Source organism: Streptomyces sp. NPDC055749, assembly GCF_053617235.1.
In genome coordinates this window covers 56567-102750 of sequence record NZ_JBSHFH010000027.1, presented here as the reverse complement: position 1 = coordinate 102750, position 46184 = coordinate 56567, and the positions used below count along the sequence as shown (strand labels likewise).

The following is a 46184-nucleotide window of genomic DNA, read 5'->3' as shown; positions in this document are numbered from 1 at the left end:
TCTTTTACTATTTTCCAACCCCCCCCGCCGGGGTGTTATACCATGGGCCCACCCCCCGTCCCCCAACGCCGCCCCCCCCCCACCCCCCGGGGGGGGGGCCGCTTTTGTTTGTCCCCCGGGGGCCCGACCCTTGTGCGCAACGGGTGAAGCAGCGGTTACGTGATGGCGCCGGCCGTACGGCGCGACGGTGGGCGTCAGCGGAAGGTGCCCTGTGACACCGAACCGGCAATCCGGCGCTGGAAGATGACGTACACGACCAGTACAGGCACCACCGTGACCACGATCGCCGCGAACAGCGCACCGTAGTCGACGTCGTAGACCTGCGAGGACGCGTACGCGGCCATCCCCTGGGTCAGGACCCACATGTCCTGGTCGGTGTTGAGCGCCACCGGCAGCAGGAACTGGTTCCACAGCCCCAGGAAGTTGAAGATCGCCACCGCGGCCATGCCTGGACTGGCCATCGGCAGCATGACCTGGAAGAACGCCCGCCAGTCACCGGCACCGTCGATCAACGCGGCCTCGTAGACGTCATGCGGCAGTGACCGGAAGAACGAGTAGAGGAAGAACATCGTGAACGGCAGCGCGAACGCGACGTAGGTGAGGATCAGTCCCAGACGCGTGTTCAGCAACCCGAAGTTCTGCAACTGGAAGAACAGCGGCACGATCGCCAGGAAGACCGGGAACGTCAGTCCGGCCAGCATCGTGTAGTAGATCAGCCGGCGCCCGGGGAACTGGAACCTGGCCAGGATGTAGGCGCACATCGCACCCAGCAACATCACCAGGAACAACGCAGAGACAACGACGATCACCGAATTCAGGAAGTACTTCCCGATGTTCGCGTCGGTCCACGCGTTCGCGTAGTTCTCGACCCTCCAGTGGTCCGGGAGCGAGAACGGCGACGACAGGATCTCGCCGGTCGACTTGAACGACGACATCAGTACCCACAGCATGGGCACGATCACGACCACGGACCATATGACCAGCAAGACGTGCGAGATCGTGGCGAACCTGCGGTCGCTGCTTGCGGTGACTCTGACCAGTTTCCGGTCGGAGGCTATGGCGCTCACTGAGCACCTCCCTTGGCTCCAGCACGCCGAGCCTTGAACCCACGCGCATTCTCTTTGCCCTCGCCACCGCCGGTCAGGCGGAAGACGGTGAACACCAGCGCCGCGAACACCAGGGTGACGACGGCAAGAACGACACCCATCGCGGTGGCGTATCCGAACTGCTGCTTCGCGAAGGCGACGTTGAACAGCCGCTGGCTGATCGTCAGGGTCGAGTTGGCCGGCCCGCCGTTCGGCAACAGTGCCTGTACGTAGACGAACGCGTCCAGCGCGGCGATGCCGAGATAGATGTACGCCGTCTGCACACTGTCCCGGATCGCCGGCAGGGTGATCGAGATCGTGGTCCGGAACCGTCCGGCCCCGTCGATCCTGGCCGCCTCGTACAGCTCGGCGGGAACTCCCTTGATCGCGGCGATGAAGAGCACCGCGTAGAACCCGACGAGTCCCCAGACGAAGACGAACATCAGGGACGGCATGGCGGTCGAGACCTCGCCCAGCCAGGCGAACGCCACGAAGCCGTCAAGACCGATCTTGGTGAGGAAGCCGTTGACCAGGCCGGCGTTCGGGTCGAACATCTGCGCCCAGATCAGGCCGACGATGATCGCCGGCACGACGTAGGGGAAGAACGAGATGATCCGGTAGAACGACGCACCCCGGATCCCCCGGACCGGGCCCTTGCTGGGCCCGCCCAGCGTGATGGCTACCGCGACCCCGAGGGCGAGCGTCAACGTCACCAGCGGTACGACGGCCGCCAGCAGCGCCACGTTGCGCAACGCCTTCAGGAAGACGTCGTCCTCGAACAGCTTGATGAAGTTGTCCAGCCCGACGAAGTTGTAGTCCGGGCTGAAGCCGCGCCAGTCCGTCATCGCCCAATAGATCGCCTGGACGAACGGCATCAGGACGAAAAGGATGAAGACGGCCAGCGGGATACCGAGGAACGCGAGGAAGAACGTCACCCGGTCGAAGGTGAGTTTGCGGCGCCCGGGACGCCCGCCGCGAGCGGCCGACTTGAGCCGGCCACTCGTGGCTTCGGGTTTGGTGATCGTGTCACTCATCGCGCTACTAGCTGACCTTGATCTTCTCGATGGAGTCGTCTTCCCGGATCTTGTCGGAGATCTTCTGCAGAGCCGAGGTCAGACCCTTGGCGTCGATGTCGCCGGCGAGGAACGAGTTCCACGGCACCAGCTGGTCGGTGTTCATGCCGTAGGCCTCGACGAACGTGTAGTTGAAGATGTTCTCGCCCGCGGCCTCGAGCATCGTCGTCTGCGAGACGAGGGCCGTGGAGCCGTAACCGTCGGCGGGCACGGTGCCCTTGACGATCGTCGGGGCCAGCTTCGTCTTGGAGAAGTTGGCGGCGGCCTTCTCGGACAGCATCGCCCGCAGGACCTCCTTGCCGCCGGCCGGGTTCTTGCCCTGCTTGGGAACGATGAACGGCTCGCCCGCGGCCGCACGGAGCGCCTCGTAGGGGATCTTCGGCTTGTCCGTGAGCGTCATCGCCGGAACACCGGTCATCTGGAAGTCGGCCTTGGTGGCGTCCTTCATCTCGTTCTCGATCCAGCCACCGGACGGGTAGAGCAGCGCCTTCTGGTCGTTGCTCCAGATCGCCTGCGCCTTCTGGAACTGGGTGCCGGAGCCGCCGGGGACGAACATCTTCTCCTTGACCATGGTCTCCATGATCTTGATGACGCCCTGGACCGCCGGGTGCGACCAGCAGCCCTTCTCCAGGTTCCCCAGCGCGATCCGGACCTCGTCGCCGCCCTCCTTGATCGCCGAGTCGATCAGGAGCGTCCGATAGTAGGTCGACGCTTCCTTGCCGTGGACGAAGAGGTACTTGCCCTTCTTCTTCGCCGCCTGGCCGAGGTCGAGCGCCTCGTTCCACGTCTTCGGCGGGGTCCAGCCGTTCGCCTCGAACAGCGTCTTGGAGTACCAGACGCCGTACACCGTCATCACGTAGTTGAGCGCGACGAACTTGTCCTTGAACGTGCCGGGGTCCTTGACGCCGGGGTAGACGATGTCGGCGATCTTCTTGCCCTCGTAGGTGTTGGCCTCGAAGACGTCGTCGAGCTCCTCGAGCTGGTCGAGAATGCCCAGGAAGCCGATCTGGTCCTCACCGGAGTTGTCGATGAGGTCCGGCGGGTTGCCACCGACGAAGCGGGGCTGGAGCTCCGGGCCGATGTCGACGACCGGCTTGACGTCAACCTTGGTGCCGGCGATCTGGGCCCCGATGACCGTGTTGACGAACTCGACGTAGTCGGTGCCGTAGCCGCCGTCGAAGATGGCCGCCTCGACCTTGGAGTTCTTGGCGACGCCGAAGGGGTTCTTGGCACCCTTCTCGCCCTTCGGGCCGCCGCCACCGTTGCCATTGCTGGAGGGAGAGCCACACGCAACCGCGAACGAACCCATGGCTGCCGTCGCGATCGCCCCGCGCAGGAGCGTTCGCCTGTCAAGAGAGCCGGCACGAATGGTCATCTCTGCATCCTCACTGATCGATTGGATCTCTACGGGTTTGCTGCGTGTTCGGCTGCCGGGCCGGGTTGGCCCCGTGCTTGCCGCAATTCTCTTTGAGCGCGTCCTGACGTGGGTCTCCGCCCGCGATGTCGGCGGAGATGCACATCGGGTCGTTCAGCCGTCGTCTCGGAGCCGCTCAGCGGCACCGATGGTGATCACCTGAGCGATGTCGGAAAAGCGGTCGCCGTAGCCGCGGCCCGCGCGACAGTCACGCTCCGCTTGATCAGATCGCAATGGCCTACGGCGGGGGTGGATCCCATGCTCAAGTCCTCGCCTTCTCCAGGACTCAGGCGGTGTACCGGTCACCCGTCGATATCGCCTCAGGCGAAGGGTCCCGCCACCGCGGTCAGTTGCGCTTGGGTCATGCGGAATTGCAGTTCTTCCGTGCAGTGCGGGTTTTCGGGAGCCGTACGGCGAAGTCGCTGACAGCGGCCCCGCAGACGTCCCCCGTCCCCCTTGCCCGTGACGCACGAACGGCCGTCCAGGTGCCGACAGGTATAGTCCACTTCTCGCCAACTGAGCAAGATCGAGTGCAGGTTTGAGCGGCAGTCTTTCCCGAGTTGAGACCTCACGGATACCTGAGCCCTCCCGGTTCGGATCACTATGACCCCTGCGGGCCTCCGGCGCACCGTACCGATTTCCCCAGAACGGCCGATTCCGGCGCCGTTTCTTGTGCAACACCCTTGACACCACTGTGCACTGGCCTCCCTACTGGACCCTGCGAATCACAAATGACAACGTTGTCTATCGCCTTTAAAAGGGGAGGAATCGCTCGGGATGATCCGGATGATCGGGATCAAGAGAGTCCATGCGGTCGCCACAAGAGTCCATACGAGAGCGCGTGGGGTCGCCTTGCTGGCGGCCACTTCGCTTCTTGTCGTGACGGCACCGTCCGCCGCCGTCGCCCGGCCCGCCACTCCGGACCGACCGGCCGGGAGCGAGCACGAGTTCAGCACCTCGTTCGAAGCGGACGAAAAGCAGCCGGACTGGCGCAACACCGTGGAAACCGGAGCCGACGGAAAGAACCGGGCATCCGGTGTCGACGGCGGATTCACCGCCGGAATACCAGGCAATGTCACAGATAAGGTGACGGACCTGCGCGCCAGTGGCGAGAACACCGGCAGCGGAGAGGTCAAAGAGAATCTCGTCGATGTCGAATCCGGCACGAAGTGGCTGACCTTCGCACCGTCCGGCTGGGTCGAATTCGATCTGGTCGAACCGGTCAAGGTCGTGACATACGCACTGACCTCGGCCAACGACCACGACGAGCGCGACCCCCGGGACTGGACCCTGAAGGGCTCCACCGACGGCACCACCTGGAAGGACCTGGACACCCGGACCGACCAGGCCTTCTCCGAGCGCTTCCAGACCAAATCGTACGATTTCACTTCCGATACGGCCTACAAGCACTTCCGTCTGGAGATCACGAAGAACAACGGCGCATCGGACGCGCTCCAGCTCGCCGACGTCCAGTTCTCCGACGGCGACACCTCCGCGCCCGCCCCGGACGAGATGCGCAGCCAGGCAGACCGCGGCCCGTCCGGTTCCCCCACCGCGAAGTCCGGTGCGGGATTCAGCGGGAAGAAGGCACTGCGCTACGCCGGTACGCACAAGCCGGACGGCCACGCCTACTCGTACAACAAGGTCTTCGACGTCGACACCGCCGTCACGAAGTACACCGAGCTCTCCTACCTCGTCTACCCGCAGATGGGCGAGACGGACCTCGACTACCCGGCCACGCATGTCGCGGTCGACCTCGCCTTCACCGACGGCACCTACCTGAGCGGGCTCAAGGCCACCGACAGCCACGGCGGCGTGCTCAGCCCGCAGGGCCAGGCCGAGGCCAAGCGGCTGTACGTGAACCAGTGGAACAAGGTCGCCTCGCGCATCGGCACGGTCGCGGCGGGCAAGACCGTCGACCGCGTCCTGGTGGCGTACGACTCCCCCAAGGGCCCCTCGAAGTTCCAGGGCTGGATCGACGACATCAAGATCGCCCCGAAGGCGCCGGAGAAGCGCAAGGAGCATCTGGCGGACTACGCGCTGACCACGCGCGGCACCAACTCGAGCGGCGGGTTCTCGCGCGGCAACAACATCCCGGCCACCGCCGTCCCCCATGGCTTCAACTTCTGGACGCCGGTCACCAACGCCGGCTCGACGAGCTGGCTGTACGACTACTCGCGCGGCAACAACGAGGACAACCTCCCCGAGGTGCAGGCGTTCAGCGCCAGCCACGAGCCGAGCCCCTGGATGGGTGACCGCCAGACCTTCCAGATGATGCCGTCGGGAGCGGAGGGCACTCCGGACGCCTCGCGCTCGGCGCGCGCGCTGCCGTTCCACCACGAGAACGAGACGGCTAAGCCGCACTACTACGGTGTGACATTTGACAGTGGACTCAAGGCCGAGATGACGCCCACCGACCACGCGGCGCGGATGCGGTTCACCTACCCCGGTGACGACGCCAGCATGGTCTTCGACAACGTCTCGAACGCCGGCGGACTGACCCTCGACGCGAAGACCGGCTCCTTCACCGGCTTCTCCGACGTGAAGAGCGGCGGCTCGACCGGAGCCACCCGGCTCTTCGTGTACGGCGTCTTCGACGCGCCGGTCACCGGCAGCGGCAAGCTGAGCGGCGGTGGCGGCGACGACGTGACCGGCTACTTCCGCTTCGACGCGGGCAAGGACCGTACGGTCAACCTGCGGCTGGCGACCTCGCTCATCAGCGTGGACCAGGCGAAGCAGAACCTCGCCATGGAGCTCCCGGAGTCCACCTCCTTCGAGCAGGTCAAGGACCGGGCGCGGAGCGCCTGGGACCGCCTCCTGGGCAAGGTGGAGGTCGAAGGGGCGAACGCGGACCAGCTGACCACGCTCTACTCCAGCCTGTACCGGCTGTACCTGTACCCGAACTCGGGCTTCGAGAAGGTCGACGGCAAGCACAAGTACGCCAGCCCCTTCTCCCCGCAGACCGGCCCCGACACCCCGACCCACACGGGCGCGAAGATCGTCGACGGCAAGGTGTACGTCAACAACGGCTTCTGGGACACCTACCGGACGACCTGGCCCGCCTACTCCTTCCTCACCCCGAAGAAGGCCGGCGAGATGGTGGACGGCTTCGTCCAGCAGTACAAGGACGGCGGCTGGATCTCCCGCTGGTCGTCGCCGGGTTACGCGGACCTGATGACCGGCACCAGTTCGGACGTGGCGTTCGCCGACGCGTACGTCAAGGGCGTGAAGTTCGACGCGGAAGCGGCGTACGAGGCGGCGCTGAAGAACGCCACCGCGGTCCCGCCGTCCTCCGGAGTCGGCCGCAAGGGCATGGAAACATCACCCTTCACCGGTTACGCGAACACGGCGACGCACGAGGGCCTCTCCTGGTCGCTGGAGGGCTACCTCAACGACTACGGCATCGCGCAGATGGGCAAGGCGCTCTACAAGAAGACGAAGAACGAGCGCTACAAGGAGGAGTCCGACTACTTCCTGAACCGCGCCCGCAACTACGTCAAGCTCTTCGACGACAAGGCCGGCTTCTTCCAGGGCAGGAACGCCAAGGGCGACTGGCGGGTCCCGTCGGACAAGTACGACCCGCGGATCTGGGGCTACGACTACACCGAGACCAACGGCTGGGGCTACGCCTTCACCGCCCCGCAGGACAGCCGCGGGCTGGCCAACCTCTACGGCGGCCGTGACGGTCTCGCCAAGAAGCTCGACACGTACTTCGACACCCCGGAGACCGCCGGACCGGAGTTCGTCGGCTCGTACGGGGGCGTCATCCACGAGATGACGGAGGCCCGCGACGTACGGATGGGCCAGTACGGGCACAGCAACCAGGTCGCCCACCACGCCACGTACATGTACGACGCGGCATCGCAGCCCTGGAAGACGCAGGAGAAGGTCCGCGAGGTCCTCGGCCGCCTCTACACGGGCAGCGAGATCGGCCAGGGCTACCACGGCGACGAGGACAACGGCGAGCAGTCGGCCTGGTTCCTCTTCTCCTCGCTCGGCTTCTACCCGCTGGTGATGGGCAGCGGCGAGTACGCGATCGGCTCGCCGCTCTTCACCAAGACCACGGTGCACCTGGAGAACGGCCAGGACCTCGTGGTCAAGGCCCCGAAGAACAGCGCGAAGAACATCTACGTCCAGGGCCTGAAGGTCAACGGCAAGAAGTGGACCTCCACTTCCCTGCCGCACGACCTGCTCGCCAAGGGCGGCGTGCTGGAGTTCGACATGGGCTCCAAGCCCTCCGCCTGGGGCACGGGCAAGGACGCGGCGCCGGTCTCGATCACCCAGGACGACGAGGTGCCCGCACCGAAGGGCGACGCGCTGAAGGGTGACGGCGCACTCTTCGACAACACCTCGGCCACGAAGGCCACGGTCGAATCGGTGGACCTGCCGGTGGCCTCGGCCACGAAGGCGCTCCAGTACACGCTGACCTCGTCCGCCGCGGACAAGGCCCCGGCCGGCTGGGTCCTCCAGGGCTCGTCGGACGGCACGACATGGAAGGACCTCGACAAGCGGTCCGCCCAGTCGTTCGCCTGGAACAAGCAGACACGGGTCTTCTCGGTGAACACACCGGGCGACTTCACGAAGTACCGGCTGGTGCTGACCGGTTCGGCGGAACTCGCGGAGGTGGAACTGCTCTCCTGAGCCCTGTTCCCTCACCACGGCGGCCGGTGCCCCTCGGGGCGCCGGCCGCCGGCGCGTGCCGCCCCTGGGGGCCCTGGCCCCCGCCCGTCCGGTCAGCGCTCCTGGAGGCTCTCCGGAAGCGCCAGGTTCAGCGCGGTGACGACCGGCTGGCCGTGCTCCGTACCGAGCCGGGACACGGCACCGGTGGCGAGCTGGAAGAGGCGGCCCTCGGCCGGTGTCAGCCCGAGGTAGCGGGCGGTGAGCACGCGGAGGAAGTGCGAGTGCGCTACCAGTGCAATGTCACCTTTACCCGTACGCTCCGGCGCGGACCGCACGCCCGCCAGCACCCGGTCGGCCCGCTCGCCGATCTGCTCCGGGCTCTCCCCCGGGTGCCCCTCGGTGCCCGGGTCGACCCCATCGGTCCACAGATTCCAGAGGGGCCGCGTGCGGTGGATCTCACGGGTGGTGATGCCCTCGTAGCCGCCGTAGTCCCACTCGCGCAGCTCTGGTGTCACGCGGGCCTCGCTGAGACCGGCGAGCGCCGCGGTACTCCGGGCCCGCAGGGCGGGGCTGACGAGCGCGAGCACGATGTTCCGGTCGGCCAGCAACGGTACGAGCGCACGGGCCTGCCGCTCACCGACTTCCGTCAGCGGGAGATCGGTGTAGCTCGTGTGCTGCCCGGAACGGGACCACTCGGTCTCGCCGTGGCGGATCAGGATCAGCTCGCCCATGGTGGTTGTCCCGCTCTCTGGTCAGGTGCGAACGCGCTCGCCCACGATCGCACTTACGGATGAGCGTTGCCCGATCGCCCGTACGGCGCGTCCGCTCGGCGCTACGTTGTCGCGCATGCCGCTGCCGAAGGATCTGGACCCGTACACCAATCCGCGCGCCTTCTACGGTGCAAGGGCTGCCGCACTGTCGCCGGAGGCGTCCCTGGCTCGGATCGTCTCGGCGGCAAGGGAGTTCGCGACCGATGAGCACCGCACCTGACCTGCGCACCGCCGCCTGGCGTACCTCCTCGTACAGCAACGGTGACGGCGGCGATTGCGTTCAGGTCGCCGACAACGTCCCCGGCTTCGTGCCCGTGCGTGACTCCAAGCTGGCCGACAGCCCCGTGCTCGCCTTCCGGGCCGCCGGCTGGGCGGAATTCGTGCGGAGCATCAAGCGGTAGTCACCTACCGTAGGGTCCTGCCTGCACGTTTTCCCGAGGGGGGACCTCATGTCCGACAGCTTTCCGCCGCCACCACAGCCCCACCCGCAACAGCAGCCGCCGTGGGCGACGCCGCCCGGATGGGGTGGGCCGCAACCGCCGCGCAAGAGCAGTACGGGGCTGATCGTCGGACTGTCCGTCGGAGGCGCGGTGCTCGTTCTGGGGCTCGTCGGGACGCTGCTCTACTTCATGGGCAACGCGGTGACGAACTCCGCGGAACGGCGTACGACTCCGTCGGCCGAGGCGATGCCCCGCCAGGAGGCGTCGGCGACTCCCACGCCCACCCCGACGCCCACCGGCACGGCCCCGGAGGAGGACGTCCGTATCACCGGGTGCACGGTGGACTCGGTGATCGCGTGGCCGCATGCCCAGGTGGCGGTGGTGAACGGCTCCGGGGCCGCGGCGGATTACGTCGTGACCGTGGAGTTCGTGGACGGCGACGGCGCCCGGGTGGCGGAAGGGATCGTCGGCGTGGTCGGCCTCGCACCGGGACAGACGGCGAAGAAGAAGGCGCAGGGGACCGGCGAGGTCCCGGGCGACACGAAGTGCCGGATCACCGAGGTGTACCGGACTCCGGCGGCCGGCTGACCGCGCGCTCCCCGCAACGCACCGCAACAGACCGAAGGGCCGCACCCCGTGACGACGGGGTGCGGCCCTCAGTGGTGTGCCGTGCGCTCTACTTGCGGATCAGGCTGCGGAGCACGTACTGCAGGATGCCGCCGTTGCGGTAGTAGTCCGCCTCGCCGGGGGTGTCGATGCGGACGACGCCGTCGAACTCCACGCCGGTGTCGGTGGTGACCTTCACCGTGCGGGGGGTGGTGCCGTTGTTCAGCTCGGTCACGCCGGTGAAGGAGAAGGTCTCCTCGCCGGTCAGGCCGAGGGACGCGGCGGTCTGGCCCTCGGGGAACTGGAGCGGAAGGACGCCCATGCCGATGAGGTTCGAGCGGTGGATGCGCTCGTAGGACTCGGCGATGACGGCCTTGACGCCGAGGAGCGCGGTGCCCTTGGCCGCCCAGTCGCGGGACGAGCCGGAGCCGTACTCCTTGCCCGCCAGGATGACGAGCGGGGTGCCCGCGGCCTGGTAGTTCTGCGAGGCGTCGTAGATGAACGACACCGGGGCGTCAGCCTGGGTGAAGTCGCGGGTGAAGCCGCCCTCGGTGCCCGGCGCGATCTGGTTGCGCAGGCGGATGTTGGCGAACGTGCCGCGGATCATGACCTCGTGGTTACCACGGCGCGAGCCGTAGGAGTTGAAGTCACGGCGCTCGATGCCGTGCTCCGTGAGGTACTTGCCGGCCGGGGTGTCGGCCTTGATCGCACCGGCCGGGGAGATGTGGTCGGTGGTGACCGAGTCGCCGAGCTTGGCGAGCACACGGGCGCCGGTGATGTCGGAGACCGGGGTGGTCTCCATCGTCATGCCCTCGAAGTAAGGGGGCTTACGGACGTAGGTGGACTCGGCGTCCCACTCGAAGGTGTTGCCGGTCGGGATCGAGAGCGCCTGCCACTGGGCGTCGCCCGCGAAGACGTCCTGGTAGGACTTGTTGAACATGTCCTCGCCGATGGAGTTGGCGACGACGTCGTTCACCTCGGCCTCGGTCGGCCAGATGTCGGCGAGGAAGACGGGCTTGCCGTCCTGGTCGACGCCGAGGGCGTCCTTGGTGATGTCGACCTTCATCGAACCGGCGATGGCGTACGCGACGACCAGCGGCGGGGACGCCAGGTAGTTCATCTTGACGTCGGGGTTGATCCGGCCCTCGAAGTTACGGTTGCCGGAGAGCACCGAGGTCACGGCCAGGTCGTGCTCGTTGACCGCCTTGGAGACCTCGTCCGGCAGCGGGCCGGAGTTGCCGATGCAGGTGGTGCAGCCGTAGCCGACGAGGTTGAAGCCGACCTTGTCGAGGTACGGGGTCAGGCCCGCCTTGTCGAAGTAGTCGGTGACGACCTTCGAGCCCGGGGCGAGGGTGGTCTTGACCCACGGCTTGCGGGTCAGGCCCTTCTCCACGGCCTTCTTCGCGACGAGCGCGGCGGCGACCATGACGTACGGGTTCGAGGTGTTGGTGCACGAGGTGATCGCGGCGACGGTGACGGCGCCGTGGTCGATCTCGTACGTCGTGCCGTCGGGGGCGGTCACGGTGACCGGGTTCGTCGGGACGCCGTTGGCGGTGGCCGGGGAGTCGGAGGCCGGGAAGGACTCCTTGCCCGCCTCCTCGTCGTCGGCGACGTAGTTGCGTACGTCCTGGGCGAACTGGGCCTTGGCGTTCGCGAGGACGATACGGTCCTGCGGGCGCTTCGGGCCTGCGATGGAGGGGACGACCGTGGAGAGGTCGAGCTCCAGCTTCTCGGAGAAGTCCGGCTCGGCGGCCGGGTCCAGCCAGAGGCCCTGCTCCTTGGCGTACGCCTCGACGAGCGCGACCTGCTGGGCGTCGCGGCCGGTCAGACGGAGGTACTTCAGCGTCTCGTCGTCGATCGGGAAGATCGCGGCGGTGGAGCCGAACTCCGGCGACATGTTGCCGATGGTGGCGCGGTTCGCGAGGGAGGTGGCGGCGACGCCCTCACCGTAGAACTCGACGAACTTGCCGACGACGCCGTGCTTGCGGAGCATCTCGGTGATGGTCAGCACGAGGTCGGTGGCGGTGGTGCCGGCCGGGAGCTCTCCGGTCAGCTTGAAGCCGACGACGCGCGGGATGAGCATGGAGACCGGCTGGCCGAGCATCGCGGCCTCGGCCTCGATGCCGCCGACGCCCCAGCCCAGCACGCCGAGGCCGTTGACCATCGTGGTGTGCGAGTCGGTGCCGACGAGGGTGTCGGGGTACGCCTGGCCGTTGCGGACCATGACCGTACGCGCCAGGTGCTCGATGTTGACCTGGTGGACGATGCCGGTGCCCGGGGGGACGACCTTGAACTCGTCGAAGGCGGTCTGGCCCCAGCGCAGGAACTGGTAGCGCTCCTTGTTGCGGCCGTACTCCAGCTCGACGTTCTGCGCGAACGCCTCGTTGGTGCCGAACTTGTCGGCGATGACGGAGTGGTCGATGACCAGCTCGGCCGGAGCCAGCGGGTTGATCTTCGCCGGGTCGCCGCCCAGCTCCTTCACGGCCTCACGCATGGTGGCGAGGTCCACGACACACGGGACGCCGGTGAAGTCCTGCATGATCACGCGGGCCGGCGTGAACTGGATCTCCTCGCTGGGCTGGGCCTGCGAGTCCCAGTTGCCCAGCGACCGGATGTGGTCGGCGGTGATGTTCGCGCCGTCCTCGGTGCGGAGCAGGTTCTCCAGCAGCACCTTCAGGCTGTAAGGGAGGCGCGCGGAGCCCTCGACCTTGTCCAGCTTGAAGATCTCGTACGACTCGTCGCCCACGCGCAGCGTGCTGCGGGCGTCGAAGCTGTTCGCCGACACGACAGTCTCCTTCTTCAATGTGCGCGTACTACCGCGCCGCGCCTCATTGGCGGCCGGCGCCGCGTGGTGCCGCCTACGGCCCCCACCATCCACTAAGGTAAGGCTTAGTTAGGTAACCCTTACCGAGCGGCGGCTGCGGTACGCCTCGGCAGATATCTCGATGTCGAGATAACTCTAGTACATCGCCGCCGCGCGGTCATGCCCGGGCGCCGTGTCCCGGTCCGCTTCGGCTCGGCCCTCATCGACTCGATGAGCGGCGGGGCCGGGCCTGACAGAGGATGGAAACAGAGACCGCGAGCGATCACCAGCCCCGGGGGGCCTGGAGTCCGCCATGCACGTCCACAGGATCCGTCCGGATGTCAGCGTCATCAGCGACAGTCTCGAGGTGCCCGGGATCGGGCACATCCCCGCCAACGCCTTCGTCCTCCACTCCGCCCAGCCCGTCGTCATCGACACGGGACTCGGACTGCCCGACCGGAACTTCCTGGAGACCCTCTCCACCGTCATCGACCCCGCCGATGTGCGCTGGATCTGGCTCACGCACCCGGACCGGGACCACACCGGCGGGATCTTCGATCTGCTGGCCGCGGCGCCCGAGGCGCGCCTCGTGACGACGTTCCTGGCCGTCGGGATCATGTCCTGCGAACGGCCGCTGCCGATGGACCGGCTGCATCTGCTCAATCCGGGGCAGTCGCTGGATGTCGGCGACCGCACACTGACCGGCTTCCGGCCGCCGCTGTTCGACAACCCCGCGACCGTGGGCTTCTTCGACGACCTCACCGGAGTGTGCTTCAGCTCCGACTGCTTCGGCGGACCGCTGCCGAGCGCGGACCTGGCGGAGGGCCCCGACGTCGGCGCGGTCGGCACGGAGGACCTGCGGGCCGCCCAGCTGCTGTGGGCCACGGTGGACAGCCCCTGGGTGCAGAACGTGGACGAGCGGCGGTTCCTCGGCACGTTCGAGCTGTTGCGGGACAGGAAGCCGGAGCTCGTCCTCTCCACGCATCTGCCGCCCGCCCCGGGGATCACCGGGCGGATGATCGACACGCTGGGCTCGGCGGCCGGTTCCGCCCCCTTTGTCGGGCCGGACCAGACGGCCCTGGAACAGATGCTGGCCGGCTTCGAACCGGCCGGCGGACGCTGAGGACCCCACTCCCCCGCGACCCACCCGTACGGACGCGCTCGACCTGCCGGTCCGTCAGACCTGACGCACCATGAGAAGGGGGCGCGTCCACGGCCCGGCGCACGACCGACACGGACACCACCCCCCGGCGCGATCTTCATCTCATATCTGAGATAACGTTCGCGCATGGAAGACGACTACCTCGTACGCATCGGCAAGCTCATCCGTGACGCCCGTCAGCACCGGGGCTGGACACAGACACAGCTGGCCGACGCGCTCGGCACGAGCCAGAGCGCGGTCAACCGGATCGAGCGCGGCAACCAGAACATCAGCCTTGAGATGATCGCCCGTATCGGCGAGGCTCTCGACAGCGAGATCGTGTCGCTCGGCTACGCGGGCCCCATGCACCTCAGAGTGGTGGGCGGCCGTCGGCTCTCCGGCTCCATCGAAGTCAAGACGAGCAAGAACGCGTGTGTCGCGCTGCTCTGCGCGACGCTCCTCAACAAGGGCCGCACGGTCCTGCGCCGGGTGGCGCGCATCGAAGAGGTCTTCCGGCTGCTGGAGGTGCTCAACTCCATCGGGGTGCGCACCCGCTGGATCAACGACGGCGTGGACCTGGAGATCGTCCCGCCCGCCGAGCTCGACCTCGCGGCCATCGACGCGGACGCCGCGCGCCGGACCCGTTCCATCATCATGTTCCTCGGCCCGCTTCTGCACCGGGTCGACCGATTCACCCTGCCGTACGCGGGCGGCTGCGACCTCGGTACGCGGACCATCGAGCCGCACATGATCGCGCTGCGCCGGTTCGGCCTGGAGATCGCCGCGACGGACGGGCTCTACCACGCGCAGGTCGACCACTCGGTCACCCCCGGCCGCCCCATCGTGCTGACCGAGCGCGGCGACACGGTGACCGAGAACGCGCTGCTGGCCGCCGCCCGGCACGACGGCACGACCATCATCCGTAACGCGTCCTCCAACTACATGGTCCAGGACCTGTGCTTCTTCCTCGAAGCACTGGGCGTCGGGGTCGAGGGCATCGGCACGACGACGCTGACCGTGCACGGCGTCCCGCAGATCGACGTGGACGTCGACTACTTCCCGTCCGAGGACCCGGTCGAGGCGATGAGCCTGCTGGCCGCCGCGGTGGTGACGGAGTCCGAGCTGACGATCCGCCGGGTACCGATCGAGTTCATGGAGATCGAGCTCGCGGTGCTGGAGGAGATGGGCGTCGACTGCGACCGTACGCCGGAGTACGCCGCCGACAACGGCCGCACCCGGCTGGTGGACCTGACGGTCCGGCCCTCCAAGCTGGAGGCGCCGATCGACAAGATCCACCCGATGCCGTTCCCCGGCCTCAACATCGACAACGTGCCGTTCTTCGCCGCCATCGCGGCGTCGGCGCACGGCCAGACCCTGATCCACGACTGGGTCTACGACAACCGGGCCATCTACCTGACCGACCTCAACCGCCTGGGCGGCAGGCTCCAACTCCTGGACCCGCACCGCGTACTGGTCGAGGGCCCGACCCGCTGGCGCGCCGCCGAAATGATGTGCCCGCCCGCGCTGCGTCCTGCGGTGGTGGTCCTGCTCGCGATGATGGCGGCCGAGGGCACGTCGGTCCTGCGCAACGTGTACGTGATCAACCGGGGGTACGAGGACCTGGCGGAACGGCTGAACTCGGTGGGTGCGCAGATCGAGATCTTCCGGGACATCTGACCGAAAATGACCGGGCCGGGGCGCCGACCAGCACCCCGCCCCGGCCCCGCAGCCCCGGCCGCGGCTCCAGCAGGCATTCCGCTAGGAGTCGCCCTTCGAGTTCCTCAGTGCCGCGGCCAGCGAGGTGATGGCCGCGGGGTTGCGCGGGCTCTCGACCAGGTCCACGTAGTCGAGGACGACGATGCGGTCGTTCTTGATGGCTGAGACCTTGGCCAGTGGCGGATACGACTTCAGGAACTCCCGCTTCTGGTCCGCGCTGGTGTCTCCGTAGTTGTTGATGACGATCACCTCGGGGTCGCGCTCGACGACCGTCTCCCAGCCCACCGTCGTCCAGCTGTCCTTGAGGTCCTTCATGACGTGATCGCCGCCCGCCCTGGTGATGATGTCGTGCGGTCCGGCGTAGGCACCCGAGGTGAAGGGCTTGTCCCGGCCGTCGTCGTAGAGGAACACCCTCGGCCGGTCAGCGCCCTTCAGGGCGGTCGCCTGTGCTTCGGCCACCTGCTTCTCGAACCGTGCGACGAGGGTTTCGGCGCGCTTCTCGACGTCGAAGATCCTTCCCAGGTTCCGCAGATCGGTGTAGAGCGCTTCGAGCGGCGGCATCACCCCCCGGGCCTTGCCCTGGCCGTTGCGGCACGACTCGCTCAGCAGGTACGAGCCGATCCCCACCTTCTCCAGCACCGCCGGGGTGAACCCGTCCCCCTCGTTGAAGCCGTAGTTCCAGCCCGCGAAGACCAGGTCGGCGCGGGCCTCCAGGACCAGTTCCTTGTTGATCGTCCGCTTGGACAGCCAGGCGGTCTTCTCGTAGCCGCCCTTCCAGGGGACAGACGTCAGATCGCCCTTGTCGTCGGGCATCACATAGCCCGCCATGTGGTCCTCGAGCCCCAAAGCGAACATGATCTCGGTGATTCCTACGTCGTTGGTGACCACGCGCTGCGGTGCCTTGTCGTAGGTCTTCTTCTCACCGCAGTTCTCGACGGTCACCGGATAGTGGCCCCCGGCCGCGCGTGACTTCTCGTCCCCGTCCTGCGGGGTGACCTCGGCGCCGCATCCGCTGAGAACCATGACGGCGGTGAGGGCGAGGCCGAGTGCGGCGGGACGTGCCAGGTTGGGCATGGTGGCTGTGGCTCCTTGTGAAGGGGGGACGGGCTATGAAGAGGAACGGGCAGGCAGGAGACGGTCGAAGAGCAGCTGTACGGCGCCTGTCTCCGGGTGCGGCACCCGGTGCGCGCGTACGCCGAAGACCTCGGCCAGCAGCTCGGCCGTGAGGACGTCGTGCGGGGCGCCGGACGCGACGATCCGGCCTCCGTCGATGACGTGGAGGAGGTCGCAGTGGAGTGCGGCGAGGTTGAGGTCGTGCAGCGCGGTGAGCACGGTCAGTCCGCTGTCGCGTACCAGGGCCAGCACCTCCAGCTGCTGGGCGATGTCCAGGTGGTTGGTGGGCTCGTCGAGCACCAGCACCCGTGGCTGCTGGGCCATGGCCCGGGCGATCAGGACGCGCTGTTTCTCGCCGCCGGAGAGGGTCAGGAAGCCACGGTCGGTCAGATGGGCGGCCCCGACCTCCGCAAGCGCCGCCTCGCACGTCCGCCGGTCCTCCTCGGTCGGACGCGCCACCGGTCGCTGGTGCGGCATCCTCCCCATCGCCACGATCTCGGCGACGGTGAAGTCGAACTCGTACGTCGCCTCCTGCGGAAGCGCGGCCAGCCGGCGGGCACCTTCGCGCGGGCTCATGGCGTACAGGTCCTCGCCCCCGATCCGGACCGTTCCGGCGGAGGGACGCAGGGCCCGGTAGACGCAGCGCAGCAGGGTGGACTTACCGCTGCCGTTGGGCCCCACCAGGCCGACCAGCCGGCCGCTGCCCGCTCGCAGTGTGATGTCCTCCACCAGACGCGCACCGGCGATCTCGACCGTCAGCTCATCGATTTCGATCTGCATCATGCGCCCCCGAAGGTGTACGAGCGGCGGCGCATCAGCAGGACGAAGCACGGCACGCCGATGATCGCTGTCAGTACGCCCACCGGCAGTTCGGCGGGTGCGAGCACGACGCGCGAGAGGATGTCCACCCAGATCAGCAGGACGGCCCCCGCGAGCGGTGCGACGGCCAGCAGTCGGCGGTGATCCGCGCCGACCAGCATCCGCACCGCGTGCGGGACCATCAGGCCGACGAAGCCGATCGCTCCGCTCACCGCGACCAGCGCCCCTGTGACCGCGGCGGAGACCAGGAACAACTCCTTGCGCAGTCTCCCCGCGTCCACTCCGAGAGCGGCGGCCGTCTCGTCGCCCATCGCCAGGGCGTTGAGGCGACGCGCCGACCAGGCGAGGTGGGCGAGGCCACCGATCACGGCACCTGCGGCAATCGGTACGGAGGACCAAGTTGCGCCCCCGAGGCTGCCGAGCATCCACATCATCGCGGAGCGTGCGGCCTCGCCCTGCTCGGCGGCGAACACCATGAACGTCGTGACGGCCGAGAAGCCGTAGTACATGGCCGTGCCCGTCAGGACCAGTCTCAGAGGGGTCAGGCCGCGAGCGGTGCGGGCGATCGCGTACACGAGCATCATCGCGAGGAGTGCGGAGAGGAAGGCGGCGGTGGACAGGGCCCAGATGCCGAGCGCGCCGAAGGCTCCGAAGATGAGTACGGCGTTGGCGCCGACTGCCGCGCCGGAGGAGATACCGAGGACGAACGGGTCGGCCAGGGCGTTGCGGACCATGGCCTGCACGGCGACGCCGATGGCCGACAGGCCGGCCCCGACCACCGCGGCCAGCACGGCTCGTGGAAAGCGCAGTTCCCAGACGATGGTGTACCCGGGGACTTCGCCGGGAGCTATGGAGCCTCCCGTCAGGCCGGCCGACAGATAGCGCAGCACATCTCCCCAGGAGATCCCGGAGGCTCCGATTCCGGCGCCACAGACAAGGGAGAGCGGAAGCAGCGCGCACAGGGTGATCAGGAGGAGAGGCAGGGGTACGCGCCGGGGAGGGGCAGGCCCGCCGGCGGCGCGGGCCGTGCGCGAGGGCGCGGCAGGTATGCGTTCGAGGGGAGTGACCACGGGCGGATCGCTTTCGCCTCAGGCCGTGCACCTACGCAACCCAAGGAGCAGCCCGGACGCGAAGCGTCCTGTGCAGCGCCTCTCGCAGTCCACGGCGAATTGACAGAGCTCTCACCACCGTGGGTATTCGGGCTTGCGAAGCCGTTGGACGGGCTCCGCCTACCGTTGCGGGTCAGCGCCGGAATTCGACCGGACTTCCCCCACGAGGCTTTCGCAGCTTAGCGGGTACGGGCCGACGCCACTCCAGGATCGCTCCGCGATGCCGTGGGGAGCCCGCCCACTCGAACACTTGGCGCGTACATGCAGTATCATGCGGCCGCGAAAATCTGCCTGGAAGAGAGCGCCGCGAAGAAAACGCGCCTATTTCTCGCACGTCCGTCAACACATCCCAGCCGACCGACCGGGATAAAGAATGCGGCGACAGGCCGGTCCTTGAAATGCGGTGCTGTATAAGCGACTTGTGGCCGCGCGGGCTCCCTCGGCGGTCACGGGGCCCTGACCTGGCCCGATTTGTCGGCTGCTTGGCATCCTTCGATTCCGATGGTGTATAAACACGGCGAATTCGCGTCGCCCGAAAGTGGCAAGTACGCCCAACGCGCCACCGCTACCGGCGCCTTCGGCCGGACCACGTGCGGCAGTGAATCCCCCACCCGGAACATTCGCAGTCCCTGAAGGAGCCCAGTGAACCCGCACCTCTTCCGTCGCACCACCAGGGTGGTGGCGGCCACCGCCGTCGCCCTCGCGACCCTCGGTCTCACCTCCCCGGCGACGCCCGCGGCACAACTGCCGGACGGAGTGCGGAGCATCGCGCTGCACGGCTCCGACCCCGGTCAGCGCGCGCTGTCCGCCCGCCACACCGAACCGTTCAGCATGATCGGTGTCACCTGGACCGACCCGCGCGCCGAGCTCGGCGGCACGGCGCAGGTCCGTACCCGTGACAACGCCTCCGGCGTCTGGTCCGGCTGGCGTGAGCTCGAACTCGACGTACGTACGCCCGAGGTCGGGCCCGGCACCGCAGTGGGCGAGGCGCGCGCCGGGACCCAGCCGCTGTGGACCGGGCCTTCCGACGGCGTGCAGGTCAGGGTGACCGGGCAGCACGGCAAGCTGTCGCGGCTGCCCGCCGGGCTGCGGGTGGAGCTCGTGGACCCGGACGCCGCCGCGGCCTCCTCCACGTCGTTCGCCACCACCGCGGCCACCGCGAGCACGGCTCCTCAGCCCGTCGTCACTCCGCGCTCGGGCTGGGGTGCCGACGAGTCACTGGTCAAGGACCCGGCGACGTACACCACGGACACGAAGGTGGTGTTCACCCACCACACGGCCGGCACCAACGACTACACCTGCGAGCAGTCCCCCGACATCATCCGGGCGATCTTCCTGTACCACGTACAGAGTCAGGGCTGGAACGACATCGGCTACCAGTTCCTCGTCGACAAGTGCGGCACCGTCTTCGAGGGCCGCGCGGGCGGCATCGACAAGCCCGTACTCGGCGCGCAGACCTACGGGTTCAACACGGACACCTCCGCCGTCGCCGTCCTCGGCAACTACAACGACGCGATCTCCTCACCGCCGGTGCTCGACGCGGTGGCCGGGGTCGCCGCCTGGAAGCTCGGCCTGTACGGCCACGACGCGTCCGGGACCGTCGTCCTCACCGCAGCCGCCGACAACGGCAAGTTCACCAAGAACCAGAAGGTCACCATGGACCGGATCTCCGGCCACCGTGACGGCTACCCCACCGAGTGCCCCGGCAACAACCTCTACGCCGACCTGCCCGCCATCCGCACGCTCGCCGCAGCGGCGCAGACGGGCTGACCCCAATGACGATCCAACGAGGGAGAAGGAAATGCGCGGTATGAGGAACATGTCGGTGCGCACCAGGATCAGTGCGGTCGTCACCGCGATCGCCGCCGGTGCGGGGCTGCTGGCCACCGCCACGCCGGCGCAGGCCGCCGAGTACAAGGTCACGAGCAACTGCAGTGTGCCGTGGATCAGTTGCTCCGAGGGCGATCTCTGGCTGCTGTACAACTCCAAGGAGCTGGCCATTCAGAACGGCCGCTACGTCACCAGCTGGGCGGCCTTCTACGGGAACGTCTCCGATTATTCGGGCTCGAGCCAGTACCAGGGATCGTCCCTGACGACGTACCGCTACGTCTTCAACGGCAACGGCTACGGGGCGGGGCAGTACGTGAAGAACAACGCGGCCTCGGTGCAGAACTGTTCCTACGTCGACAACTACCGCGTGTACTACAACTCGGGTTACGGCGGCACCTCGCAGTACTTCGCCCACAACGAGTCCTGGGGCGACTGCAATCTGACCAACCTGACCTCCGCGCTCAAGAACGAGAACGCCTCGCAGCACTTCGCCTGAGCCGCCACTGCCGTACAGAGGAATCATCACCATGAACTGGAACAAGCGCACCGCCGTGGTCATGGCGGCGGCCACGGCTCTGATCACCGGATGCGGCGCGGGGACCGTCCCGGACACCGCCGGGACGACGCCGGTGGCGGAGAACAAGCCGATGGTGAACAAGGAGAACTGGCCCAGGGCGACTCCGGACCGGGGCCTGGCCAAGGGCCTGTCCCTGCCGCTGGAGGACTACATGCAGACCTACCAGGACACCGTGGCGCTGGATCAGGCGTCGCGGAACCTCCAGGAGAAGTGCATGGGCGGCTATGGCATCTCCATAGAGCTGCCGCTGGCCGGCACGACCCCGCCGCCGAACGACAACGACGCCAACATGGAGCGCAGATACGGGCTCACCGACCGGCAGGCAGCCGCCCGGTACGGGTACGGCCTGTCCGAGGCGCTGACCAGGCAGGTGCGGCAGAAGATGCCCGAGCTGACCGACGAAGAGGTCCAGGTACTGACCGGGCACTCCAAGCCCGCCAAGCCGAACACCCCCGGTGCGGCAAGGGCAGCCGAACCCGCCCCCGAGTCCTACAAGGGCAAGAAGATCCACGAGGGGGGCTGCTCGGGGTGGGCGAAGAACAAGCTGAAGCAGCCTTCGCCCGATGACCTGGCGTTCGTATCCGAACTGAACGGCATCAGCTTTACGGAGTCCATGCGGGCCCCGGCCGTGAAGCAGGCCACGGCCGAATGGTCGCAGTGCATGAAGAGCGAAGGCTATTCGGCCGCCACCCCCTTCGAGGCGACGGAGATCGCGCCCCACGTGGAAGGCGGTCCGGCGTCGGAGGAGGAAATCGCCGTCGCGCTCGCGGAGATCGACTGCAAGGAGAAGACGGATCTGGTCGCGGTGTGGTTCGCCGAGGATTCGAAGATCCAGAAGGCGCAGATCGCCGAGCACCGGGACCGGCTGAACGGCACCCGTACCCGCAACAGCGGCGCGGTGGCCGCGGCCACCGCTGAACTGGCAGGCTGACGCCGAGCGCGGAGACCCATGGCCCGTACAGGCCACACGCACCCGCCCCGGGCCGCACAAGCGGTGGCCCGGGGGCGGGTGTGCGTGCGTCGTCGTCGGTGAGCACCAGGTCCGGTTCGGGGCCGGGATCCGCCCCCTCGGTGGCATCACTGTGGCACTGGCTGAAAATTCAGCCAGGGGTCGCGACACATTCATGCGGAACGAAGCACGCAGAAGGAGGGGAAGCGCGGCGGAGGGCCCGCTACCGCTGGTCCAGGCCCGTCAGTTCCGCCTCGACGGCGCCCTCGACGAGTGACCGCGCGTGATCGATCCGCAGACCGCCGCTGAGCCAGCGCATGCTCAGCCCTTCCACCAGCGCAGTGAGCCTCTCGGCAGCGGCGGCCAGCGTCGCGGCGGGCACCATGGGCTTCACCTGGCCCAGCAGGGCGGCTACTTCCTGCACCCAGACCAGCGTCGCCCTGGCCAGGTCCTCACGCAGAGCCGGATCGAAGACGGCGCTCGCCCGCAGCTCGCCCCACGCCGCACTGTTCTCCCGGACCTGCTCGGTGTCCTGCAGTTCCAGGAGCAGGATCTGTTCGAGTTCCTCGCGCGGGCCGAGAGGCGGCTCGTCCGGGTCGCGGAGCGTCGTGTAGCGCTCCGCGCGGTCGTTGATGAACTCAAGCGTGTGGCGCAGGATCCCGGTGCGGTCCTTGAAGTGGTAGTAGATCAGCCCGGTGGACACACCCGCCTCGGCCGCGAGTTCTTCCACACGCAGGCCGCGGACACCGCGCCGGGCGATCACCCGTGCGGCTGCTTCGAGAATCCGGGTATTACGGGACGCCATGGCGCCCAACCCTAGCGGGCCCACCGGCTCGCGTACGCCGGAGGGGTACGGGAGAAGCGCGTCAATCGCCCCTGGTGTAGTGGCTCAGGACGACCGTGACGGGTCCGTCCTCCGCCTCGGCCTCAACGAGCCGGACGATCACGATCTCCTTCTGATCGGGGCTCCGGACGCAGAACGGGCGTTCGTCGACGAGATCGTCGAAGAGCAGTTCCGTCACCGGCTCCGTCTCGATTCCCCGCTCGCAGTCCGCCGGGCTCAGGACGTATCCGGCCGCGACGAAGGCGTCGCTGTCCTCCGGCGGCACGAACGTGTCCCCGCTCCACGCCAGGTACCAGGACGCGGTCTCGGCGGGGACCACCTTCCCTGCCCGGAGGTCGAATTCGTAGCTCGGATCGGGGGCGGTCAGTTCGGCGTCCGCGTAACCCGGCGTGTGCCCCGCGGGCGGCGGCGCCGATGAGGCTGAGGCCGACGGTGTCTGCGCCGCGGGCGCCGACGGCGTCTCCACCGAGGAGGCGGACGAGCCGGGCCGCCGCTCCGCGCCCGGGACTCCCCCGCCGGGCTTCCCGGGAAGCCCCGTGACGTACAGAGCGGAGCCCGCCGACACGAGCGCGACGGCGACGGCCGCCCCCGCCAGCACACCCCGGCGCCGACGCCGCCGGCGAGGACGCGGCGGTGGATCCGCAGGTCCGTCCTGGACCACGCCGTCTGCGCGGGCGAGCCGGGGGCTCACCACGTCTGCCAGGAGCGTCGACTGGGCATGAGTGGGCGTCGGCCCGGCGTGGGTGGGGGCCGCATGCGAGGGGACGGGCGCCGGCTGCTCGCCGCCATCTCCGATCTCCCTGCGTACGCCGGCGGGGAGCCAGCCGTGGGTGAATTCGAGTGAGGACGCGACGAGTGGGTGCGCGCGCACGGCCGCGATGATGTCGCCCGGCGCCGGCCGGGCCTCGGGCTGTTTGGAGAGGCAGCCCCACAGCAGCTCGTGCAGTTCGTGCGGCACCCGCGAGAGGTCGGGCGGCTCGTGCACCACCCGGTACAGCGTGGTCGGCTCGGGTCCGGTCCCGAAGGGCAGTGCGCCACCGGCCACGTACGCGGCGAGTGCGCCGAGCGCGAAGACGTCGGCGGCGGGGGTCACGGGCAGGCCCATGGCCTGTTCGGGTGCCATGTACGCGGCGGTGCCGATGCGCAGGCCGGTACCGGTGAGTCCGGTGGCGTCGGCCGCCCGGGCGATGCCGAAGTCGATGACGCGCGGGCCGTCCTCCGCGATCAGTACGTTGGCCGGCTTGAGGTCCCGGTGGACGACTCCGGCCCGATGAATGGCCTGCAAGGCCTCCGCGATACCGGCGACGAGCAGCAGCACCGTGCGGGACGGAAGCGGACCGTGGCGCTGGACCACCTGCGCGAGGGAGGGGCCGGGAACGTAGGCGGTGGCGAGCCACGGGACCGGGTCGTCGACTCCGGAGTCGACGACCTGCGCCGTGAACAGCCCATGGATACGTCGGGCGCTGGCGACCTCGTCGGCGAACCGCTGACGGAATCCGGGGTCCGTCGCGAAGTCCTCCCGCACCGCCTTGAGCGCGATGGGCCGCCCGCCCAGCGTGTACGCGAGATACACCACACCCATGCCTCCGGCGCCCAGGCGTGCGTGGAGGCGGTAGCCCCCTATCTCGTACGGGTCATGGGCTGACAGCGCCGTGCGGACAGGCTTCGCGCCCGGGGGCTGAGTGGACATGCGCTGGCTCTTTTCGGCGGTGCGGAACTGCGGCGGTGTGGAGACGATCGTGCACTTGACTAAAGTTTCAGTCAATGTGAGACAGAAAGCGACTGGCGCCGCCGGACGGCACCCACGAGGAGAAGGACCCAAGGTGAGCGACCGCAGAACGGACATTCTCGAAGCAGCGGCCAGAGTCATCGCACGCCGCGGCGTGCGAGGGCTGCGGGTGGAGGAGCTGGCAGCGGAGGCGGGCGTCTCCAAGGCCCTGATCTACTACCACTTCGAGGACCGGGCCGGCCTGCTCCGGCGGACACTGGCCCACGTCAACAGCCGCGCCGAGCGCTACACCGCCGAGCAGCCGGGCGACGCCCTCCCCGACAGTCCGCTCGGCGAGCTGGAGCAGGCGCTGCTGCTGGAGCTCCAGGACACCCCGCACGTCCGGGAGAACAGCACCGCGTGGGGCGAGCTGCGCGCGAGCGCCGTCTTCGATCCCGAGCTGCGGGGCGAACTGACCCTCGCGAGCGTGATCTGGGTCCGCGAGGTGGCCGACCAGCTGGGCAGGGTCCAGCCGACGGCACCGGAATCCGCGCTCGTCGCCTCGGCGGAACGGCTGACCGCGCTGCTCGAAGGCCTCAGCACCCGATGGCTCGGCGACATCCTGCCCCTGGAGGACGCGCGCGCCAGGATGCGCGAGGGGATCGAGGCCGAGGTGTCACACCTCGGCCGGCGGGCCCGGCGCCGGGCCCGGCCTTCGGTCCGCCCGTCGGCACGGCCCTTGGCGCCGAGCACCGGACAGGGGTGACTTGACTGAATTTTCAGTCAGTGTCAGAGTGCTGCCACGTGCAGTCAGTCCGGACGGCCGCTCACACCGGCGCTGCCCACTCCAGCGCCACTGACCACCGCGCCGTGTTCGCCGCCCCCGGATAGCCTTGAAAATCCACGATCGGAGCACCTCGTGTCCCACTTTCCCCCCACCCGCCGCACAGCCCTGCGAACCCTCGCCGGACTCGGCGCGCTGGCGTTCGGCGCCGCGGCCTGCGGCCCTGGCGACTCCTCGTACTCCGGGACCTCCGGCACAGGCTCGGACCTCGAAGCCGAGGGAAAGCTGCGGTTCGGCGCGGAGTGGGACAGCCACGCACGCACCTTCATGTCGTGGCCCGCCCTGGATTCGGTCTGGGGGGAGGACCTTCCGTACGTCCGCGAGGACATCGCCCGCATCGCCCGCGCCGTCGCCGACTACGAGTACGTCGTCATGATGGCCAGGCCGGACCAGCAGAAGGCCGCCCAGCGGGCCTGCGGCTCGCAGGTCGAGGTCATCCCGCTCGCGGTCGACGACCTGTGGGCCCGCGACACCGTCCCGGTGTTCGTCGAGGAGAACGGCGAGGTCATCGGCGTCGACTTCAACTTCAACGGCTGGGGCAACAAGCAGGAGCACACGAACGACGCCCGCGTCGGCCGCACCCTCCTGTCCACGTACAAGATCCCGCGCGTCGAGGCGCCCCTCGTCGCCGAGGGCGGCTCCTTCGAGACGGACGGCGAGGGCACGCTGCTGCTCACCGAGAGCTCGATCGTCAACGAGAACCGCAACCCGGGTCTGAGCAGGGACGACATCGAGGCCGACCTCAAGGAGACCCTGGGGGTCGAGAAGGTGGTGTGGCTGAAGGGTGTACGCGGCCAGGACATCACCGACGCCCACGTGGACAGCCTCGTCCGGTTCACCGCTCCCGGCGTGGTTCTGCTGGACCAGTCGTTCCCCGGTACGCCCCCGGACTCCTGGTCGCGCGCGGCGGACCAGGCCAGGGCGGTACTGGAGAAGGCGACCGACGCACGTGGCCGGCGTTTCGAAGTGATCGAGCTGCCGCAGCCCGACCTCGACAGGATCACGGGCGAGGGCGACGACTTCGTGTCGACGTACGCCAACTTCTACGTGGCCAACGACTCGGTGTTCATGCCGCGGTTCGGTGACCGCAAGGCCGACGACAGGGCCCGCGGGATTCTGCAGGAGCACTTCCCGAAGCGCGACATCGTGCCGGTCGTGATCGACACCATCGCCTCCGGCGGCGGTGGCATCCACTGCGCCACGCACGACCAGCCCGGCGAGCCGGTCGACTGACCCCTCCCACCGCACGGAAGGGCTGTGGCCACGATGAGACGCTTCTCACCGGCCCGCGGCAGGCTTGTCGCCGCGGGAGCCGTTCTCCTCGCCGTGGCCGCGGCCGTCGTCGCCGGGGTGTGGCTCCAGTTCGAGGAACGCCAGGCCCTGAGCGTCCGTCACAGCACGGGCAGCTCGGCCCCCGACAGGGTGGACGTCGTGGCTTCGGTGCAGCGCGTCGATGCGGCGGGCAGGGAGCTGGTCCTGCGCGTGCTGGTCACACCTCGTGGCCGTCTGGCGGAGGCGGGCGGTGTTTCGCCCACCGCGGACCTGACCCTGCAGACGTCCCCCTCCGTCCGGGGAGACCTCACGTTCCGCGCGCACAGCCGCATCACGTCCGTGGACGTGCCCGTGACGCTGACCGGCGGTTCGGTCACGGACTACCCGTTCGACGCCTACGACACGACGCTGGAGTTCGGCGCACTGCAGGGCGGCGAGCCGGTGCCCGTCCGTATGACCCTGTCCAACAGCGACGCGCTCTTCGTCGCCGACGTGGATGCCTCCACGATCGGTGGCGCGGCGGTGTTCGAAGCCGGACTGGAGCGCTCGGGCAGCGCCCTGGCCTTCGCCGTCTTCATGATGGCGGCGATGTGGGCGCTGGCCGTCTCCGTGATCATCGGAAGCTGGTTCCTCGTCACCCGGCGCAAGGGCCTGACGTGGCCGGCTCTCAGCTGGATGGCCGCCACCCTGTTCGCTCTGGCCGCCTTCCGCAACACCGCGCCCGGCGCTCCGCCCATCGGCTCCCTGGTCGACTACGTCGCCTTCTTCTGGGCGGAGGGGACCATCGCGCTCTGCGTCGTCGTCGTGGTCGTCACGGGCATCCGGGCGGAGGAACGCCGTTCCGTGCCGACCGATGCGTGAGTTACTTCGCGAGGGCGGCGACGCCCGCGCGGGCGAACTTCTCGTCGAGGTCGCCGCTGGGGGCGCCGGCCACGCCGATGCCCGCGACCGGGGCACCCTTGACCTGCACCGGGGCGCCGCCGCCGAGGAACAGTGTGCCGGGGATGTCCTTCAGGTTCGGGGCCTGCTCCAGGCGCTTGACCAGCTCGGACGTCGGGGCGTTCCAGGAGACGGCGGTGTACGCCTTCTTCACGGCCGACTCCGGGGACTGCGGGCCCGCGCCGTCGCCGCGCAGCGTCACGATGGTGTTGCCGTTGCGGTCGACGACGGCCACGGAGACACGCTGGTTCTCCTTCTCCGCGGCGTCCAGCGTCGCCTGCGCCGCCTCCGTGGCGGCCTCGATCGTCAGCTGGCTCGTCCGCATGACGTTCTTGTTGGCCGCGTCGGCCTTGACGGCCGCGGCGGGGGCGGCGGCCGGGGTGGCAGCGTTGGCGGAAACGGCGCCGAACGTACCGGCACCGAGGGCGGCGGCAGCGACGGTACCGGTCAGGACACGGGTACGCAGCGACATCTTCTTCATGGTGGCTCCTCGGAGTGAGTCGATTCGGAGCGAGTCGTTCGGCTGTCCCGCTCTGTTCTCCATCCTGGGTCCGTGTCCCGCCCGCCCCCGTCGGCCTACAAGCTCCCCTCCGCTCCCCCGGCGGACGACTCGGGGGTCGGCCGATCGGTTGATGCGGCCTCGCCGTCGGTATCCTGCGCGGCGTGATCAACTCATACGCGGGCCAGGACGATGCCGAGGTTGCGATAGCGGCGGCGCGTGCCGGCGCGGACGTGGTGCGGGGGATGTACGGACAGCGCCTCACCCGCATCGACAAGGGTGCCGGGGACTTCGCCACCGACGCCGATATCGAGGCCGAGAAGGCGATCCTCGGGTCCATCCGTGCCGCCAGGCCCGATGACGCGGTGCTCGGCGAGGAGAGCGGGCAGCAGGGTGCCACCGGGGCGCCGCGCCAGTGGCTGGTGGACCCCTTGTGCGGCACCCTGAACTACGCGGTCGGCAGCATGCTGGTCGCCGTCAACGTGGCGTTGCGCGACGGGGCGGCAGCCGTGGCCGACCCGTTCGGCGGCGAAGTGTTCTTCACCGACGGCGAGACCGCCCGGGTCCGCCACAACGCGGCCGACAGGACCGGCGGGGATGAAGGCGCCGACGCGCTGCTCGTACCCACGTCGGCGACCCGCCTGGTGGACGTCAACCTGGACCCGCCGTTCCCGGGCGCTCCCGGCTTCCGTGCCGTGGATCTGCTGGCCCACCCCGGCTTCGTCGAGCGGTTCCGGCCGCGCGTCGTGTCCACGACGCTGGCGCTGGCCTGGGTCGCGGCAGGCAGACGCGCCGCGTACGTCACCGATGGCGGCGACCTGTCCGGGAGCGTGCACTTCGCCGCCGGAATCGCTCTGTGCCGGGCCGCCGGCTGTGTGGTCACGGGGATCGACGGAGCCCCGGTCGGGCCGGCGGGCCGCGGACTGGTCGTGGCCGCCGACGCCGAAACCCACGGGCTGCTGATGTCGATGATCGGTGCGCCGACGGCTTCCTTTGGGCCTGGCAGGTGACTGCCGTGAAACAGCCGGGGCGTCGGTCACCGTGAGGGCCGGGAAGGCTGTGTAGCGTCGGCCCCAGCTGTCGTGGTTCAGAAGGTGCGGTTGCCCGTGAACGCGAGTTCGCGGGCGTTCTGCTGTTCAGCGCGCTGTGAGCTGAGAACCGAGAACCAAGGCGATCACCTCTCAGGTGCCCGTACGGTGCGGGCGCCGATTTCTGTGTCTGCTTGGAGGACAAAAAATGGCCAGTGGAACCGTGAAGTGGTTCAACGCGGAAAAGGGCTTCGGTTTCATCGAGCAGGACGGCGGTGGCCCTGACGTGTTCGCTCACTACTCCAACATCGCCGCCCAGGGCTTCCGCGAGCTCCAGGAAGGCCAGAAGGTGAACTTCGACGTCGTCCAGGGCCAGAAGGGCCCGCAGGCGGAGAACATCACCCCCGCCTGACCCCCTGCGATCCGGGCGGGCTCCGCGTTTCGGACCGCGGGGCCTGCCCGGCCGTGCAAACCCTCCGTGGTCCCCGGGGTCTGTCGGTCCTCTTGCCTCATCGGTGCGTTGAGTGGTGTAGTCCACTGCTGACAGGAACGACTCCCACCTCATGGCGTCCCCAGGAGGACCACGCATGAGCAAGAGCTCACCTTTTCCGCGCCCCTCCCGGCGGAGCGTCGTCACGGCGCTGGCCGCCACCGCGCTCCCCCTCGGCCCCACAGCTCTCTCCGCGTACGCCGCCGACGCCGGCCCGGACCGGGACGCCGCCGCGCAGGACGTCAACCCGCGGCCGGTCGTCGCTCCCGCTCTGCAGGAGTGGTCCGGAGGCACCGGCGCATTCCGGCTCACCGAGTCCTCACGGGTCGTGGTCGCTCCGAACGATGCCCAGCAACTGCTGCCGCTCGCCCGACAGTTGACGCAGGACCTCGCCGACGTCACCGGCGTCCGGCCGGCGGCGGCCCGGGTCTCCGTAAGCGCCGGGGACGGGGACGTCGTACTGCGGCTCGATCCCGGCGCCCGGCACGACAGGGGTGGCGAGCGGTACCGGCAGGAGGGGTACGCGTTCGAGGCCGGCGAGGACGGCGTGACCATCACCGCGCCCGCGTACAGCGGTGTGTACTACGGGACACGGTCACTGCTCCAGATCCTGCTCCGTGACGAGCAGCGCCGCACCGTCCCGGCCGGAACCGCGCAGGACTGGCCCGACTACGCGCTGCGCGGTTTCATGCTGGACGTCGGCCGGCGCTTCTTCACTCCCGGCTTCATCCGCGACTACCTCCGGGTGATGGGCTGGTTCAAGCTCAACGACCTCCAACTCCACCTGAACGACAACGAGATACACCCGCCCGGCGGCGACTGGAGCAAGGCGTACGACGCCTTCAGACTGCGCAGCGACAACCCCGCTTTCGAGGGTCTCGCCGCGCCCGACGGCTCCTACTCCCGTGCCGACTGGGACTCGTTCGAGGAGACCGCGGCCCTGCACGCCGTACAGCTCACCCCGGAGATCGACGCCCCGGCCCACGCCCGCTCCTTCGTGCGTCTGCGCCCCGACATCGGCCTGGGCGGTGCGAACAGTGACCATCTCGACCTGGGCAACCCGGACACGATGACCTTCATGAAGGAGGTCTTCGACGAGTTCACTCCATGGTTCCGCAGCCCCGAAGTGCATTACGGCGCCGACGAGTACACCGGTCCCGAGTCGCACTACCGCGCGTACTTCAACGGGATGGCCGCCCATCTGCGGTCCCTGGGCAAGCACCCGCGGGCGTGGGGCAGCCTCACCGAGATGACCTCGGACTCGAGCACCTACGACCGGGACGTCACCATCCACAGCTGGAACAACGGCTGGTACGGGCCGAAGGCGGCGACGGCCGACGGCTACGAGATCGTCAACACCAATGACTCCCTCCTCTATATCGTTCCGTTCGCCACCTATTACCACCCGCTCGGTCTCGACGGCCGCTATCTCTATGACACTTGGGCTCCGCACGTCTTCCCGGGCCAGGAGAGCCTGACGCCCGGTCACCCGCAGCTGCGCGGGGCCATGTCGGCCGTCTGGAACGACCTGGTGCACGCCACGTACACCCAGCAGGACGCCCACGGCCTGGTGGAGAAGACCTTCGGCATCCTCGGCCAGAAGATGTGGAGCGGGGCCGCTGCGGGCCTGCCGTACACCGCCTTCGCCGCTCAGCTGCGGCGTGGTGCGCTCGGTCCCGGTCTGACCACCGTCACCCCGACGCTCGCCGAACCCGAGCAGCTGTCCTTCAAGGCCGCCGCGACCGCTTCGTCGGGGGCGCACGCCGGGTACGCCACCGACGGCAGCCCGGTCACCCGCTGGACCAGCGGGGCGGAGCAGGGCGGGCCCTGGCTGCGGGTCGACCTGGGGCAGGTGCGTGACGTCCAGCGGGTGCGGCTCGACTGGGGCCCCGAGTACGGGCGTTCGTACGACATCGAGGTCTCGGACGACGGCGGCACCTGGCGTACGGCGGCGAGCCGCCGGGACCGGGACCGGCCCGGCTGGGACGAGCTGTCCTTCGAGGCCACCAGGGCACGCTTCGTCCGGGTGCGCGGGCGCGAGACGGGCAGGGTCCGCTGGACGCTCTGGTCGGTGCAGGTGTTCGACATTCCCGATCTGGCGCGCGGGCGGGCGACCACCGCTTCGTCGCAGGAGACCGCGACGCTCATCGCGGCGAACGCGACCGACGGGGACGCGGGCACGCGGTGGGCCTCGGCGTACACCGACAGCGAGTGGATCGCCGTCGACCTCGGTGCGCCGCAGCCGGTGCGCCGTATCGTCCTCGACTGGGAGGCGGCGGCGGGCCGCGACTACGACCTCCAGGTCTCGGACGACGGTACGCGGTGGCGCACCGTCGCCGAGCGGCGCGGCAGGACCACGGCGGGCGTCGACACGGTGGAGCTTCCCGAGCCCGTCACCGCCCGCCATGTGCGGATGCAGGGCATCGACCGGCAGACGACGTACGGCTATTCGCTGTACCGCTTCGAGGTCCGCGGCTGAGGCGGAAGGCGTTCCTGCCCGGGGGCCTTCCCCCGGGCAGGAACGTCGGTCAGCCGGTGATGATCGCCGGGTCGCTGACGCCCGGGGCGCCCGTCTCGACGTGTCCGGCGAACCGTCGCCGGAAGGTGGTGTTCTGGTCGGAGACGACGGTCAGGTCGTACCAGCGCGCGCTCGCCCGCAGGTCGACCGTGTGCGTCACCGTCGCACCCTTGGCGACCTTGAAGGTCTGCGAGGCGCCGCCGTAGGCGTTGCTCAGGGTGAGGTTGACGTCCGTGGTGCCCGGGTTCTTCATCGTGAGCACCACCGTGCCGGCGACGTTGTCGTGGCGGGCGGTCACTTCGGGGCCCGCGGTCGTGCCGGGTCCGCGGAAGGTGCGCAGGAAGCCGTTGGGGCCGTACACCCAGAGGTCGTACACGCCCTTCGAGTAGCTCGTGTTCCAGGTGTCGGAGAGTGTCTTGCCGCCCTCCGCGGTGTAGGTCCACGGTCCGTCGGTGCGGTTCGGGGACGTGACGTGGAAGCAGGCCCCGGCCTGCGCTCCGGCACCGAAGGACAGTGTGAACCGGCCCGTCGCGGGGGTCGCCGCACCGTCTGTCACCAGGGTGTACGGCAGCGGCCTCGCGGGGCGTGAGCCCGGTTCCTGGACGGGCAGGGCTCCGACGGCGGGCGGCTTGGGTACGTAGCTGGGGTGCCGGTTGCCGTCCGGCGGGCGGTAGCCGTCGGTGCCGGGCAGCGAGGCGGGGGTCGTGTCCTGGAGGCCGAAGTCGAAGACCGAGGTGAGGTCGCCGCAGACGGCGCGCCGCCACGGCGAGATGTTCGGTTCGCTCACCCCGAAGCGTCGCTCCATGAACCGGATGATCGACGTGTGGTCGAAGACCTGCGAATTCACGTAACCGCCCGTGCTCCAGGGCGAGACGGCGATCATCGGGACGCGCTGTCCGAGGCCGTAGACACCGGCGGCGTAACCGGCGTTGCCGCCGAAGACGTCGAGCGAGGTGCTCACGGTGGAGAGGCCCTGGGCGGCGGAGGACGGCGGGTACGGCGGGATGAGGTGGTCGAAGTAGCCGTCGTTCTCGTCGTAGGTGATGAAGAGTGCGGTCCTGCTCCACACCTCGGGGTTGGAGGTCAGTGCGTCCAGGACCTGGGAGATGTACCAGGCGCCGTAGTTGGCGGGCCAGTTCGGGTGCTCGCTGAAGGCTTCCGGGGCGGCGATCCAGGAGATCTGCGGCAGGGTCCCGGCGCCGACGTCGGCCCGCAGGCCGTCGAAGAGGCCGTCGCCCTTCGATACGTCCGTGCCGGTGCGGGCCTTGTCGAACAGCGGGTTGCCGGGCTGGGCGTTGCGGTACTGGTTGAAGTACAGCAGCGAGTTGTCGCCGTAGTTGCCGCGGTAGGCGTCGTTGATCCAGCCCCAGGATCCGGCCGCGTCCAGACCGTTGCCGATGTCCTGGTACACCTTCCAGGAGATCCCGGCCTGCTCCAGGCGCTCGGGGTACGTCGTCCAGCCGTACCCGGCCTCCTCGTTGCCGAGAACCGGGCCGCCGCTCCTGCCGTCGTTGCCCGTGTGGCCCGTCAGCATGTAGTAGCGGTTGGGGTCCGTGGCTCCGATGAAGGAGCAGTGGTACGCGTCGCAGACGGTGAACGCGTCGGCGAGCGCGTAGTGGAACGGGATGTCCTCGCGGGTGAGATACGCCATGGCGCCCGCGGACTTGGCGGGTATCCACTGGTCGTACTTGCCGTTGTTGAAGGCACGGTGGCCGCCGGCCCAGTCGTGGTTGAGTCCGGCGATGAACTGCATCCCGAGGTCGTCGGCGTCCGGGTGGTAGGGCAGGACCACCTTGTTGCCGTCCGGCTGATGCCACACCGGTTTCCCGCTCGGGAGGTTCGTGGGACGCGGGTCACCGAATCCGCGTACCCCCTTCATCGAGCCGAAGTAGTGGTCGAAGGACCGGTTCTCCTGCATCAGCACGACGATGTGCTCGACGTCCTCCAGAGTCCCGGCCACGCGCCGGGCGGGGATCGAGGCGGCGCGGGCGATGCTGTCCTGCAGGGCCGTGAGGCCCGCGGTGGCGCCGGCTATCTGCAGGAAGCGGCGGCGGTTGAGTTCAGGCATGCGGGTGAGGACCTCTTCGGAGTCGGGGGCTGAGCCTTCTGTGGCGGTTCCAAGGGCAGCGGGCTGAAGGGGCGTCCGGGCGTCGCCCGGGCCACGAGGTGCCGTATGGGGCAAGAACGGCAGACGTCGAACACCTCATGACGGCCCGTCAGCCTAGGGGGTCGCCCGGTTCCGGTGTCCGCGTGCGCCGAAGAATCCATGGAACCGGCCGGGAAGTCCATGCCCGGCGCATCCTTCGATCACTTGCCAGATATACCGGGTGGGGGTATACATGTCCCAGCAGTCACCCATACCCCCCTGGGGTATACAACCGACAGAGGGAGTAGGGACATGTCAACCGTCGACCCCCGGCGCTGGTGGGCACTCGCCGTGCTGGCCACCGCACAGTTCATGGTCATCATGGACACCTCGATCATCGGGGTGGCCCTCCCCGAGATGCAGCGCGACCTGGGCTTCTCCCAGGGCGATCTGCAGTGGGTGTTCAACGCGTACGTCATCGCCTTCGGCGGTCTGCTGCTCCTCGGCGGACGGCTCTCCGACCTGCTCGGCGCCCGCAAGGTGTTCGCGGGAGGCTGGCTGATCCTCATCGCCGGATCGGTCGTCGCCGCGGCAGCGGGCGACGCCAGCACCGAGATCGTCGGCCGCGCCGTCCAGGGCGTCGGCGGCGCCCTCATCGCGCCCGCATCGATGACCCTGCTGATGATGCTCTTCGGCCACAGCCCGAAGGAGCTCGGCAAGGCCCTCGCGTTCTACGGGGCCGCGGCCCCCGCCGGCGGTACGGCCGGTGTATTCCTCGGTGGCGTCTTCACCGAATGGGCCAGCTGGCCCTGGGTGTTCATCATCTACGTCCCCATCGGCATCGCCACCCTCCTCGCCACCGGCCTCCTGCCCGCCGTAGCAGGCAGGCACGGCGGAGTCGACGTCCTCGGCGCGATCGCCGTCACCGCGGGACTCGCTCTCGCCGTCTTCGCCCTGGTGCGCGCCCCCGAAACCGGCTGGGGCAGCACGGGGACCGTGCTCCAGCTCCTGGGCGCCGCAGTGCTGCTGGCACTCTTCCTGGTGATCCAGCGCTCGGCCCGCAACCCGCTCATGCCCCTGAGCATCTGGCGGACTCCCGGCCTCGGCGCGGCCAACGTGGCCATGGCGCTGCTCGGTGCCGCGTGGATCCCGATGTGGTACTTCCTCAACCTCTACCTTCAGCAGGTGCTCGGATACGGGGCGTTCGCCAGTGGAGCGGCACTGCTCCCCATGACCGTCCTCCTCATGATCTTCATGACGGCGATCACGGCGCGGCTGCTCGGCCGCTTCGGCGCCAAGCCGCTGATCGCGGGCGGACTCCTCGTACTCGCCGCGGGCCTGCTGTGGCTGTCGGCCGTCGAGCCGACCGGCACCTTCCTGATCGACGTCCTGCCCGCCTCGCTGGTCGCCGCCCTCGGGATGTCCCTCGCCTACATTCCGGCCATGATGGCCGCCATGTCCGGCGCCCCGCAGGAACAGGCCGGCCTGGCATCAGGCATCGTCAACACGACGTACCAGGTGGGTTCGGCTCTCGGACTCGCCGCACTCACCGCACTGGTCACCTCCCGGGGCGCGGGCAGCCTCGGCGACCTGCCGGCCCTCACCGAGGGCTTCTCCTCGGCCTTCACGGGAGCCGCGGCGATCGCTCTCGCCGGTGCGCTGCTCACCCTGGTGCTGATGCGGGGCGGCGGGCGGTCCGCTCCGGACGCGGAACAGGACTCCTCTTCGAACACTCGTAGCGAATCGGTCACGTCTTAGCTCTCCCGTTCGCCGCACATATTTCCGGCCCGCACCGATTCAGGTGCGGGCCGGTTATGTGTTTTCGCATAGTCCAGAGCCATTCGAATGGAAGAAGAGGGGGAATTCCTGTTCGTCGCGCATGTGATCGAATATATGTAATGCCCTGTCAGCCGTGTTCACAGGGCCCGAAAACCCTCCTGACAGAGGGTCAGAACAGCCTGCCAAACGGGCGTGCTCCACTTGGCCCCATGAGCGAGTCTGGCGTGTTTTCTGGTCAACTGTCTGTCAAAGTGCACTTCTGCTTTACCCACTTGATCGGTCCTATATATCCCTGCCGTCGGCGCCTGTTCGGGGCCCGTCCTTCGGGGGGGCACGTAAGAAGAGAGCCATGCGTGCGGCAAAAGAGCTTTTCTGAAGAAAGACAATTGACGGTCCTCCATCTGGTCCAGCCGGTGGAGGGTGGTGTCGCGCGCGTCGTCACAGACCTCGTCAGGGCGCAGGCAGACGCGGGACTGCGGCCCGTGGTGGCCTGTCCGCCCCAGGGACCGCTGGCGGCGGGGGCCGCGGCGGCCGGTGCCGAAGTCCTCGCCTGGCCCGCCGTGCGTGACCCCGGCCCCGGGCTGGCCTCGGAGGTAGCCACCGCACGCAGGCTCGTCCGGCGGTGCGGTCCCCAGATCGTCCACGCGCACAGCGCGAAGGCGGGCCTCGCGGGCCGGCTCGCTGTCCGGGGCCGTATCCCCACGGTGTTCCAGCCGCACGCCTGGTCCTTCGAGGCCGTCGAAGGCCGGACCGCACAACTAGCCGTCACCTGGGAGCGGTTCGGGGCCCGGTGGAGCGACCACATCCTGTGCGTCAGCGAGTCCGAGCGCCGTACGGGCCAGGATGCGGGCATCGCCGCCCGGTGGTCGGTGATCCACAACGGCATCGATCTCGGGCACTTCCGCCCCGGCGGCCCGGTCGAGCGTGCCGCGGCCCGTGCCGCGCTCCCCCTGCCCGGCGGCATCGACAACGAGGCTCCGTTGGTCGTGTGCGTCGGCAGGCTCAGCAGACAGAAGGGCCAGGACGTGCTGCTGCGCGCCTGGCAGCGGCTGCGCGTCAAGGGCGCCCGGCTGGTTCTGGTCGGCGACGGACCGAACGAGCGGCAACTGCGCGCCACGGCCCCCGCCGATGTCGTGTTCACGGGCGCGAGTCAGGACGTCCGCCCCTGGATCCACGCCGCGGACGTCCTCGTGCTCCCCTCCCGCTGGGAAGGAATGGCGCTGGCCCCGCTCGAAGCCATGGCCTGCGGCAGGCCGGTCGTGATGTCCGACGTGAACGGAGCCAGGGAGAGCCTGCCCCCCGGCCACGAGGCCCACTGCCTCGTACCCCCCGAGAACCCGGCGGCCCTCGCAGCCGCGCTCACCACCCTCCTGACCGATCCGGCGCTGAGGGACGAGCTGGGCCGTACCGCCCGGACCCACACGCGATCCGTCTTCGACGTCCGGAAAACCGCAGGAGCCGTCCACCGCATCTACCAGGAACTTGTCGGCTTGTCCCGGCCCACGACGAGAGAGCGCACCGAGCGATGACTACGGAGAGAGCCCCCGCACCCCGCGCTGCCCAGGCAACGGCCGAACCCCCCACGGCCTCCACGATCCATCCCCCACGGCGGGGCTCCGGGCACCGGCCTGCCCGGCGCACCGGACGCCGGTTCGGCGGATACGGGCCCGCATGGCGCCTGTTCGCCGCCGACGGGCTGGCCCTGGGGCTCACCCTTGCCGTGCTGCCCGCGACCCCCTGGCCACCGGCCGTGCTCGCGGTCCAGGTGGCACTGCAACTCGTGCTGCACGCCCACCGGGGGCTGTACCGGCCGGGGCTCTCCGCGTCCTCCCTGGCCGAACTGCCCGCGCTGCTCGGTCTCGGCCTGGTCCAGTGGTTCGTGGTCACGGAGATCCTCACCGCGTACGACCCGCGGCACGCGATCAGCTGGTCGGCTCTGGGCCTCGCGGTGCTCACCCAGACCCTGCTGTGCTGCGCCGCCCGCACCGTGGCCCACCGGTCGCGGCTCCGCGCGGCGGCCCGCAATCCCCGGTCGGCCCTGGTCCTGGGGCACGGGCCGATCGCCCACGAGGTCACGGCCGCTCTGCACGGGCACCCCGAGTACGGGCTGCGGCCGGTCGGCCGGGTCGATACCGCCCCGGCGGCCGACGCCCCCGCGGCGCCCCCCGCCGGGGCCGCTCCCCTGCCCGTCCTGGTCACCCTGGAGGACGTCGGGCGCGCGGTCATCCAGAACAGCGTGCGCGACGCCGTCTTCACCATCGCCCCCGGAGCCACCCGCGACGGCGAGGCGCTCTTCGCGCTCCTGGCCCAGCACGGCTGCCGGATGTGGCTGATCAACGGCCCGGCGGCCGGCGCCTTCACCCCGCACCGGTCCGCCGCACGCCCCGACCACCTGTGGGGATTCGCCGCCCACGCCCTGCACAACGGAGGCGGCAGGCCCCTCTCGTACGCCGCCAAGCGGGCCATGGACGCCCTGCTGGCAGCGATCGCCCTCCTCGCGGCGGCGCCGCTGCTGGCGGTCTGCGCCCTGGCCGTACGGATCTCCGACGGACCGGGTGTGATGTTCCGTCAGGAACGTATCGGACGGCACGAAAAGCCCTTCGTCCTGCTGAAGTTCCGCACGATCAGGCCCGCCGACGCACATGAGTCCGCCACCCGGTGGAACGTCTCCGCCGACCGGAACATGAGCCGCGTCGGCCGACTGCTGCGCCGCACCTCGCTCGACGAGCTTCCACAGCTGTGGAACGTACTGCGCGGAGACATGAGCCTGGTCGGACCGCGCCCCGAACGCCCGTACTTCGTGGACCAGTTCAGCCGTCTGCACGCCGGCTACGGGGCCCGCCACCGCATGCCCGTCGGCATCACGGGGCTCGCCCAGGTGCACGGGCTGCGCGGAGACACGTCCATCGAGGACAGGGCCCGCTTCGACAACCGCTACATCGAGACCTGGTCGCTCTGGCAGGACGTCTGCGTCCTGGCCCGCACGGCCGGTTCCCTGTTCCGGCCGGGAGGCAGCTGACCGTGGCCCCCACCCGGACCGCCGAACCCGCCGCCGCCACCATTCCGCATCCGCGGGTCCACGCGAGCGCGGATGTCCCCCGGGCGAGACGGTGGACGCGGCACTGGCCGCTGCTGCCGCTGATCACGACCGTGCTGCTGCTCGCCCTTCCGGTCACGGACCCGGGCACCGGCGACACCCAGGTCATGCGCCCGGCCGACCTCGTATCGGGGCTCGCGGTACTGGTCTGCCTGGCCCGCCTGCTGTATCTCCGCGAGCGCCCGCTGACACCGGCCGCTGCTCTGGTCCTCGGCCTGCCCGCCCTCGGATTCGCCGTGGCGACGGTCACCGCGGCCGACCCCACGGCCGCACTGCCGGGATTCGTCCGCTACCTCCAGGTCTTCGTGCTCGTCCCGGCCGCCGTGTGCCTCCTGATCAGGGACGCCCAGGGCTTCCGGATCGTCGTCGGCGCCGTCGTGTTCCTCGCGCTCGTGCAGGGCGTGACGGGTATTCACCAGTACGCCACCGGCACGGGCGCCTCGTACATGGGCGAGGACATCCGGGCCGTGGGCACGTTCGGCCCGGGCGACATCATGGGGATGGCCACGGTCGTCTCCTTCGGTCTTCTCGCGACCGCCGCCTATGTTCTGCGCGCGCCCGGCGGCGCTCCCCGGTGGCTGCGTCCCTGCGCTCTCGGGGCGAGCGCCGTGCTGCTCGTCGCCCTCGTGCTGTCCTTCAGCCGTGGCTCGTGGATCGCCACGGCGATCGCTGGGCTCGCCCTCATCTCGCTGACCGGTGCGCGCCGGGCCGTGCGCGCCCTCGCGGTCCTCTGCGCCACCGGCGTGGTGCTCGTCGGCGGATTCGGCATCGGCTCCGAGATGGTCTCCCAACGGCTCACCAGCATCACCGAGGTGACCGGCACCCCCGACCAGTCGGTCACCGACCGGTACACCATGTGGGCCGCGGCGGCGAGCATGTGGCGCGAGGAGCCCGCGGCGGGCGTCGGGCTCAAGGGCTTCCCCGCCCACCGCGACGGGCATGCCTCGATCGCGCTCTCCGCGGGCAGCGACACCGCGGGCGCGGGCCAGGCCTTCCGTAAGCAGCCCCTGCTCTCGCCGCACAACATGTATCTGCTCGTCCTCAGCGAGCAGGGCCTGATCGGACTCACCGCGCTCGTCGGCAGCTGGCTCGCGCTGCTCGTCGGCGGAGTGCGCAGGCTGGTCGTCGGCCGGGGGCGCAGGGAGACGGCCGTGGACTGCGGTCTCGTCGCGCTCGGGCTGATGATCTGGCAGTCCACCAACTTCCTGTACGCGGACATCGGCGGCCCCTCGACCGTACTCACGGGGATCGTGCTCGGCCTGGCCGCCTGGTGGGCGCTGTCCGGGCCGGAGAGGGCGCGGGCCGCGTGAACAACACCGGTATCGGATCGGGACCGCCCGTCGAGGCGCTCCCGGAACCCGCACTCGGCCCTCCGGCCCCGCCCGGGCAGGTGCCCGCGCCCACCAGGGGCGGGGAGACACCCGGGCTCGGACGCTTCCTCGCCCGGGCCGCGGCCGTCACCGCCGGACTGACAGTGGCCGGGGCGGTTCTGGGGCTCGTACGCGATCAGGCCATCGCCCATCTCTTCGGCGCGAGCGATGCGAGCGACGCGTTCCTGATCGCCTGGACCGTGCCCGAGATGGCGGCCACGCTGCTGATCGAGGACGGGATGGCGCTGCTGCTCGTCCCGGCGTTCAGCCATGCGCTGGCCCGCAGGGCGGCGGGCGCCGGGCAGCGGAAGGGCCAGGGAACGGACGGCACGGACGACCCCGTCCGCGAGCTGATCTCGGCGACCCTGCCCCGGCTGTTCGCACTGCTGGCCTGTGTCGCGGCGCTGCTGGCGCTGGGCGCCCCGTGGGTGGTGGGAGTCCTGGCGCCCGGCCTGAGCGATCCCCGGCTCGCCGTGGACTGCACACGGATAACGGCCGTCACGGTGCTCACCTTCGGCATCACGGGCTATCTCAGCGCGGCCCTGCGCGCGCACCGCAGTTTCCTGCCGCCCGCCGGTGTCTATGTGGCGTACAACGTCGGCATCATCGGTATGACCTTCGCCCTGCACTCCCTCTGGGGCGTGCGCGCGGCGGCGGCCGGTGTGGCCGTCGGCAGCGTCCTGATGATCCTGACCCAGCTCCCCGCCTTCGTCCGGCTGATGCCGTCCCGGATGCCCCGGGCGGTTCGACGGCTGCGCCGGTCCGGGCGGCGCTTCGCCCGGACGGCTCCGCCGCTGCTGGGTGCCACCGTCCTCGCGCCGGTCGTGATCTTCGTGGTGAGCCGTCAGGCGCAGGTCCTGGTCGAGCGGTTCCTCGCGTCCTCGCTGCCGGCGGGTGCCATCTCGCATCTGAACTACGCGCAGAAGGTCGCGCAGATGCCGATGGTGCTCTCGCTGATGATCTGCACGGTGACCTTCCCAGTCATCGCCCAGGCCATGGCGAACGGCGACCGGGAAAAGGCCAGGGACCGGGTCGAACGCGACCTCGCGCTGGCCGGCATGGTCGTGCTCGCCGGGACCGCGATGGTGCTTGGGTACGCGCCCCAGATCGTCGAAGTCCTCTTCCAGCGCGGGGCGTTCGACGCCTCGGACACCCGGGCGACGGCCGACGCCATGCGGGTGTACGGACTCGGGCTCCTCGGCCACTCGCTCGTGGGGGCGCTGAGCCGGCCGTACTTCGCCGCGGGGCGGCCCACCTGGTTCCCGGTCTTCGCGATGGCCACCGGGCTGCTGGTCACCACCGGCGCCGGATTCGCGATGACCCACCGGTTCGGTGTCGACGGCATCGCGGCGGCCAACGCCATCGGGATCAGCACCGCGGCGATGCTGCTGCTCATGGGTCTTGGCACCCGCGTGGTCACCGTCCGGGTCCGGTCGGTGACCCTCTCCCTGGTCCGGCTGGCCTCCGCCGCCGCGGTGGCCGGGACCGCGGGGTGGCTGGCCGCGCCCCTGGTGTCCGATCCCCTCCTGAGCGTGGCCGGCGGCTGTGTCCTCGTGCCGGTCCTGTTCCTCCTGGCCGGGCTCGTGCTCCGAGCTCCGGAAGTCGTTCATCTGCTGACCCTCATCAGACGGAGGTTGCTTCATGGCCGCTGACCCGTCGGCTCCCGCCGACTCGCGCTCCTCCAGGCTCCGGCCGCCCGCGTGCCCCCAGCCGTGGATTCTGACGTACCACTCGGTGTGCGAGCGGACGAGCGACCCCTACGGCATCACCGTCTCCCCCGAGCGGCTCGACCGGCAGCTGGCCTGGCTGCGGCGCCGGCACTACACCGGCGTGGACGTCGCCACGCTGCTGCGCGCGCACGCCGAAGGCCGGCGGGGTCTGGTCGGGCTGACCTTCGACGACGGCTACACCGACTTCGTCCGCGAGGCACTTCCGGTGCTGCGCCGGTACGGCTGCTCGGCGACCGTGTTCGTCCTGCCCGGCCGGCTCGGCGGCTCCAACGAGTGGGACCGGCCGGGCCCCCTCAAGCCGCTGCTCACCGCCGAGGGCATCCGGGCCGCCGCCGACGCGGGGATGGAGATCGGCTCGCACGGTCTGTTCCACCGGGATCTGACCTCGCTCACCGATGCCGAGCTGCACCGGGAGACGCATGACAGCCGGGAGTTGCTGCACGACATCACGGGCGTCACCCCCGAAGGCTTCTGCTACCCGTACGGGTCGGTCGACGAGCGGGTGGCCGAGTCGGTGCGCGAGGCGGGATACGGCTACGGCTGCGCCATCACCCCCGGTCCGCTGCTCGGCCCGCTCACCCTGCCCCGTACCCACATCAGCCACGCGGACCGTGCGGTGCGGCTGCGGGCCAAGGACCTGCGCCACCGGCTGCGGTACGGGGCGGGCACCGCGCCCGGCCCGCTGCCGAAGGCGGCGGCCGTCGCCTCCGGTGAGCGCCGATGAGGGCCCTGCACATCATCACGGGGCTCGGGATCGGCGGGGCCGAGCAGCAACTGCGCCTGTTGCTGCGCCACTTGCCGGTCTCGTGCGACGTCGTCACGCTCACCAACCCCGGCGCGGTGGCGCAAGGGCTGCGCGCCGACGGCGTACGCGTCACGGATCTGGGGATGAGGGGCAACCGTGACCTCGCGGCGCTGCCGAGGCTGACCCGGCTCGTCCGGCAGGGGAAGTACGACCTCGTCCACACCCATCTGTACCGGGCCTGCGTGTACGGGCGGATCGCCGCCCGGCTGGCCGGGGTCCGCGCCACGATCGCCACCGAGCACTCGCTCGGCCGGGCCGAGATCGAAGGACGCCCCCTCACCCGGTCCACACGCGCGCTCTATCTGAGGACGGAACGGCTCGGCTCGGCCACGGTCGCCGTCTCCTCCACCGTCGCGGGACGGCTGCGGGAGTGGGGCGTGCCCGCGGCACGGATCCACCTCGTACCCAACGGGATCGATGCGGATCATTTCCGGTTCGACGACGGTCAACGGCGCGCCACTCGTACGTTGTTGGGAATCCCCGACGACGCCTTCGTGGTGGGGGGTGTGGGCCGCCTCGTCCCCGGTAAACGCTTCGACGTCCTGGTCCGGGCCGTCGCGGCACTGCCGGGCGCCCGGCTCCTGCTGGCCGGGGACGGGCCGGAGCTCGGCCGGCTGAGCGCGCTCGCCGAGGGGCTCGGGGCGGCCGGCCGGATCCATCTGCTCGGCGAGTGCGACGAGGGGCGGTCCGGCCCAGGGCCCGGGGTGCCGGCGCTGCTCGGTGCCATGGACGTCTTCGTCTCGGCCTCCCGCGAGGAGTCCTTCGGCCTTGCCGTCGTCGAGGCGCTGGCCGCCGGGCTGCCCGTGCTGCATGCCGCGTGCCCCGCGATCGAGGATCTGCCCACCGACCAGTCCGCGGGCGCCACCCGCTTCACGGGCGGCACCGAGGAGCTGACGGAGGCCCTGCGGCAGCGGATGCGGGCGGGTCCGCAGAGGCTGCCACCGCCCCCGGCCGTCGGCCATTACGACATCCGACGGAGCAGCGGACATCTCATGGACGTCTACGAGCGTGCCCTGAACGGGCGTTGAAGATCTTCGCCGCCCCGCTCCCCCAGCATTCCCCCGCCACCATCCTCCGACAGAGAGCACTCTCATGACCGAGTCGCCCGAGCAGCGGCCTGCCGTCCCCGGACGGTTCAGCCGGCTGCGTTCCCTTCCCCAGCTGCCCAGTTGGTGGCCGCTGCCCGCCTGTGTCCTGCTCGGCGCGGCGTGCGGTCTCTCGTACGGACTGCTCGCCACCCCGCAGTACACGGCCACCGGTTACGCCATGGCCGTCACCGACAAGGGCACCGACTCCGCCGCCGCCCTGGGGTACGCCCAGTCCTACGGCCGGCTCGCCACCAGCGACACCACTCTCACCTATGCGCACGGCGCCGCCGGGGAGTCGGTGAAGGAACTCCGTACCCAGGTTCAGTCGGAGACCTCGCCCGACTCCCCGATGATCGCGGTCACCGGTACGTCCGGCTCGCCGCGCCGGGCCGCGGAGATCGCCAACGCCGTCGTCGAGGCCGTCATCGTCAGCAGCGGACACGTGGCGAAGGACACCGGGGTGAAGCTCATCAAGTTCAGTCACGCCGTACCGCCGGACGAGCCGGTCTCGCCGTCGGCTCCGCTGGGGGCGGCCGTGGGCGCGAGTGCGGGCGGACTGCTCGGCGGGCTCGTCCTGCTCGTCCGCCCGCGCCCGTCGAGGAGGAACCCGGAGGCCCATGTCCCGGCCCCGGCCCAGGCCCCGGCTCAGGCAGCCTCCGAACCGGCCGGCGCCGACGAGCGGGAGCTCGTGTGATGAGCGCCGGGCACAGGGACGGCCTGACCGTCACGCTCTGCCGCGACCTCGACGAGTTCGCCGGGCTCGGCGACGACTGGGACGCGCTGCACCGTCGCTGCCGCACCGCCACTCCGTTCCAGAGCCACGCGTGGCTCCACTCGTGGTGGCTGTCGTACGGGAACACCGGCCGGCTCCGCGTCGTGCTGGCCCGTCGTGGCGGCCGGCTGATCGGCGCGGCACCGCTGATGCTCGTACACCGTCCGATGCCGCTGCTCGTGCCCATCGGCGGCGCGATCTCCGACTTCTTCGACGTCCTCGTCGACGAGGAGGAGCACAAGGACGCGCTCGTGGCCCTGGAGCGCGGGCTCGACCGGGCCGCCCGGCACGCGGTGATCGACCTGCGGGAGGTGCGGCCCGACGCCTCGGCCCAGCTCCTGTACGAGAAGTGGACCGGGGCGCGCACCCGGCTCGACGACTCGACCTGCATGGAGCTGCCCGCCGAGCCGATCGGCGAGCTGCTCCAGCGGTTGCCCGGCTCGCGGGCGCAGCGGGTGCGGGCCAAGCTGCGCAAGATCGACGCGCTGCCGGTCGAGTCCCGTCCGGTGCCCGCTCCGGACGTACCCGGCGCGGTGGGCCGGCTGCTGCGGCTGCACGAACTCCAGTGGACGGGCCGGGGGGTCAACCCCGAGCATCTGAGGCCGCGTTTCTCGGCGCATCTGGTGCGTGCCGCCCGGCGGATGGTCCGTGACGGCGACGCCGCCGTCACCGAGTTCCTGCTGGACGGCGAGGTGGTGGCGGTGAACATGTCGCTCCAGTCGGGCCACCTCACCGGCGGCTATCTGTACGGGGCCCATCCCTCGCTCAGGGAGCGGAAGGTGGACGTGGCGACGATGCTGCTGCGCGAGGTGGCCCAGCAGGCCGCCGACACCGGGCGCGGTGTGCTGAGCCTGCTGCGCGGATCCGAGCAGTACAAGAACCACTGGGAGCCGGTCCCCGTCGTCAACCAGCGGCTGCTGCTGGCCCGTTCCGGGCTCGATCCGCTGCTGCGGCTGCGGGTGTCGCAGCTCAGTGCGCGGGACCTGGCGGCGGAGACCGTGAAGACCCGGTTCCCCGCCGCGCGTGACTGGCGCGACCGGCTGACCGCACTGCCGGTCATCGGACGGTAATGACGCACCCGGGTTACGACTTTTGTGCCAATCCGTTACCGTCTGTCGATTTTTGCGTTGTCAGGTCGTACGGGGTCCCACTTCCCCTGTCACACCTCACACCTCACAGCTCACAAGGAGTACTGATGTCGCGTATCTCGAAGGCAGCCGCTGTCATGGCGGGCACGGGCGCCCTCATCG

At 69.6% G+C, this 46184-nt stretch carries 37 protein-coding genes and 1 riboswitch (1 of these 38 cut by a window edge); of the genes, 25 read left to right on the top strand and 12 right to left on the bottom strand.

Annotated elements, in window-relative coordinates; translation table 11 throughout:
* Positions 1–194: 194 nt before the first annotated feature.
* From ACWGO0_RS21295 to ngcE, 3 genes are read right to left on the bottom strand one after another with little or no spacing between them, the layout of a single operon-like run.
* Positions 195–1067 carry a carbohydrate ABC transporter permease gene (locus tag ACWGO0_RS21295; protein ID WP_453537043.1) on the bottom strand — a complete coding sequence of 291 codons (873 nt, stop codon included), beginning with the start codon at positions 1065–1067 and terminating at the stop codon, positions 195–197.
* Positions 1064–2119 carry a carbohydrate ABC transporter permease gene (locus ACWGO0_RS21290; protein WP_453537040.1) on the bottom strand — a complete coding sequence of 352 codons (1056 nt, stop codon included), beginning with the start codon at positions 2117–2119 and terminating at the stop codon, positions 1064–1066. Before ACWGO0_RS21290 ends, ACWGO0_RS21295 begins: the two co-directional genes overlap by 4 nt.
* A gap of 7 nt (positions 2120–2126) precedes the next feature.
* Positions 2127–3533, bottom strand: coding sequence for an N-acetylglucosamine/diacetylchitobiose ABC transporter substrate-binding protein (gene ngcE / locus ACWGO0_RS21285; protein WP_453537037.1), 1407 nt, complete (start codon positions 3531–3533; stop codon positions 2127–2129).
* An 825-nt stretch (positions 3534–4358) separates the two neighbouring features.
* Between ngcE and ACWGO0_RS21280 the strand changes: the two genes are divergently transcribed.
* Entirely contained in the window at positions 4359–8213 is a 3855-nt protein-coding gene (locus ACWGO0_RS21280) for a GH92 family glycosyl hydrolase (RefSeq protein WP_453537053.1), read from the top strand.
* Positions 8214–8305: 92 nt separating this feature from the next.
* Here ACWGO0_RS21280 and ACWGO0_RS21275 read toward each other — a convergent pair whose 3' ends face one another.
* Positions 8306–8923 carry a histidine phosphatase family protein gene (locus tag ACWGO0_RS21275; protein ID WP_453537034.1) on the bottom strand — a complete coding sequence of 206 codons (618 nt, stop codon included), beginning with the start codon at positions 8921–8923 and terminating at the stop codon, positions 8306–8308.
* A 115-nt stretch (positions 8924–9038) separates the two neighbouring features.
* On the opposite strand from ACWGO0_RS21275, the gene ACWGO0_RS21270 reads away from it, so the two are divergent.
* From ACWGO0_RS21270 to ACWGO0_RS21260, 3 genes are read left to right on the top strand one after another with little or no spacing between them, the layout of a single operon-like run.
* A complete protein-coding gene (locus ACWGO0_RS21270) occupies positions 9039–9182 on the top strand; it encodes a hypothetical protein (protein WP_453537031.1) in 144 nt (47 codons plus the stop codon).
* The gene (locus tag ACWGO0_RS21265) at positions 9166–9363 is read left to right on the top strand and encodes a DUF397 domain-containing protein (protein WP_453537028.1); all 198 of its coding nucleotides are present in this window, start codon (positions 9166–9168) and stop codon (positions 9361–9363) included. The genes ACWGO0_RS21270 and ACWGO0_RS21265 overlap by 17 nt, the downstream gene beginning before the upstream one ends.
* A 48-nt stretch (positions 9364–9411) precedes the next feature.
* The gene (locus tag ACWGO0_RS21260; protein WP_453537025.1) at positions 9412–9990 is read left to right on the top strand and encodes an FxLYD domain-containing protein; all 579 of its coding nucleotides are present in this window, start codon (positions 9412–9414) and stop codon (positions 9988–9990) included.
* Positions 9991–10078: 88 nt separating this feature from the next.
* Here ACWGO0_RS21260 and acnA read toward each other — a convergent pair whose 3' ends face one another.
* On the bottom strand, positions 10079–12793 hold the full coding sequence (gene acnA, locus ACWGO0_RS21255; RefSeq protein WP_453537023.1) for an aconitate hydratase AcnA: 2715 nt from the start codon (positions 12791–12793) through the stop codon (positions 10079–10081).
* A 331-nt stretch (positions 12794–13124) separates the two neighbouring features.
* On the opposite strand from acnA, the gene ACWGO0_RS21250 reads away from it, so the two are divergent.
* Together ACWGO0_RS21250 and ACWGO0_RS21245 are read left to right on the top strand one after the other, a co-directional pair.
* Complete coding sequence (locus ACWGO0_RS21250; RefSeq protein WP_453537020.1) at positions 13125–13934, top strand: MBL fold metallo-hydrolase; 810 nt, start codon at positions 13125–13127, stop codon at positions 13932–13934.
* A gap of 165 nt (positions 13935–14099) precedes the next feature.
* Positions 14100–15629 (top strand): helix-turn-helix domain-containing protein, encoded by a 1530-nt coding sequence (locus ACWGO0_RS21245; RefSeq protein WP_453537017.1) that lies wholly within the window; start codon positions 14100–14102, stop codon positions 15627–15629.
* Positions 15630–15710: 81 nt separating this feature from the next.
* Here the strand turns inward: ACWGO0_RS21245 and ACWGO0_RS21240 are convergent, their stop codons facing one another.
* The 3 genes from ACWGO0_RS21240 to ACWGO0_RS21230 are packed head-to-tail and all read right to left on the bottom strand — an operon-like array spanning position 15711 to position 18670.
* On the bottom strand, positions 15711–16742 hold the full coding sequence (locus tag ACWGO0_RS21240; protein WP_453537014.1) for an ABC transporter substrate-binding protein: 1032 nt from the start codon (positions 16740–16742) through the stop codon (positions 15711–15713).
* Between the two features lie 33 nt (positions 16743–16775).
* Positions 16776–17561 carry an ABC transporter ATP-binding protein gene (locus tag ACWGO0_RS21235; RefSeq protein WP_453537051.1) on the bottom strand — a complete coding sequence of 262 codons (786 nt, stop codon included), beginning with the start codon at positions 17559–17561 and terminating at the stop codon, positions 16776–16778.
* Positions 17561–18670, bottom strand: coding sequence for a FecCD family ABC transporter permease (locus tag ACWGO0_RS21230; RefSeq protein ID WP_453537011.1), 1110 nt, complete (start codon positions 18668–18670; stop codon positions 17561–17563). The genes ACWGO0_RS21235 and ACWGO0_RS21230 overlap by 1 nt, the downstream gene beginning before the upstream one ends.
* Before the next feature lie 121 nt (positions 18671–18791).
* Positions 18792–18871, bottom strand: a riboswitch (cobalamin riboswitch).
* Positions 18872–19351: 480 nt separating this feature from the next.
* Here ACWGO0_RS21230 and ACWGO0_RS21225 point away from each other — a divergent pair.
* Genes ACWGO0_RS21225 through ACWGO0_RS21215 form a run of 3 tightly spaced genes read left to right on the top strand, consistent with a single transcriptional unit; the run spans position 19352 to position 22047 of the window.
* Positions 19352–20479 carry an N-acetylmuramoyl-L-alanine amidase gene (locus tag ACWGO0_RS21225; protein ID WP_453537008.1) on the top strand — a complete coding sequence of 376 codons (1128 nt, stop codon included), beginning with the start codon at positions 19352–19354 and terminating at the stop codon, positions 20477–20479.
* A gap of 31 nt (positions 20480–20510) precedes the next feature.
* Complete coding sequence (locus ACWGO0_RS21220) at positions 20511–21035, top strand: hypothetical protein (RefSeq protein ID WP_453537005.1); 525 nt, start codon at positions 20511–20513, stop codon at positions 21033–21035.
* 31 nt (positions 21036–21066) lie between these two features.
* Positions 21067–22047 (top strand): hypothetical protein, encoded by a 981-nt coding sequence (locus ACWGO0_RS21215; protein ID WP_453537002.1) that lies wholly within the window; start codon positions 21067–21069, stop codon positions 22045–22047.
* A 241-nt stretch (positions 22048–22288) separates the two neighbouring features.
* Here ACWGO0_RS21215 and ACWGO0_RS21210 read toward each other — a convergent pair whose 3' ends face one another.
* Positions 22289–22870 carry a TetR/AcrR family transcriptional regulator gene (locus tag ACWGO0_RS21210; RefSeq protein ID WP_453536999.1) on the bottom strand — a complete coding sequence of 194 codons (582 nt, stop codon included), beginning with the start codon at positions 22868–22870 and terminating at the stop codon, positions 22289–22291.
* A 61-nt stretch (positions 22871–22931) separates the two neighbouring features.
* Complete coding sequence (locus ACWGO0_RS21205) at positions 22932–24599, bottom strand: serine/threonine-protein kinase (RefSeq protein ID WP_453536997.1); 1668 nt, start codon at positions 24597–24599, stop codon at positions 22932–22934.
* A gap of 133 nt (positions 24600–24732) precedes the next feature.
* Between ACWGO0_RS21205 and ACWGO0_RS21200 the strand changes: the two genes are divergently transcribed.
* The 3 genes from ACWGO0_RS21200 to ACWGO0_RS21190 all read left to right on the top strand — a co-directional run bounded on the left by ACWGO0_RS21200 (position 24733) and on the right by ACWGO0_RS21190 (position 27594).
* Positions 24733–25383, top strand: coding sequence for a TetR/AcrR family transcriptional regulator (locus ACWGO0_RS21200; RefSeq protein ID WP_453536994.1), 651 nt, complete (start codon positions 24733–24735; stop codon positions 25381–25383).
* A gap of 153 nt (positions 25384–25536) precedes the next feature.
* Positions 25537–26694, top strand: a complete 1158-nt coding sequence (locus ACWGO0_RS21195; protein ID WP_453536992.1) for an agmatine deiminase family protein — start codon at positions 25537–25539, stop codon at positions 26692–26694.
* A gap of 33 nt (positions 26695–26727) precedes the next feature.
* Positions 26728–27594: a DUF4436 family protein gene (locus ACWGO0_RS21190; RefSeq protein WP_453537048.1), complete on the top strand. Its 867-nt coding sequence runs from the start codon at positions 26728–26730 to the stop codon at positions 27592–27594.
* Position 27595: 1 nt separating this feature from the next.
* Here ACWGO0_RS21190 and ACWGO0_RS21185 read toward each other — a convergent pair whose 3' ends face one another.
* Positions 27596–28153, bottom strand: coding sequence for a GlcG/HbpS family heme-binding protein (locus ACWGO0_RS21185; RefSeq protein WP_453536989.1), 558 nt, complete (start codon positions 28151–28153; stop codon positions 27596–27598).
* A 182-nt stretch (positions 28154–28335) separates the two neighbouring features.
* On the opposite strand from ACWGO0_RS21185, the gene ACWGO0_RS21180 reads away from it, so the two are divergent.
* The 3 genes from ACWGO0_RS21180 (at position 28336) to ACWGO0_RS21170 (ending at position 32168) form a co-directional block, all read left to right on the top strand.
* A complete protein-coding gene (locus ACWGO0_RS21180; RefSeq protein ID WP_453536986.1) occupies positions 28336–29181 on the top strand; it encodes an inositol monophosphatase family protein in 846 nt (281 codons plus the stop codon).
* Between the two features lie 226 nt (positions 29182–29407).
* Positions 29408–29611, top strand: a complete 204-nt coding sequence (locus tag ACWGO0_RS21175) for a cold-shock protein (RefSeq protein WP_382725616.1) — start codon at positions 29408–29410, stop codon at positions 29609–29611.
* A gap of 175 nt (positions 29612–29786) precedes the next feature.
* Entirely contained in the window at positions 29787–32168 is a 2382-nt protein-coding gene (locus ACWGO0_RS21170) for a discoidin domain-containing protein (RefSeq protein WP_453536983.1), read from the top strand.
* Positions 32169–32217: 49 nt separating this feature from the next.
* Here the strand turns inward: ACWGO0_RS21170 and ACWGO0_RS21165 are convergent, their stop codons facing one another.
* The gene (locus tag ACWGO0_RS21165; RefSeq protein WP_453536980.1) at positions 32218–34275 is read right to left on the bottom strand and encodes a phosphocholine-specific phospholipase C; all 2058 of its coding nucleotides are present in this window, start codon (positions 34273–34275) and stop codon (positions 32218–32220) included.
* A gap of 330 nt (positions 34276–34605) precedes the next feature.
* On the opposite strand from ACWGO0_RS21165, the gene ACWGO0_RS21160 reads away from it, so the two are divergent.
* The 10 genes from ACWGO0_RS21160 to ACWGO0_RS21115 form a co-directional block, all read left to right on the top strand.
* The gene (locus ACWGO0_RS21160; RefSeq protein ID WP_453536977.1) at positions 34606–36051 is read left to right on the top strand and encodes an MFS transporter; all 1446 of its coding nucleotides are present in this window, start codon (positions 34606–34608) and stop codon (positions 36049–36051) included.
* Positions 36052–36485: 434 nt separating this feature from the next.
* Entirely contained in the window at positions 36486–37601 is a 1116-nt protein-coding gene (locus ACWGO0_RS21155) for a glycosyltransferase (RefSeq protein WP_453537046.1), read from the top strand.
* Entirely contained in the window at positions 37598–39091 is a 1494-nt protein-coding gene (locus ACWGO0_RS21150) for an exopolysaccharide biosynthesis polyprenyl glycosylphosphotransferase (protein ID WP_453536974.1), read from the top strand. The genes ACWGO0_RS21155 and ACWGO0_RS21150 overlap by 4 nt, the downstream gene beginning before the upstream one ends.
* A 2-nt stretch (positions 39092–39093) precedes the next feature.
* Entirely contained in the window at positions 39094–40479 is a 1386-nt protein-coding gene (locus tag ACWGO0_RS21145) for an O-antigen ligase family protein (protein ID WP_453536972.1), read from the top strand.
* On the top strand, positions 40476–42191 hold the full coding sequence (gene murJ, locus ACWGO0_RS21140; RefSeq protein WP_453536969.1) for a murein biosynthesis integral membrane protein MurJ: 1716 nt from the start codon (positions 40476–40478) through the stop codon (positions 42189–42191). The genes ACWGO0_RS21145 and murJ overlap by 4 nt, the downstream gene beginning before the upstream one ends.
* Complete coding sequence (locus ACWGO0_RS21135; RefSeq protein WP_453536966.1) at positions 42181–42993, top strand: polysaccharide deacetylase family protein; 813 nt, start codon at positions 42181–42183, stop codon at positions 42991–42993. Before murJ ends, ACWGO0_RS21135 begins: the two co-directional genes overlap by 11 nt.
* Complete coding sequence (locus tag ACWGO0_RS21130) at positions 42990–44102, top strand: glycosyltransferase (RefSeq protein WP_453536963.1); 1113 nt, start codon at positions 42990–42992, stop codon at positions 44100–44102. Before ACWGO0_RS21135 ends, ACWGO0_RS21130 begins: the two co-directional genes overlap by 4 nt.
* Before the next feature lie 64 nt (positions 44103–44166).
* Positions 44167–44856: a YveK family protein gene (locus ACWGO0_RS21125; protein WP_453536960.1), complete on the top strand. Its 690-nt coding sequence runs from the start codon at positions 44167–44169 to the stop codon at positions 44854–44856.
* Positions 44856–46004: a GNAT family N-acetyltransferase gene (locus ACWGO0_RS21120; RefSeq protein ID WP_453536957.1), complete on the top strand. Its 1149-nt coding sequence runs from the start codon at positions 44856–44858 to the stop codon at positions 46002–46004. Before ACWGO0_RS21125 ends, ACWGO0_RS21120 begins: the two co-directional genes overlap by 1 nt.
* Positions 46005–46129: 125 nt before the next feature.
* Positions 46130–46184: the 5' portion of a chaplin gene (locus tag ACWGO0_RS21115; RefSeq protein WP_453536954.1), read on the top strand. 272 nt of this gene lie beyond the right edge of the window; only the first 55 of its 327 coding nucleotides appear in the window; it begins with the start codon at positions 46130–46132; its stop codon lies off the right edge, out of view.

What these genes read in the sequence shown, in the direction of transcription:
- ACWGO0_RS21170 (WP_453536983.1), top strand. Translation starts at nt 29,787, where the DNA reads ATGAGCAAGAGCTCACCTTTTCCGCGCCCCTCCCGGCGGAGCGTCGTC.
- ACWGO0_RS21280 (WP_453537053.1), top strand. Translation starts at nt 4,359, where the DNA reads ATGATCGGGATCAAGAGAGTCCATGCGGTCGCCACAAGAGTCCATACG.
- ACWGO0_RS21185 (WP_453536989.1), bottom strand. Translation starts at nt 28,153, where the DNA reads ATGAAGAAGATGTCGCTGCGTACCCGTGTCCTGACCGGTACCGTCGCT.
- ACWGO0_RS21175 (WP_382725616.1), top strand. Translation starts at nt 29,408, where the DNA reads ATGGCCAGTGGAACCGTGAAGTGGTTCAACGCGGAAAAGGGCTTCGGT.
- ACWGO0_RS21205 (WP_453536997.1), bottom strand. Translation starts at nt 24,599, where the DNA reads ATGTCCACTCAGCCCCCGGGCGCGAAGCCTGTCCGCACGGCGCTGTCA.
- ACWGO0_RS21245 (WP_453537017.1), top strand. Translation starts at nt 14,100, where the DNA reads ATGGAAGACGACTACCTCGTACGCATCGGCAAGCTCATCCGTGACGCC.
- ACWGO0_RS21260 (WP_453537025.1), top strand. Translation starts at nt 9,412, where the DNA reads ATGTCCGACAGCTTTCCGCCGCCACCACAGCCCCACCCGCAACAGCAG.
- ACWGO0_RS21265 (WP_453537028.1), top strand. Translation starts at nt 9,166, where the DNA reads ATGAGCACCGCACCTGACCTGCGCACCGCCGCCTGGCGTACCTCCTCG.
- ACWGO0_RS21240 (WP_453537014.1), bottom strand. Translation starts at nt 16,742, where the DNA reads ATGCCCAACCTGGCACGTCCCGCCGCACTCGGCCTCGCCCTCACCGCC.
- ACWGO0_RS21275 (WP_453537034.1), bottom strand. Translation starts at nt 8,923, where the DNA reads ATGGGCGAGCTGATCCTGATCCGCCACGGCGAGACCGAGTGGTCCCGT.
- ACWGO0_RS21270 (WP_453537031.1), top strand. Translation starts at nt 9,039, where the DNA reads ATGCCGCTGCCGAAGGATCTGGACCCGTACACCAATCCGCGCGCCTTC.
- ngcE (WP_453537037.1), bottom strand. Translation starts at nt 3,533, where the DNA reads ATGACCATTCGTGCCGGCTCTCTTGACAGGCGAACGCTCCTGCGCGGG.
- ACWGO0_RS21165 (WP_453536980.1), bottom strand. Translation starts at nt 34,275, where the DNA reads ATGCCTGAACTCAACCGCCGCCGCTTCCTGCAGATAGCCGGCGCCACC.
- ACWGO0_RS21125 (WP_453536960.1), top strand. Translation starts at nt 44,167, where the DNA reads ATGACCGAGTCGCCCGAGCAGCGGCCTGCCGTCCCCGGACGGTTCAGC.
- ACWGO0_RS21290 (WP_453537040.1), bottom strand. Translation starts at nt 2,119, where the DNA reads ATGAGTGACACGATCACCAAACCCGAAGCCACGAGTGGCCGGCTCAAG.
- ACWGO0_RS21250 (WP_453537020.1), top strand. Translation starts at nt 13,125, where the DNA reads ATGCACGTCCACAGGATCCGTCCGGATGTCAGCGTCATCAGCGACAGT.
- ACWGO0_RS21120 (WP_453536957.1), top strand. Translation starts at nt 44,856, where the DNA reads ATGAGCGCCGGGCACAGGGACGGCCTGACCGTCACGCTCTGCCGCGAC.
- ACWGO0_RS21150 (WP_453536974.1), top strand. Translation starts at nt 37,598, where the DNA reads ATGACTACGGAGAGAGCCCCCGCACCCCGCGCTGCCCAGGCAACGGCC.
- ACWGO0_RS21160 (WP_453536977.1), top strand. Translation starts at nt 34,606, where the DNA reads ATGTCAACCGTCGACCCCCGGCGCTGGTGGGCACTCGCCGTGCTGGCC.
- ACWGO0_RS21235 (WP_453537051.1), bottom strand. Translation starts at nt 17,561, where the DNA reads ATGCAGATCGAAATCGATGAGCTGACGGTCGAGATCGCCGGTGCGCGT.
- ACWGO0_RS21190 (WP_453537048.1), top strand. Translation starts at nt 26,728, where the DNA reads ATGAGACGCTTCTCACCGGCCCGCGGCAGGCTTGTCGCCGCGGGAGCC.
- ACWGO0_RS21215 (WP_453537002.1), top strand. Translation starts at nt 21,067, where the DNA reads ATGAACTGGAACAAGCGCACCGCCGTGGTCATGGCGGCGGCCACGGCT.
- ACWGO0_RS21210 (WP_453536999.1), bottom strand. Translation starts at nt 22,870, where the DNA reads ATGGCGTCCCGTAATACCCGGATTCTCGAAGCAGCCGCACGGGTGATC.
- ACWGO0_RS21135 (WP_453536966.1), top strand. Translation starts at nt 42,181, where the DNA reads ATGGCCGCTGACCCGTCGGCTCCCGCCGACTCGCGCTCCTCCAGGCTC.
- ACWGO0_RS21130 (WP_453536963.1), top strand. Translation starts at nt 42,990, where the DNA reads ATGAGGGCCCTGCACATCATCACGGGGCTCGGGATCGGCGGGGCCGAG.
- ACWGO0_RS21220 (WP_453537005.1), top strand. Translation starts at nt 20,511, where the DNA reads ATGCGCGGTATGAGGAACATGTCGGTGCGCACCAGGATCAGTGCGGTC.